This is a genomic window from Polynucleobacter sp. P1-05-14, from assembly GCF_018881675.1.
In the GTDB taxonomy this organism is placed as follows: domain Bacteria; phylum Pseudomonadota; class Gammaproteobacteria; order Burkholderiales; family Burkholderiaceae; genus Polynucleobacter.
This window is the reverse complement of sequence record NZ_JACVPV010000029.1, coordinates 514354-569439: the sequence shown is the minus strand read 5'-3', so window position 1 is coordinate 569439 and position 55086 is coordinate 514354. Positions and strand designations below refer to the sequence as shown.

Sequence of the window (55086 nt, the reverse complement as noted above, 5' to 3'; positions counted from 1 at the left end):
AGGTAAATTAGCATCTGACTAGTATATTGATTATTTCTCAATATTGTTTCCCATAGTTTACAAATATTCATAAATGTATATAATGGGAAACATTATGACTATAACTCCCAATAATCAAACCATACAGAATCTGCCTGCCCTTGTGCACTTGGGAGGGCAGATTACCGCTAGAAGAAAGGCCTTGAAAATTCGCGCTCAATCATGTGCTGGAGCAGCCGGTATTTCAAGGGTCACATTGCACCGTATTGAGAGGGGTGAGTCAACCGTCAATATGGGTGCCTATCTGCAGGTATGCGAGGTACTGGATTTGCATTTGGGCTTAGTTCCCCTGGGTAATCAAGGGATTGAGGAGTGCGCAAAACAAATTGCAGGCCCTGATACTCCGCACCTTCGAATTAAGGACTATCCGCAATTAAAAGCATTGGCTTGGCAGTTAGATGAGGAGGAGTATTTAACGGATGCTGAGGCAATATCAATTTATGAGCGGAATAAACGTTTTTTAGATTTAGAGCATCTTGAAAATCATGAGAGAGAGTTAATGCAAAGACTGATTATTAATAGAGGTATGGAGCAGTTGTTTGTTTAAGCGTAAACACCATCAAAACATTGAACATGTTTTGACTCAGTTAAATCATCATTTATTAAAAGAGCATTGCTGTTACTTTGGTGGAGGTACTGCAATTGCACTATTACAAGATGAGTATCGTGAGTCCGTAGATATTGATTTTTTAGTTTCTGATGTGAATGGCTATCGAAATCTACGCCAACTTCTAACTGGGCCTGATGGTATTCATGCAATTAGCAGCGATAGTAGCGATTTGATACTGGTCCGCGAGCTTAGGGCTGACCAATATGGAATCCGCACAATCATTCAGTCAGGCGAAAGTAAAATTAAATTTGAGATTGTTTTGGAGGGACGTATTTTATTTGATGACCCCGGCCCCAAAGATCGAATTGGTAATATTTTTACATTATCGAGAGTTGATTTATTGGCAAGCAAGTTGCTAGCTAACTCTGATCGCTGGAATGATGATGCTGTGTTCAGTAGAGACGTAATTGATCTTGTCATGCTTAACCCACGTAAGTCGGAGTTAAATGATGCACTTGAAAAATCTTATGCTGCTTATGGAGATAGTATTCATAGGGATCTCCAGAGGGCTATAGATGCTTTGTTATCTCGTGAGGGTAAGCTGGAGAATTCAATGAAAAAACTACAAATGAACTTGCCAAGAGCATCGCTATGGCAAAAGCTCGCCGACTTAAAAACAAATCACAATCAATACTTGAATGATCGGCAAAGCTAATTTGTTAAAATTTAAACTCTCGATAGTGTCTATAGAGGTTAGCAATCGATGCAAAGCCAAGCACCACAATCAGAACGGCAAATAAGTATTCAGTTGTGAGATAAGTAAAGATCTCCAGGTGAATCAAGATCGCTGCACCTATAAAGGCGGCAATCGATCCAAAAGCCACAAGTCTGAAATTGGGAATAAAGGCACCCAAAGTAATGGCGGCAAACACTAGGTAGAGCTCAGATACCAACTGGTCAGCAGTTACAAAAATACTATTGGTGAACTCTGGGTTGATAAATTTCCCCAAGACTGCAATGATCAGAATAGAAGCCAAGATCGCAAAGTTCAATTGCGCTTTAACTAAGACTTCTTTCAATTGGACGCCCATTTTTATGAGGCACTGCCGTTAAATACAAGACTTATCCCAATCCATAGGATGACAAAGGCAACCAAGACAGTGGAGCCGATTTTCTTTAGGAAGTACTCGAGGGTATCCATATAGGCCTCATCGTTTCGGCCAAAGTAATGGTCAAAGCGTTTCCAGAAAAGACGCCCTACGACTAGAGGCAGAAGTATGGCAACGATGCCTAAAATAACGGTAAGGGTGTTATTCATGAGGGATAACTTTCTTTGCTAACAATCCCCATAGCTGGGGGTGTAAAAGGATAAAGAATACCCTTATTTATTTTTTGCCCTGCCGGACTCAGGTTTAGCGAGCAAATTAGTAATATTCGAGCTCAAACTGGGTTTATTGATACAGTAGAGGCTACTTTTGTAATTACTCCAACAGAAAGCATTCATATGGCCGAACTCAACACCGCACAGATTAATGAAATTCGTACCAAAGTATTGGGCGCAGCTGCCAAGGTTCCTGGCGCCTTAATTGGACTCGGAATTTTATTTATCGTGCTCGGAATGATTGGTATCGCAGGTCAGACATTATTTTCTTTTATCTCAGTAAATATTTTAGGGATCTTCTTATTTGCTGGCGGCATCTTGCAAGGCGCTCATGCTTTGAAATCACAAGGCTGGAAGAGCGTTGGAGTGCAGCTCGTTTTAGCTACCCTTTACATTGTGGCTGCAATCTTTACTTGGGCTTTTCCAATTCCAGCGCTTGAGGCAATTACATTGTGGCTCGCTGCCATCTTTTTTGTGACTGGCGCATTGCGTTTGATCTCGGCATTTCAGCATCGCCACTTCCGCGAATGGTTCTGGCTGGTACTATCTTCAGCAATCTCGATCTTGATGGGCGTACTGATCATGAATGGTTATCCAGAGTCTAGCCTTTGGCTGCCTGGTATGTTGATCGCTATTGAGCTTTTGCTGCAAGGTTGGTCATTGCTCTTCATGGGCTTGGCAGCTCGTTCATTGACTAAGTAATTGAAATTCGTTCACTAGTGTAGAGAGCTGCATCATGACCATGAAAAAAACGGATCTCTATAAGAATCTGGCTTTGAAAACTGCGCAGGGAATGAAAAACGCTGCCAAGTCTCCTAAGCTCGGCGTTGCTGAGAAGGCTAAATCCAAAAAAGAACTAGCAAGCGCTAATCCCTTGCTAGCTTCTTTGATGGGTAAGACCAAATCTAAGTAGTGCAGTCCAAAAACCACTTTCTTCTCGTTGATTTTTTAAAGACCTTTGCAGCCTTAACCATCATCCTGCATCATTTCTCGAGTTATGGGCAAATTGCAGAAGATGCAAGGCTGCTGCTTCCAGGAGTGATGACTTGGTTGTTTGAATATGGTCGTTACGCAGTACAGATCTTTTTAGTCATGGGTGGCTATTTGGCTGCTCAATCATTGACCCGCTCCAGTGATCTGAAGAATGCTCGTAATGTGTTGAAAGTAATCTTTAATCGTTACTTGCGATTATTTGCTCCCTATGTAGTGGCGCTCATTCTCACGATTGTTTGTGCTTGGATTGCGCGCTTCTGGGTTCGAGATGAGTTTGTTGGCGAATCAGAAACCCTAGGACAATTTTTAGCCCATTTATTTTTTCTGCAAGGCATCTTAGGTTTAGATTCGATTTCTGCTGGCGTTTGGTATGTGGCGATTGATTGGCAGCTCTATGCCATTCTGGCAATCATGTTGGGGATGTTTCCCGGCTTACGCTCCCTGATATGGATGCTGTTGGTGCTCTGCGTAGCATCCTTACTATTTTTTAATCGCTCTGGCGCTTATGAAAACTACTTCATTTACTTTATAGGAGCCTATGGACTGGGCGTGCTGGCACAACTTTGCAAGAACTATCCCGACCCTAAAGTAAATCGATTTGCCAGAATTATGTTTGTAGGGGTGGGTGTAGTCATTGTTGTTTCAAGCTTTCACCAAATTTGGCTCAGAAATATATTGGCCTATATGGTCGCGATTGCCCTCATCCTTTGGGGGGACTCGGCTTACAAAGATCAGAAACAAGATCAGAAGCGCCCTCAACATCAGTCCAGAAAACACAAGCTGGTCAATATCATTCTCAGGGGAAGCAGAAGATCGTACTGTGCTTTCTTAATTCATTTCTCGTTTGTCTTGCTGGCAAATACGCTATATATAGCTTGGGGAATGAGCGCCTTTCATAACGGCGTCATGGCGCTTGCCTTGATATTGGTTGCTGTGGTAGCTACCTGGGTGACTGCAACTTATCTTTATCGCTGGGTAGAAGTACCAGCTCGTAAGATCAAGCTTTAAAGGCCCATATCTTTAAGAACGCGAAAAATTTCGCGGTAGGCCTTAGGTGGTTTGTTTTGTTCTTTTTCGCGACGCGCATTCCGAATTAAGGTGCGCATATTCTGAATATCCATATCGGGATATTGTTCAATCATCTTAGTGAAGACTTCATCATTCGCAATCAGTCGATCGCGATAGCTTTCTAAAAAATGTAGCTTGGCAGTCTCAGCTTTACTTACACCCTGAATCGCATCCAAGCGCTTCTGGATCGCGTCTAATTCCTCTTCGTCTAAGAAGCGCATGAGTTTTCCAAGATATTGCTTATGACGGCGAATCGCTTCAAAGCTTTTAATTTTATTGGTCTCTGCAACCGCAGCCTTAATGGCCTCATCCATGGGAATCGTTTTTAAGGCATCACTGCTCAAAGCTGCCAAAACTTCAGCCAACTTCTGGCGTTCGGTCATTTGGCGCTTTAGTTCTGACTTGCTGGGCCCATCATCAGGGTCAACTAGCTTGGGAGTGCGATTCTTCTCATTAATATGCATATTGCTATTTTAGACGGGTATTGAACTTTGACTATTCTTTGTTGATTTTCTGCTTTAGTAGTTTCAGATCGGCACTAGAAAATAACTGGCTTCTTCCAATGAATGATGTAGGCTTTAATCTGCCAGCCTGAACGTACCTTCGCAAGGTGGGAAGTGAGATTTCTAAAAATTCTGCTGCCTCTTCTGCTGAGAAAGTCGCGTTTCGGAGGTGTCCAAATACTTGCTCATGCGTATAGTCATTCTCCTGAAACGCATTGACGGCAATTAATGAGAAAAATTTAATACGTTCTTTTGAGGACATTTTTTGCACGTGAGCATATAGATCCTCTGCTGTCATGGATTGAGTCATATGTGGTACTCACTTTCTCTATTGAGGTAGATTGAAGTCGTCATTTGAGTCGAATAGATTTTTTTAACTGGGTATAAAAATTTTCATGAGATCCAATTTGGCAAAACTCAATCCAGATTATTTTTATTTCATCGGCAAAATGATCAAACTGGTAAGCCATTAAATATTCCTGAGCATTAAAGCGAAACTTGTAAACAAATACCCCCTGCAGATCACCAAGCTTTTGTTGGCCTATCCTCGGGTTATCGCAAACTTCAGCGATCCTCATTTCAATTGTTAACTGCAGAGGCCTGGAGGCCTTTTTTACAAATTAGGCAAAGGATTTTTTATAGGTGGTTCTTATGATCTAATATTAGATCAAATGTGATTCTATAACAAATCAACAAAAATACCAACAAGTACCTGAATTTTTGTATTGGTAAATAATAGGATCAACTTTGTTTTAAGCAGCGAATATATGACTCAAGCAAATACTTACGATTACATCATCATCGGAGCGGGTAGTGCTGGCTGCATGTTGGCTAAGCGTTTAACTGAAAATCCCAACAAGAAGGTCTTGTTGATTGAGGCTGGCAAAAACGATAACTACATCTGGATTCACATTCCAGTTGGGTACTTGTATTGCATCGATAACCCAAGGGCGGATTGGCGTTTTAAAACAGCTGCTGAAAAAGGCTTGAATGGCCGCTCATTGTTGTATCCCCGCGGGCGTGTTTTGGGCGGATGCTCATCTATTAACGGCATGATTTATATGCGCGGCCAAGCGGGCGATTACGAATCTTGGGTGCAAGCAACGGGTGACGATTCTTGGTCTTGGGAAAACGCACTGAGGCGCTACAAATCATTTGAGGATTACCACAGCGCTGCAAATGAGTGGCATGGTAAGGGTGGTGAGTGGACTGTTTCAAGGCAGCGCTTACGTTGGCCCATCATGGATCGCTTCAAAGAGGCCGCAGTTGAAGCAGGTATACCAGCCTCAGAGGACTTCAATTGTGGTGATAACTTTGGCGTGGGTTACTTCGATGTGAGTCAACGTGCTGGTTGGCGCTTAAATACTTCCAAAGCTTTTTTAAGGGACGCAGCAAAGCGATCCAATCTCACGGTGTTAACTCAAGCCATTGTTACTAAGCTCAAAATTGATCTCGCTACTAAAAATTGTCTTGGGGTTGAATACATCAAGGATGGCCAATCCCGCGAAGCCTTATGTGCCATCGAGCAGGGTGGCGAAGTGTTATTGAGTGCAGGCGCGATTGGTAGTGTACAAATACTGGAGCGCTCCGGTGTTGGCGCTGCTGCACATTTAAAGCAATTGGGCATCCCTGTGATCGCTGATCTCCCGGGTGTTGGCGAGAACTTACAAGATCACTTACAGTTGCGCATGGTGTACAAGGTGAATGGTATTAAGACCTTGAACACCAAAGCCAATACGCTGTTAGGAAAGATGATGATTGGCTTGGAGTATCTCTTCAAGCGATCTGGCCCAATGTCAATGGCGCCATCACAGCTCGGTGCATTTGCCTATAGTTCACCAGAGCAAAAGCGTGCCAATGTGGAATATCACGTACAACCTTTGTCATTAGAAAAGTTTGGTGAAGACTTGCATTCATTTAATGCCTTTACGGCAAGCGTTTGCAATGTACGCCCTACCTCGAGGGGTTGCGTTCACATCAATTCGATCGACCCCGAAGCGCCACCAGTCATTAGCCCAAATTATTTGTCGACTGATGAAGATCGCAAGGTAGCAGCAGAATCTCTGCGCTTAACTCGTAAGATTGCCCAGCAGGCCGCCCTGGGTCCTTACGCTCCCGAGGAATACAAACCGGGCGTGCAATATCAAACGGATGATGAGCTGGTTAAAGCGGCGGGGGACATTGGTACAACCATCTTCCATCCGGTGGGCACTTGCAAGATGGGTCGCGATAACGATCCGATGGCGGTGCTCGACTCTGAATTACGCGTGAGGGGCATTCATCATCTGCGTGTAGTCGATGCTTCGGCGATGCCTACGATTACCTCAGGCAATACTGCTGCCCCCACCATGATGATCGCTGAGCGCGTGGCGGAATTGCTGACGCGTGCCTAAGACTTCACAGAAAAGCTATTCATTACCCGCTAGTCATCTATTGCTGGCGTTAGCCATTGTGGCAGTGTGGGGCACAAACTTTGTCGTGATTAAATTGTCACTCGCAGCTTTTCCACCATTTTTATTTGCCGCACTGAGATATACCTTTGCATTTCTTCCTCTGGTCTTTTTTGTGCCAAGACCTAAAACATCTTGGGTCAATCTTTGTATTTATGGTTTGGCAGTGGGCGTGGGGCAGTTCGGAGTTCTGTACTTTGCGATCAATGGTCGTATCTCCCCGGGCCTCGCTTCTCTGGTGATTCAGACTCAGGTATTTTTTACTATTGGCTTTGCGATGTTTTTTGCCAAAGAGCGTTTACGTACTTATCAAATGCTGGCGGTGCTAGTTGCCATGACTGGCTTGGGAATTATTGCGCTGCACACCGATGCCACAACCACCTTCTTGGGGCTTGCTTTGGTGGTATTTACCGGCTTTTCTTGGGGGGTTGCCAATACGGTTAGCCGCAGGGCAGGCTCTATTAATATGCTGGCCTATGTGGTTTGGGCGAGCGCTTTTGCGATTCCTCCTCTATTTGCGATTTCTTTCCTTTTTGAGGGCGGGTGGGAGCACATGAATACTTCCTTAACCTCAGCTCCAGTAGGGGCATGGGCCGGCGTACTTTGGCAGTCCTGGGGAAATACCATCTTTGGCTATTCGGCTTGGGCCTGGCTCCTTTCTAAGCATCCGGCGGCAGTGGTGGCGCCTGCGCCTTTGCTGGTACCTATTTTTGGCATGGGGGCTGCAGCCTATTTCTTAGGAGAGTCTTTGCCGGCATGGAAAATTTTGGCAGCAGGTCTGGTAATCCTTGGACTGATCATCAACCTTTTTTGGCCAAATATTGAACGTAGCCTTAAGCAGCGATTTTCATAAGCCTCTAGAGCTAATGTAAAACCCTAATACAAAGTCCTTTTTTTGCCTTTGTATTAACAGTAAGATTACTGTTCGTTTTGGTTTTACCTATAAAAAAGTATTTATTAATTAGCAATTTTTAGTCATGGAGACTTTATGAACATTCGTCATCACATTTTTGCAGTAGCCGCTGCTGCAATGCTTACAACCGGCGCATATGCTGCCGATATCAAACTTGGTGTTGCAGGTCCATTTACTGGTGGTTCATCCTCAATGGGTGTCAGTATGCGTGACGGCGTTCGCCTTGCTGCAAAAGAAATTAATGCTGCTGGTGGTATCAACGGCAACAAAATCGTTTTGGTTGAGCGCGATGATGAAGCGAAAAACGAGCGTGGCGTACAAATTGCACAAGAATTGATTAACAACGAAAAAGTAGTAGCTACTTTGGGTTACATCAACACTGGTGTTGCATTGGCATCACAGCGCTTTTATCAAGAAGCAAAGATCCCAGTAATGAACAACGTAGCTACAGGCACATTGATTACTCATCAGTTCCCTAATGCTGCTGAAAACTATGTTTTCCGCAATGCCGCTCCTGATGTCATTCAGGCTCCTATGATTGCAAAAGAAGCCGTTGAGAAGCGTGGCTTGAAGAAGGTGGCTATTTTGGCTGACTCAACAAACTATGGCCAGTTAGGCCGTGAGGACTTAGAGAAGGCATTGAAAGGTTACGGCGTTACCCCAGTTGCAACTGAAAAGTTCAACATCGGTGACGTTGACATGACTTCACAGTTACTCAAAGCAAAGAATGCTGGAGCCGACGTTGTGTTGACATACGCAATTGGACCTGAGTTGGCACAAATTGCTAACGGTATGGCAAAGTTGGGTTGGAAAAAGCCAATCATTGGTAGCTGGACATTGTCTATGGCTAGCTTCATTGATACAGCCGGTAAGAACGGTAACGGTGCAACCATGCCTGAGACTTTCATTCAACAGCCTGCAACTACTCCAAAGCGTAAGGTATTCGTAGATACATACCTAAAAGAGTTCAAGCCAAAGAACGGCATCATTGCTTCTCCAGTATCAGCAGCTCAAGGTTACGATTCTGTATACCTATTGGCTGCAGCTATCAAGCAGGCAAACAGCACAGAGGGACCAAAGATTTTGGCGGCATTGCAAGATCTGAAGACTCCAGTTGACGGCGTTGTAATGACTTATAACAAGCCATTTACTGCGACTGACCATGAGGCTATCAAGGCAAAAGACGTGGTGATGGGTGTAGTTGAAAATGGCCGCGTTGAGTTCTTAAATGCTGAGGATGCTACAGCGAAAAAGAAGTAATTTAAGCTCTAAGGCAGGCAATCTAAATAATTATTTTGCACTGCAGCATTAGATAAAGCAAAACGCCGCCCATAAGCGGCGTTTTGCTTACAATGTCGGATTCGTTAATAAAACAGTTTTAAGAATATTTAGGCCAATAACATGGACATGTTTGCACAAATCCTCTCGAGCGGCATAGCGGTGGGGATGATCTACGCGGTCATCGCTTTCGGCTTTCAGCTCACATTTGCCACATCTGGCACCTTGAACTTCGGTCAGGGTGAAGCGCTGATGTTAGGTGCTCTTGTAGGTTTAACTTGCGTAGATACCTTTGGCATGAATTACTGGGTGATGATTCCAGTGGTTTGCTTGTTTGGTATGTTGCAAGGTAGCTTTGTAGAGCTCATCGGCGTCCGTCCTGCAATCAAGATTAAATCGGAGTTTGGTTGGATTATGTCTACCATCGCTCTCGGTATTATTTTCAAGAACGTGGCTGAAAATATTTGGGGTCGTGATGCATTGCCATTTACATCGCCGTTACCAATGGAGCCAATGAGTTTCTTGGGTGCAAATATTCTCCCAATGGAAATTTTAGTAGTCGTTGGCGCATTAGTGATGATGTTGTTGGTAGAGTTCTTTAACCGCAAAACTATTTACGGTAAAGCGGTTGTTGCGACAGCAAACGACCGTGATGCAGCTGGCTTGATGGGTATTAATACCAGCGTAGTCATTACCTTCTCTTATGCACTTTCCTCTTTAACTGCAGCGTTCGCGGGCGTATTGATTGCACCGTTAACCCTGACTGGCGCAACCATGGGCGGCGCTTTAGGCCTGAAGGCTTTCGCAGTTGCGATTATTGGCGGCTTATCTAGCGGCCTCGGCATTATTGTTGGTGGCTTGATTCTTGGTATTGTAGAAACGGCAACTGGTTTTTATATCTCTACTGGTTACAAAGATGTGCCTGGTTTGATTTTGTTATTGCTTGTATTGGCGTACAAACCATCCGGTCTCTTCGGTAAATCTGCGATTAAGAAAGTTTAATGATGAAGAAGTCTCTGTTACCACTATTAATTGCTATTGCCGGATTATTTATTTTTCCGTTGGTAATTCATAACCCTTATTACATTCACTTAGCTGAAACAATTCTGATTTACACCATTTTATTATTTGGTTTGGATATTGTTGTTGGTTATGTTGGTCAGGTTTCATTGGGCCACGCTGGATTATTTGGTATTGGCTCATACACAGCTGGCATTTTGTTCTTCCATCTCGGGCTTCCAATTTGGGCCACTATTCCTGCATCTATTATTGTCACAGCCATTTTTGGCGGCATTTTGGCATTGCCTGCTCTCAAGGTAGTTGGTCCTTATTTGGCCATGGTGACCTTAGCCTTTGGAACCATTGCGCAGATCCTTATTAATGAAATGGATTGGTTAACCGAAGGTCCGTTGGGGATAAAGCTAACGCTCCCAGAGTTAATGGGAACGCCGATGAGTAACGCTGAGTATTTTTGGCTAGTTTCTGCAATCGCAATTTTGGCTTTAATTGTGGTGGATCGTTTTGTGAAGTCACAGATGGGTCGTGCATTTGAGGCTTTACGGGATAGTCCAGTTGCTTGCGACTGTATGGGTGTTTCCGTATACCGCTTTAAGGTGATTGCATTTGTGATTAGCGCTGGCTTTGCTGGTTTAGCTGGTTGTTTATATGCCTATTCTGAGCAATATATTTCACCAAACACCTATAACAATGAGCTGGCTGTTTTGTTTTTGCTCGGGATTATCATGGGCGGACGTAAGTCACGTTTAGGCGCGATTATTGGCGCAGCTATTATTGTGCTGTTGCCAAAATTGTTAGATGACATCAATCTATTCCGTATCGTCGCTTCAATCATTGCAGTCGTGGTGGTAGTGGGTGCTGGCATGGCTCTATCTAAGAAGATAACCACTCCAAAGCGTGTAGCTCTTCCTATTATTGGTGTGGTGGGCTTAGCAGCATTTTCATTCTGGTTAAATAGCATTTCTGATTGGCGTTTGAGTATTTTCGGCTTCATGATTTTGCTAGTGGTGTATTACTTGCAAAGCGGTATCGTTGGTTTCGCGAAAAGCTTCTACCAGGCGATGGTTGGCAAGGCTAAAACTACTCGCGGCGGCGATCACGAAGAGGTGGATGATTCCATTAACTTCATTAGTACTGTTGCCAATCAAAATACGGGTGCTGAGCTCCTGAAAGTGGACTCTGTATTGATGCAGTTCGGCGGCTTAAAGGCATTGAACAATGTTGATCTCAGTATTAAGCGCGGCACTATTCATGGTTTGATCGGCCCTAACGGTTCCGGTAAGAGCACCATGATGAACGTGTTGACTGGTATTTATGTGCCTACAGCCGGTAATGTGTTGTACGCAGGCGAAAGTGTTGTTGGTAAGACTTCTTCCGATATCGCTTTGTCTGGTATCGCACGCACCTTCCAAAACGTTCAGCTCTTCGGCGAGATGACTGCTATCCAAAATATTTTGGTTGGCTTGCATCACACCTTCAAATCCAACATGGTGGAGATTGCTTTGCATCTGCCACGTTACAAGAAAGAAGAAGCTGAAGCACATGCACGTGCAATGGCATTGCTTAAATTCGTTGGTCTAGATGATTTAGCCAATGAAGAAGCACGTAACTTGCCATACGGTAAGCAACGTTTGCTGGAGATTGCTCGTGCCTTGGCATTGGATCCTGAGTTGCTCTTGTTAGATGAGCCAGCTGCTGGTTTAACAGCGCCAGACATCAAAGAACTCTTGCGCATTATTCGTAAGATCCGCGATAGCGGTATTACTTTCATCCTGATTGAACATCACATGGATGTGGTGATGTCAGTTTGCGATACCGTTTCTGTATTGGACTTTGGTCAGAAGATTGCAGAAGGTAAGCCAGCTGAAGTTCAGGCAGACGAGAAGGTGATTCATGCCTACTTGGGTACTTAATCACTAGAACATATTGAATCGGTAAATACCATGTTATCTATTAAGAATCTTGAAGCAGGCTACGGCAAAGTAAAAGTCCTCCATGGCATCAATATTGATGTTCCTAAAGGACAGGTGATTACTTTGATAGGCTCAAACGGAGCTGGCAAAACTACCACCATGCGCGCTATTACTGGCATGATTAAGCCAACGGCCGGTGAAGTTACATTGGGTGGCGAAAAAATTGACGGTTACGACTCTCATAAAATCGCCCGCCTAGGTTTGGCTCACAGTCCTGAAGGCCGCCGCGTGTTTACAACAATGTCCGTCACTGACAACTTGTTGCTCGGTGCGTTTCCACGCTTCACAGGTAGCCGCCCAAAAGGTGACATCAAGCATGACTTAGAAAAGTCTCTTGAAATGTTCCCGCGCCTTAAAGAGCGTCGCAATCAATTGGCTGGTACCTTGTCTGGGGGTGAGCAGCAGATGTTAGCAATGGCTCGTGCTGTGATGCTGAACCCGGAGATCATTCTTTTGGATGAGCCATCCATGGGCCTTGCTCCAATCTTGGTTGAGGAAGTATTTAGAATCATCTCTAACTTGAAATCACAGGGTGTAACCATGTTGTTGGTTGAACAGTTTGCTGCTGCAGCTTTAAACGTTGCTGATTATGGTTATGTGCTGGAGAACGGCAAGATTGCTACTCACGGACCTGCTGCAAAGCTCAAGGATGATCCTGCTGTGAAAGCGGCTTACCTGGGCGGTGCTGGTAGTCACTAAGTAGCTGTCTAAGCTGAAAGTAATAAAAAAGCCCTTAGTAATAAGGGCTTTTTCTTTAGCTAGATAAGAGCTTTATAGCCTCTCGAATCAGCAAAGCGCGAAAGCCCATGTAAAGGGCAACCAAAGTAAAGCCAATCAAGAAGAGCTTTGGAATCAATGCGCCTTCGGCTACTAGTTCACTATTCAGTAAGCCTATAGCTACCGCAAGAAAGAAGGCTGCGCCCAAGCACAATACAACCCAATTTTCATTGCTGGCTACTTGCTGGGTTTGATTGTTATAGGCAAGAACCTGAAAGCTACCACCCTTTGGGTATCCCGATACGGTGATCTGATCACCATCGGTAATTTTCATGGGGGATGAAAACTTTGCTTCGACTGCTGTATCGCCCAAATTAAATTTGGAGATAAAAAAGCGTTTGTAATACTGCGAAGAGTGGTCGTGAGTAGGCTTTTCTGGGTTTACGTACTCCAGTAGCTCATTATTGAGATTGCTTACCGTGCCAGAGACGGCGCTAATGGAAGTGGATAGAAAGGTGCTTGGCTTTGGAATGGACATCAGCAGAACTCCTAAAAGGCTAAAGCTGAGTATAAAGAGGAGGGAGGACAGTGGTTTTTTAGGGGTCACTAAAAGATGGCGTCAATGATTTATTGCTTTGATCATTAAGCTCACGGCAATGATCAACGTAAAGACTGCAAATATTTGCTGGATTCTAGGGCCGCTTATTTTTCGCTCCAATACTTTTCCTAGCAGAAGTCCCAATAGCGAACCACAGGCAAAAGGAATTGCAATGGCTGTATTCAGAGTTCCGGATGCAAGGGAGATAAAGGCACCCCCAGCAGAAACAATTGCGAGAACACCAAGTGAGGTGGTAACAATTGATTTCATTGGCAGGTCAGTGAATTTATTTAAGGCGGGAACTAGAATGAATCCGCCACCAACACCTAATAGGCCCGATAAAAATCCAGCAATGGCGCCAGAGAACATTAGTGCACGAGCACACGGCACTGTCCAAATCAGCTTTCCAATTGATGAGTCTAGTTGACAGGGTGGACTTTTAATTTGTGGAAGGGGTTTTCCGGAAAGATTTCTGGCAACCTGTAAAAGCATCCGAATAGAAACGTACATCAACACCAAGCTAAATAATATTAGTAGCGGAGTATTCGGTACCTTCTGAGCTAGCCATAAACCAGCCGGGGATAGGACCAGGCCAAAAATCGCCATTAACATGGCTGCTTTATAGCGAAGTGCTTTGGCCTTGAATCCAATTACAGCGCCTGCAAAAGCCGAAACAGTAATTGCTGTTAATGCTATCGGGCCTGCCTCTGACATTGGCAGATGCAGAAGAAACACCAGTAATGGTACTGATAAGATGCCGCCCCCAGCCCCCGTCAGGCCCATTAAGACGCCAACAAATACTCCAATTGCTAAGGTTAGGTAGGGCAAAAAGTCCATCAATTAATTTTCAAATGGACGCGCTAACCACTCTCTTCCCTTGAGCATCGCATTCCAGTAAAGCCAAGGAAGAACATCTTTCTTCAGAATCCAAGCGAGTCTTGTAGCCTTAAGTGGATTAATGAGCCAAGGAAAAGTGGGCAAGAGTTTTCCACCAAAGCCAAACTCTGCCAAAACAATTTTCCCGTTCTCTACCGTCAGTGGGCATGAGCCATAACCATCATATTTAGTTGGCAGGGGTTTGTTGTGTTTTGCTGCTAGTAAGTTCTCTGCGACGACCACAATCTGTTTTCTGGCTGCTGCAGCAGTTTTAGAGTTTGGCGACGAGCAGCAATCACCAAGTCCGAAGATATTCGGGTGGCGAGTATGTTGAAGGGTGAATTGGTCTACATCTACAAAGCCATCAGCATTGGAAACAGGGCTTTCCTTGAGGCAGTCTTGAGGGCCTTGCGGGGGTACTACATGTAGCATGTCAAAGGATTTTTCAACCTGCGTAACATTTCCATCTGCATCCTTGACTGCAAAAATCGCTTTTTTAGCTGGGCCATCCACGGAAATGAGATTGCTATTGAAATTGAGTTTGGCGTTATATTTTTTGACATATTCCATAAGTGGCGGGACAAAGTCGGCTACACCAAAGAGTGCGCCACCCGCATTGTCTAACTCAACCTCAATATTGTTTAGGCGACCTTGCTTCTGCCATTCATAGCAAGATAGATACATTGCCTTCTGAGGTGCGCCAGGGCATTTGATTGGCATAGGAGGTTGAGTAAAAATGGCTTTCCCAGACTTCAGGCCTTGAACAAGTTCCCAGGTATAAGGAGAGTACGTATAACTATAGTTAGAGGTCACCCCATTTTTACCAAGTGTTTCCTTTAGCCCGGGTATAGCATCCCAGTTTGTCTTAATGCCTGTTGCAATTGCTAGTTGCTTATATTTAACTGCAGCACCATTACTAACCAGAACTTCATTGGCCTCTGGATTGAAGCCCACAATCTTCTCTTTAATCCAGCGCACTCCTGATGGAATGAGATCTTTAGTTTGACGACGACTATTTTTGACGTTAAATGCACCGCCGCCCACTAGCGTCCAAGAGGGTTGGTAATAGTGCTCTTCAGAGGGCTCAATGATTGCGATATTTAGAGAGTGGTCTCTGGATTTCAGGCTAGCAGCTAAGCCTATGCCAGCAGCGCCACCGCCTGCAATTACTACGTCAAATACATTGGAACTCGAGTTTGCTGAAGTCATACTATCTCCACCTCTATGTTTTATTAGATCTAGGTCAATAAAATAGCTTGAATTATAGTGATTGGCTATCAGGGTTTATGATTAGTCTACATTTTTATATAGTATTTATCATAAAATAAATCATTTACAGCAAATTGGATAAATAGATGAAACCGATTGTTAAGGGCTTTTTTGACCCGGATACCTGGACCGTAACTTATGTGGTTTATGAGAAACCGGGTTCACCATGTTTAATCATTGATTCAGTGCTTAATTATGACCATAAGTCAGGGCGTACTAAAACGAAATCAGCCGATGAAGTGATTGAGTTCGTCAAGGCCAATCACCTGGCTACAGAATGGATTTTAGAAACCCACGCACATGCAGATCATGTTTCAGCGGCACCGTATCTAAAATCAAAATTAGGCGGCAAGATTGCTATAGGTGATCATATCTCGGTGGTACAGAGGGTATTTAAAAAAGTGTTTAATTTGGAAGAGGCATTTCAAGCGGACGGCTCTCAGTTTGATGCTTTGCTTAAAGATGGGGAAGAAATTCACTTTGGAAATCTAAGCTTTAAGTCCCTCTTTGTTCCCGGTCATACGCCAGCCTGTATGGCTTATCAAGTAGGTGATGCCATTTTTGTAGGCGACACCATGTTTATGCCTGACGTTGGAACTGCCCGATGTGATTTTCCAGGCGGTGATGCACACACGCTTTATCAGTCGATGCAAAGGATTTTAAGTTTTCCTGGTGAGACTAGATTATTTATGTGCCACGACTATCCGCCAAATGGGCGTCCAGTAAATTACGAAACAACAGTAGCTGAACAGAAGAAATCGAATATTCATATGCATGATGGTATTACTGAGGATGAGTTTGTTCAGATGCGTAGTAAGCGTGACGCCACATTAGATATGCCGGTACTTATTTTGCCTTCGATTCAAATTAACATTCGCGCAGGTGATATGCCTCCGAAGGAAAGCAACGGGATTTCATATTTAAAGATTCCTCTTAACGCACTGTAATTTTCATGTTGAACGAAAAAAAACGAATTGCAGAACTTAAGAAGATGCAGTCTTCTGCCACAAAGGCTTGTGAGTTCTTAAAAGTACTTTCAAACCCGAGTCGACTGATGTTGTTGTGTGAAATCGCTGTTGAGGAGCGGTGCGTTGGGGACCTGGAGGAATCAACCGGAATACATCAACCAACCTTATCGCAACAGCTGACAGTACTACGTACTAAAAAGTTGGTTAAGACACGTAGAGACGGTAAGCAAATTTATTATTCCCTTTCCAGTGACATAACGTTATCGGTCATGAACTTGCTCTACAGCCATTATTGTAAAAAATAAATCTGTTTTATCACTCTCACAATTTAGCTAACCATTGTTTTTAGCTTCCTAATGACGGTTAGGTGCAATAAGAAGATGACAGCGAACATTAGCCCCATAATCCAATGGGTGTCAATTGCGGTATCGCGGATTTCCTCTGGCCCGTAATAAAGCATTCCGCCGGTAATGAGAAGTGCAAATAGAAAGCCCAGTTGGCTAAAGCCACTCCACAACTGCTTTCTGGACTTATAGCCCACCTTGATATGAAATGGCATTACTGATCCAAGAGCTAAGGTAGCCAGCATTGCAGCAATGCCATGAGCTGCGAGAATGCTATGTGTGCCAAGAGTGGATCTTTGGATCTGAAATTGATGCCCTAGAAGATACATCAGGCCAGTGATTGAGCAGGCCATCATGCCGCAGATGACAAACGTTCTTTGCCAGCGAGGCATCTTCCCAAGGCGGCTCATGCGACTATCCTTAGTGCTTGCGCTGAGAAATGACTAAAGCAAGGATGATGCTCATTATTGGATAAGGCTAGAACCTTGGTGAGTGCATCAGCATAAACACACTCTTTTGCAAGAATAGAGAATGACCCAGCAATCTCCACATGAACCTCGGAAAAATTCTGGGCTAGAGGGTTGATGATATGACTCCTCTGACCATCTCTTTTTGCAAAGTAAAGGCTGCTTGTGGCAATAGCTCCATCTTTCAAAGATCCGATATGAATTAACTCCTCAGATCTCTCAGGATGACGAACTTGAATTGGGAGGGAGGTATTCCCAAAAACCCGTAGGTCACCACCAGCATTCACTGAGCCGGATGTGATGCCCTCTGATATTAAGACTCTCACCGCCATATCTACTGCAAATCCTTTGGCGATTCCACCCAGATCAAGGCAGACCGGGCGGCGGGACTGTATCAAGTCAGGCGCTAGGAAGTGAATGTCTTCAACGCCACCAAGATCATGATTGGAGAAGTTGATATGGCGGGGTAATAATCCCGCAGCAACCAGACGATGGCCTATTCCACAATTAAATAGGCCATCGGATTCAAGGTGAACCTCTTTTGCAATTCGGATGACTTGCGCAGTCCATGGATGAATCTCAACTGCTTCCATGTGGGCACTTCGATTGATTTGGCTTAGCTCACTTTCAGGATCATGAAATCCCATGAGGTCATGAATATTTTGAATGGCTGCAAAAGCATTATCAACAGCCGCTTGCCCATCATCTTGATGTATGGAGATCTCTACAAAGGTGCCAAGAAGTGGTTTGCAACGAAGCATTGTTAATTTCCGAGGCTGGGTTTTGAATGGGTGTTCTTCAGGGCTAGGTCATATAAAACCGTTACCCGCTTCACTCCATCAGTAAGGTGTTTGCAAGAAAGTGTTGCGCCACCAATATTCTGAATATCTTGATTAAGCTTGATGGGGTCATTTACGGTCTTACCTACAAACTGTTTACGCCATTGCGCTTCTGCTACTTCATAACCATAAGATTCAATGTATTCCAAAACTTCGATACCAGCGATGCCACCATTTGGGTTGATGGCAACGGCATAAGTAATCATTTCATGTTTTCCTATGACTTCGTCAACCACAAACCAGCTACCATCAGCTGCCCTCCAGATGCGCTCGCCCTGAAAGGGGTAACGAATGCTGGATGCGATACGCATCTTTTCTTGCAAATCATCCGTAATGATGACGGGATTCTTCGTCAGTATTTTGTTGGGGAAAAGAATTTTTAGAGCTTGCTCTGCAGAAACATAAATTTTTGCATGGGCAATGATTGGTGCGCTCATCATTGCTATGCCAATAAGAGCTAAGGGGTTAGGTTTCCAGATCATGGGGTGATATCTATGTAATGAATTTAGGCAGTAAGTAATTCATTCGCTTCATTACAAAGTGCTTGAATTTCTGGGTTGATGCCTTGGACATTTGAGAGTTTGTCAAACATCATCAACGCTCTTTTCTTGGCTGTTTGACATTGGGTGGCTTGAAACTTCAGCAAATGAGCTAAAGCTGCAATTAATAGATTCTGAATTTCCATAGTTTCTTTCGCTTAATTAAGTGGGAAGCCAACTTTGACAATGAATTCATTTACTGAGTGACTATCCCAGACGCGAGCATCTGAGCATTCGGCCTCTCCACCACCCATGCAGGAGCCGCCTGCAAGTTGATAGCGCCAAGCGCCAGTAACCCACCAGTCTTTGGCTGCGTAATGCATATTTGGACCTACAAAAGTGGCTCTTTGGACTTGATTGCGTAAATTTAGCTCTGAATAATCATTATGAAAACGTGCCTCCACACCAGCCGACCACTTGGGGGCAAAGCGATAGCTCGCGCCCACCAGGAAATCGAGCATCGATTCAGGAACGTTGCCGTTTTCAATAAACTTTAAGCGCTCATTCGCAGCTACAACGTTACCCGCCAAAATTAATCGATCATCAATAAAGTTAGATTGCAGCAAGAGTCTCGCCTCGAGCTCATCTTTATTTCTTCCCCATGTCGGCTCTAAATAAAGCCCTACACCTACAGGCGAAGTCACTGGATTGGTGATGCGATAAATTGCTTCTAGAGAGCCACCTTCAATGCCACTTTTCTTATACGCTGTAGAGGGGTCATGCGAAGAAGGTACTCCGTAACCGCCGGTACAGGTTGGAGTATCTCCGCAAGCTTCTGGATTAGTGTAATTTTGATTTGCATTGGTGTAGTAAGAGTTGATATAGCCAGCAACCTGTAAGTCGTTAGTTAAACCATATTCCAGTTCGGTCCTAGCGGTTAATGCATCGTAAGTTCCTGCTGCTTGCTGTTGATTGAGTTGTAGACGCTGCTCAAACTCCAGCTTGCCCTTAGGCTGTAAATCTAAGGTGTAGATCCAGCCAAACACTCCCTCGCCTGCATGAGCTAAGGAGAAGTGAAGTGTGGCAACTAAGAAGAGGCTGAATGCAAGAAGTCTATTGATGGTCAATTTCATGGTCCCTTGAGGTTAGTGGTTAGCAATCTAAATGAGAATGGTTCTCAATATAGCATTAGATGAGAATGATTCTCAACTAATTAAAATAACCATGACCTAAGAAATGGCGAAATCTATGGGCCTATTCTTTTTTGCTTGTAAGATTTCTACAAATGAACGCTGAGTCCTTGGAAAAACTGGTTTTAATGAAGATGCCTTTTGGTAAGCACGCAGGGCGTACATTGGCTGATCTGCCGGGGAATTATTTGGCATGGTTTGCCCGCGAAGGTTTTCCTAAGGGCGAGCTTGGTGAATTATTGGAATTAATGCATACCCTAGACCACAATGGTCTGCGTGGACTCTTGGCGCCAATCCAGCGGGCGCATGGCCTGCACGCTAAATCTAAATTACTTTGAGCGAATAACCAGTGTGACGCGATTACGTTCGTAAGTCACAGTTGCTGATTCTGGTGGACTGCTTTGAATTAAGCTGGCCTTGAACTTGGCCTGCGATTCAATTTGCGAAGAAATCTGTTTTGCAAGAGTTTCATTGCGGTCATATTGAATCTGAATATTGGCTATCTTGCCCGACTTGATATTGTTGATGACATCATTGAGCTTGCTTGAGGAGTAATCGTCAAAAAATATGGGATACCATCCACCAACGAGAGCCCTTTGCCCCTTGTTGTCATGGGTCTGCGCCGACGTATTGTTCGTACTGTCGCCTTCACCTACGGGTAAGTGAAAGTCAATTCCTGTCTTTTGTATCAACTGTGGATAAGAGATGGGCGCAGTCATAGATGCTTCATTGGTGTTTTCGATCCAATATGCCCAAGCAATATTTTTATTGGAGTCATACACCAACTTATATAAATGGCTAGGAATCGTCACTCGGCTTCTGCCAATACTGCCGCTATTGCCAATGGAGCCTGTGTAAACGTAGATGTCGCCTGAAGATCTTTTGACATAAGCTCTAGTCGGCTCCTCGACATTCTTAGCCCAGATTCCCTGATTGTTTTGCCTGGCTTGGGGCATCATATTGGCCAATGAGAAAGATTGAGCCATAGAGCGTTCATTACTCATGTCACCTGCTGGGGCATTATGCCCCCTATCAAAGCCGCTTCCGCGGTAATCCGAGAGCAGGGCCCGTTCGGAGAAGGGTAGTCTGGCTTCTTCGTAAAACTGGTTGCTTCTTCGCGGGTGCGGGGCAGATAGCTGCTCCCGATTAAGCTTTTCAACGGCATAGATTGGCTTTTTATCCTGAGGAGAGTAGTAGATGGCAAAGCTATCAAAGCAAAGGTCGCGCCCCACTTGTGGACTCATGGGTATTTGCTGAGCTGGGAATAGATCTTTACAGTCTTCAAAAGCCGCAAGGGCGTTTAATGAGGCGGCAATTGCTACAAGGGCAAGAAGGTGACGAAGGAATTTCATGGGCTCTTAGTGTATGACCTCCACTTCAGGCGCACGCATCTTTTAATCTTGGGCTAGCTCCAGAGCTAATAAGCAACAGAACTCTGTTGATATTTTTCTGTATATCAAAGTGCATGTTTTCTTGAAGAAGGCTTGAAAATACTTCCTTGCAATAACATCTGCCTTGCTACTACCCCTAGAAAATTACAGGCATGAAAGCACTAGATATATGATTTTTTGGGTTGAATTTTTGGCCAAAAACACAAAAAAGTCCCATTTAAGCGATTTTTTTATAGAGTGAAATTAGTACTCCCTAACCTATATAAGCTATTGATTTTATTGATTTATATATGTTTGTAGCTACCTATATGCGGGATCTCCCGGATTCCTAGATCAATAAGTTATTGATTTCTACTTCTTTATTCTTGACTTGATATAAGAAACTTCTTAGGATGACCTATGTTTTTTAGATATTGCAATGCAGCATAAAACGGTAGTCTAGTTTTTTGAGGTCTTGCAAACAATGAATGAGTAAATGTTTAGCTAACAATTTGAGCGATATGCAGAATCCTCAGTCAAACACTTTGACTGCTAATGAGCTGCTAGCGCATGCCATGGCTCCGATCTATCGGGTCATTAATGGCCTACTCGTTTTAACTGTGTTCATGGTGGTTGGGTTTTGGCTTTCAGGCAATGGTACTAATGCCGGCGCTTTTGACCTTGCACGTATCCTTGTTCCTGAAGAAGCGCGCCACATGGTTTGGAATAACGGCTTTGGCATGCTCAATCAATATAAAGAGTCCAATGAAGTATCAGCCGCCCAGACCACTGATACTGAGATCGCCGCTGTGATCTATGGCAAGTCTAAGATTCCTGCTTCAACTGGTTTGACTGGTGCCAAGCAGCAGACCGTAGCTTTGCTAATGCCCTCTGTGGCGCAAATGCAGGTGAAATCGATTTCCCATCTGTCTGATCGCATCCCAACTTCAAAGATGGACCCCCAGGCTTTGGATAGCAACTTAATGGGTTCGATTCAGAATCAACGTGCTGTAGCTGACTTCTTTGAGAAGAAATACAGTCTCGATCGTTTGAAGATTGAAGAGTATGTTTCAAACACGATTTTGATTGCAAAAGAAGTCAACATTGACCCAGTGCTTTTATTGGCAGTAATCTCGGTGGAATCCAACTTCAACCCAAATACTAAGAGTCACGCCGGTGCTGAAGGCCTCATGCAAGTGATGACTTCAGTGCATAAAGACAAGTATGCAATCTTTGGCGGGACTTCTGAAGCTGCTAAGCCTGAAGTCAATATTCGTGTTGGTGCCTATATTTTGAAATACCTGATCGCTACAGCTGGTTCATTGCGCAATGGTCTGAAGTACTACGTTGGTGCTGCGAATGCCGAGGATGATGGCGGCTATGCAGATAAAGTGATGGCCGAAAGAAATCGCCTGATTGGTTTATGTCAAAACCGTTCGTCTAATCGCTTGACGCTGAACGGCAAGGATCTGCGCTCTTAAGTTTTTAGATCTTAAGTAGATCAAAGTATTTAAAAAGCCACCCGAGGGTGGCTTTTGTTTAGCTGCCGAATACGCGAGCCTTAGTTAACGCCGTGGAGCTCCACATCAAATACCAGGGTGGCATTTGGAGGAATAACGCCACCCGCGCCGCGAGGGCCATAGCCCATCTCGGAAGGAATGATGAGGGTACGTTTGCCACCAATTTTCATGCCAGCTACGCCTTGATCCCAGCCTTTGATCACATGACCAGCACCCAAAGGGAAGCTAAAGAGTTGGCCACGATCTAAGGAGCTATCAAACTTTTGACCTTTATGGTCAGTAGCCTTCTCGTCATAAAGCCAGCCGGTGTAATGTACATCCACATGATTACCTGCTGCAGCCTCTTTGCCTTCGCCCACAACAGTATCGATTTTTTTCAGTTCACTCATGATGTTTTCCTATTTCACACAAATTGATTGGCTAGTATATTCTGAGCTCTGTAAATTCCTTCGGTAATCATGCAATAGCGAAAACGTATGACAAATTATTGGCCAAATTCTGCATATAGCACCCTGACCATCAGTTCTGATGATCAGTTGTTGGTGACAGATGACTTTTTGCGTACTTATATGGAGAGGCCGGAGCTCAAGCTAGTTCCCGAATCTTGCGCTATCGAACGTTCGCTTCATCAACGTTTAACTGACAACCCTCGTACAGATGTTACTGATGATGAAATCTCGGCGATGGCTGATGAGGATATTCAGGAGAACTATCGTGTTTGGCTGCGTTATCGGAAGCGTTTATTAGGGGCAAGCTCCCTAGAGAACTTTTATATGAGTTTGTTTAAGGGTGAGGGAGTAGACGTACCGCCTTTATTTATTGCTCAACTCGCCCAAATTTTTATTAGACATATCCTGGGTAACGATGCACATCCACTGGAAGCCCGTATGGGCGAGCTCTTTTTCAGAACTCAGAAGATTACTGTTATCGAGGATGGCATTGTGATGGGCGCAGACGATGAGGTAGTTGCGCGCAATGCTCAGGCTAGTGATACGGGCAACATCATGGATTTGCTTAAAGGCAAGTCAATGACGATGCGTTCAGCCGATCTGGATGTGCTACATGAAGACAATGCTGATACCTATTGGACTAGAAACGAAGATTTTGATTTAGCGGTTCAGCTCAATTTTGGGCATGAGCCTATTAACTATTTTTGTCGCGTCTTAGAAAAATGGATAAAGCATTTTCTGGGGGTTAGCGTACGCATTACTCCCATGCAGCAAATCACGGATCCTAAGTGGTCATGGCATGTTGGTCTAGATGCAGCCGCTACTGAAATACTTAATAAGCTTTACAACAAAGAGTTGGTAGAAGCAGATGAGTTACAAAAGGTGATTTGTTTATTTCGTCTAGACTTTATCGATGAAGCTGCCGTAGCTAAGGCACAGGCTGGTAAGCCGGTATATATGGCTATTGCCATGAACAACCAGCAGCAGCTGAAGTTAAAGCCTCAAAATCTATTGTTTAACTTGCCGCTAGCTAAAGCCTCTTAGGCCGTGACTCGCGATTTTCTCCGTTGCTCAGCAAGCCAGAAAATCGCCAGACCGCTCACTACAACAGGGATGAGTGATCCCCAATTGAGGATGCTCCAACCATGTGAAGTGACAAGGGCGCCTGATCCAAAAGAAGTGAAGGCCATAGTTCCAAAGACGAAGAAATTAATGGCAGCCTGTGCTTTGTCGCGCTCATTGGGTCGATAGGCAGTCATTGCTAAAGAGGTGGCGCCAGTAAATAAAAAGTTCCAGCCAACACCGAGTAAAAATAAAGCGATAAAGAATTGATGGAGATCGGTTCCGGTAAGGGCGATTGCAATGCAGATGAAGTTCAGAAGCACCCCAGTCCCCATGATCTTTAGCACCCCAAATCGTTGGATAAGTGATCCTGTAAAAAATCCAGGGGCAAACATGCCAATCACATGCCACTCCAGAACTAAAGCGGTGTCCGAGAATGGTAATCCACAGATTTGCATTGCTAAAGGTGTGGCGGCCATGAGTAGATTCATGACCCCATACCCCAATGCTGCACCAATGATGGCAACCATAAAGACGGGCTGCTGGAGAATGACTTTCAGTGGGCGTCCATCAGTGAGGGCATGCTGGGTCTTTAGCTCTTGTGGAAAACGAATGAACTGCATCACGAAGATGCCAATGAACCCGGCAATGGATAGAGTGAGATAGGCTCCCAGAAAGGCGGTATCAAAAAGATCTCGCGTCCAGGAGGCTAGATTGGGTCCAATAACTGCGCCAAGGATGCCACCAGCTAATACCCAAGAAATCGCCTTATCGCGTTGACTGTGGTCTGTCAGTTCTGCTGCAGCAAAGCGATAGAGCTGCCCATTAGCGCTGTAATAGCCTGCAATAAAGGTCCCCAAGACCAACAGCCAAAAGTTTCTCGTGATGGCGGCGTAGGCGCATAGCAGTGCTGAGAGCATTGCTACTAGCAAGCCTAATTGGAACGAAACTCTGCGCCCAAAGTAGTTTTGAGATTTAGCCACAATGGAGGTAGAAAAGGCGCCCCCGACAACATAGCCCATAACGGGTAGGGTGGCCATCCAGCTGGCTGGCGCAAGACTTAACCCCACAAGCCCATTGATAGCTATAAAAGTGACATTATTGGTGAGGAATAGCCCCTGACAAATGATCAGCAGCACCAGATTTTTGTTTAGTAAAGGATGTTTGCTGGTCATGGCATGCAGTGTACGGTGAATTTGAAGCTTCGGTTGTCTTGGTGGATTCCCTTAAATTGCCCCTTATCAGACGCTTTAAGGTGCAAAACCGGCATTTTTGACAGACCCGATGATTTAAAATGAAAAACTCGCCTCATTGGCAAAAGATGCGCTACAAGCGACTTGCAAAATGTGGATTTGAGAGCGACAGGGTAAAAACCTGACTCTGTAATTTTTTCAATATTGAGGAAACATTCATGGCTTCAGAGCAATCAAAGATTATTTATACGCTGACAGATGAGGCGCCACTTTTGGCTACTCGCGCATTTCTGCCAATTATTCGTACTTTTGCAGCTCCCGCTGGTGTGGAGATTGTGACGAGCGATATTTCAGTTGCCGCCCGTATCTTGGCTGAGTTTCCTGAATGCTTGACCCCTGAACAGCAAGTTCCTAATAACTTGGCTGAGCTAGGTAAAATGACTTTATTGCCTGATACCAACATTATTAAGCTGCCAAATATTAGTGCTTCCGTACCTCAGTTACTTGCAGCCATTAAAGAGTTGCAATCTAAAGGCTACAAGATTCCTGATTTCCCTGAAGATCCAAAAACGGATGAAGAAAAATCCATTCGCACTCGCTATTCCAAATGTTTGGGTAGCTCAGTAAACCCTGTATTGCGCGAAGGTAACTCTGACCGCCGTGCACCTCCTGCTGTGAAACGTTACGCTCGTAAAAATCCACACTCGATGGGGGAGTGGAGTCAGGCGTCACGTACTCACGTTTCTCATATGCATGGCGGCGATTTTTATGCTGGTGAGAAGTCCATGACCTTGACTAAGGCTTGTGATGTGAAGATGGACTTGGTGACAAAGAGCGGCAAGACTATTGTCCTTAAACCAAAGGTCTCTTTATTAGCTGGCGAAATTATCGACAGCATGTACATGAGCAAAAAAGCGTTATGTGAGTTCTACGAGAAAGAAATCGAAGACGCTTATAAGACCGGCATGATGCTGTCCTTGCACGTCAAGGCAACCATGATGAAGGTTTCTCACCCAATCGTGTTTGGTCACGCGGTAAAGATTTTCTACAAAGATGCTTTTGAAAAGCATGCCAAGCTGTTTGAAGAATTGGGCGTAAATGCTAATAACGGCATGAGCAGCCTGTATGAAAAGATCAAGACTTTGCCAGAATCTAAGCGCGAAGAAATCATTCAAGATTTGCATGCCTGCCACGAGCATCGTCCAGCATTGGCGATGGTGGACTCTGCTAAAGGTATTACTAATCTTCATTCCCCAAGTGATGTGATCGTAGATGCTTCTATGCCTGCAATGATTCGTGCTGGTGGAAAAATGTGGGGTGCTGATGGTCGTTTGCATGATACGAAGGCAGTCATTCCAGAAAGTACCTTTGCCCGTATCTATCAAGAAATGATTAATTTCTGTAAGACGCACGGTAACTTTGATCCAACGACTATGGGTACAGTGCCTAACGTCGGCTTGATGGCTCAACAGGCTGAAGAGTACGGTTCACACGACAAGACTTTTGAAATTCCTGAAGCTGGTGTGGCACGCATCGTAGCCGATGATGGCACCGTATTGCTTGAACAACATGTGGAAGAGGGCGATATCTGGCGTATGTGTCAGGTTAAAGATGCGCCAATTCGTGATTGGGTCAAGTTGGCCGTAAATCGCGCGCGTCTTTCTAATACTCCAGCAGTATTCTGGCTCGATGAATACCGCCCACATGAAGCTGAATTGATCAAGAAGGTCAATACCTACCTCAAGGATTACGATCTGACTGGTGTAGATATTCAAATCATGTCCCAGACTCGTGCAATGCGTTATACCTTAGAGCGAGTGATTCGTGGCAAGGACACGATTTCTGTGACTGGTAATATTTTGCGTGACTATCTCACCGACTTATTCCCAATTATGGAATTAGGTACTAGTGCAAAGATGTTGTCCATCGTGCCTTTAATGGCTGGCGGCGGCTTGTTTGAAACTGGCGCTGGTGGATCAGCTCCTAAGCACGTTCAACAGTTGGTAGAAGAAAATCATTTGCGTTGGGATTCACTTGGCGAGTTCATGGCTTTAGCTGTATCTCTTGAGGATATTGGTGATAAGACAGGTAACAACAAGGTAAAAATCTTAGCCCGCACTTTGGATGAAGCGACTGGTAAGTTATTGGATAACAATAAGTCACCTTCACCACGAACTGGTGAGTTAGATAACCGCGGTAGCCAGTTCTACCTTGCTATGTACTGGGCTGAAGCATTGGCTGCTCAAACAGAAGATAAAGAATTGCAAGCGCACTTCGCTCCTTTGGCAAAATCTTTGATTGAGAATGAGCAAAAGATTGCGGATGAACTCAAAGCGGTTCAAGGTAAGCCAGCAGATATTGGCGGTTACTTTATGCCCGATTCTGAGAAGTTTGAAGCGGTAATGCGTCCTAGTGCTACTTTGAATGCAGCCTTAAAGGCAGCAAACGCATAATAGGTATAAGCGATAAGTATTTAAATTTTAAAATAGCTTTAGTATTTAAAGGCAAACCTTCGGGTTTGCCTTTTTTATTTATAAATCTTATTTTGAGACATGCCAAAACCAAAAGACCTGGTTGAATTGAGTTATCTGAGTGAAGCGGTCTCGGATATGTCTTTTCTTGGCTTAATGCGCTTGCTAGAATCGGCACGCGCGTTTAATCAAAAAAATGGTGTTACCGGCATTCTTTTGTATGACAACCAGCAGTTTGGTCAAATCATAGAAGGTGAGCACGCTAATGTCATGAAGGTCTGGAAACGCATTCAGGAAGATAAGCGCCATCATCGTGTTGAGCTGTTAGAAATTCGTGAAATTACTGAACGTAACTTTCCAGATTGGTTGCTGCGCTTTTACGGCGGAGAGACCCTCACTCGAGACTATCCGGATCTCACTGATATGGTTGGGGGTATGGATAAGCATAGCCTGGCTTTGATGAACAAAATGCGCGCGAGCCTATCTTAAGCAAGAAATTCCCATCGGTAGCAAAATAGGTTTATTACATTCATGGGAGTGCAACATGCGTTTTACTGATAAGACCATTCTTGCGGGTGATATCACTCCAAAAACCGTATTTGAAAACCGCCGTAATATTATTAAGACTGCTGCTGCAGGGGGTTTCGGAATGGCGCTGGCGCCCTGGTTCTCTAGGGAAGCGCTTGCTGTCAGTCCGGAAAAGTTGGCAGCTACCCTTAATCCCGCCTATGCGAATAAGGATGATTTGACTGCCCTGAAGTACGTCACCAGCTACAACAACTTTTATGAGTTTGGTACTGATAAGGCTGATCCAGCGGCATATGCAGATTCTTTGCAGACAAGACCATGGACTATCTCGATCGAGGGATTGGTCAAAAAGCCAATGACACTTGATATTGATGCCTTTCTCAAGCTGGCTCCAATGGAAGAGCGAATTTATCGGATGCGCTGTGTTGAGGGTTGGTCTATGGTCATCCCTTGGGATGGTTACTCACTTTCTAAGCTCATTAATAAAGTCGAGCCACTGGGATCTGCAAAGTATGTGGAATTTATTTCCTTAGCTGATCGCAAGCAAATGCCGGGCGTGAAGAGCAATATTATTGATTGGCCCTATCGTGAAGGCTTGCGCATGGACGAGGCCATGAATCCATTAACGCTACTGACTTTTGGTCTATATGGCGAAGTCTTGCCAAAACAAAATGGTGCGCCAGTCCGCATAGTGGTGCCCTGGAAATACGGCTTTAAGAGCGCTAAGTCGATTGTCAAGATCCGTTTTACAGAAGAGATGCCTAAGACTAGCTGGAATCAGTTCGATGCACGTGAGTATGGCTTCTATTCCAATGTCAATCCTCAGGTAGATCACCCGCGTTGGAGTCAAGCGGTTGAGCGTCGCATTGGCGACCCTAAGGGCATGTTTGCGCCAAAAGTTAAAACCCAGATGTTTAATGGCTATGGCGACCAAGTAGCTAGCATGTATACGGGCATGGATCTGAAGAAGTACTATTAGTAATGAGCAAAATTTACTCATTACTTTTTAGTGCCTGCATTTTGTTGTTTCACTTTTCTGCTTACGGGCAGGGAAGTGATACACCGGTAAAGACGATTCCCTCTCTAGATGTGCAGCGTTATTTAGGTACTTGGTATGAGATTGCCAAATACCCCAATTGGTTTCAGAGGAAGTGCGTCAGTAATACTAGGGCGGTCTATTCAGCTAGGGCTGATAGCACGCTAAAAGTGCTTAATAGCTGCAAAACGGCTGAAGGCGATTTATCAGAGGCCGAGGGTACGGCAAGGCAGATTGGGGTAAAAGACTCTCCCAGGCTGGAGGTGCGATTTGCACCTGAGTGGCTGGCCTTTATCCCTTTGGTATGGGGCGATTATTGGGTGATTGACCTAGATCCTCAGTATCAAGTGGCTGTCGTGAGTGATCCTCGCCGTGAATATCTTTGGATTCTGTCCAGAACGCCACAGTTAGACAAAAAAGTCTATGAAGACACCTTGGTGCGCATACAAGCGCAGCAGTTTGATGTGCGGAAGCTAGAGTTAACTCCACAATCAACTACCAAGTAAACACAAAGCTCCTAAGTTATGACTGCGCATTTTCTGCCCCCAGGAATTGAAGTCTTTGAAAGAGGCTGGCTCTCCGCCAATAATATTTTTCACTTTGGTGAAAATGATGCTTCCTTAGTGGATTCTGGATATTGTGCTCACCAAGATCTGACTATCGGTTTAGTTCGGAATGCTATGCAAAAGCATCGCCTACTGAAATTAAATAAGATGGTGAATACCCATCTACATTCAGATCACTGTGGCGGCAATGCTGCCTTAGTAGAGTCTTTTCATTGCGAGGTATACATTCCAGCTGCTGAAGCGATAGCAGTTAAAAACTGGGATAGCACTCTATTAAGCTACGACAACTTGGGGCAGGAGTGCCCACAGTTTCCGTATCAGGGTGTATTAGTTCCAGGCGAGGAAATATTGCTAGGAAGATATTTTTGGAAGATATTGGCGGCACCAGGGCATGATCCACACTCTGTCATGCTGTATCAGGCGGATCATCGCATCTTGATTTCAGCAGACGCCCTATGGGAAGAGGGCTTTGGGGTTATTTTCCCAGAGCTCTGGGGTGAGGCGGGTTTTGAGGAGGTAGCACAAACCTTGGATCTAATAGAGGCCTTGCCAGTCAATCTGGTGATTCCTGGGCATGGCGCACCTTTTGTAGATGTTTCTAAATCTCTTGCCGCAGCAAGATCAAGATTGGATTACTTGGCCTCCGATCCAGATCGAAATGCACGCCACGGGGCTAAAGTGTTGCTGAAATATCGCCTCTTAGAATGGCGTAGTCGTGATATCGCTCAAGTGAATGCATGGATTGTGCATACGCCAGCATTAATTAGCGCAGCAAGACAACTCAATATGAGTATGGATGAATTTACGCAGTGGCTACCTAAAGCTTTGGTGAAATCAGGCGCAGCAAAACTAGAGAATGAGATCTTGGTTGATCTTGGTTGATCTTTTTTATCGCTTGCCTTAAAAGCTAAGTGAAATTTTTCCGTATACGGTCCAGTTGTAAAGTTGATAAGTCTGCACAACTTGCTTGGCTCCACCGATGGCGATTAAAAGATTTTTATTAATGCGCTGAGTCACCATAGCATCGATTGGTACAAACCAGCCGCCACCTGCCGAGTTATAAACGGCGCCATTTTCATCCCAGAAGCGGAGCTGAGTGCTGGAGGTCAGATTGAGGCCGACCGTTGGATAAAGCTCGAGGTGATTATCTACGGGGGGTAAACCGGAGGCTGTGGGTGCCTTGCGATTAAAGCCCATCATGTATCTGGCGAGAGGTGAAATATCTGCAAGGATATTTTGGCTGCTACCTACAGGCCTAAAGGAGGTGCTCACCTGAGGTCCTGCTAGCCACTGGCCTGTGCTACCGAGTGGGGCTAATATTCTGGCCCCAATATTTGCAAACCAATCGGCTTGACCACCCCAAATTGTGAGCATTGCATTGTTGGGTGAGTAGGTGCCGGTGGATTGTGCGGCAAGTGTTGGTCCATAGGCGGCCGTATAAGCAGCGTCCAATCTCATGGTTCCATGCCAGCTACCAAGATTTAAGGGGTTGTAATAGCGTAATTTAAGCGTGTCAGCATAGTTATCGGCACCCTGGGCGGCATGATAGCCCCAAAACTCTAGAATGTGATCTTGAGATCTTTCTTGAGATGCATTAACGAGCCCTAAAATAGGTGTGGGAGAGGGTTGCTCCGTGGCGCACGCTAGAGCGGCAGGAATGCATAGCAATGAAAAAGTGAGCGCACGCAGGAATACCATATAGGCATTAATATTAAATTACAAAATACTATTTACTAAAGATTTAAAGAGGAAGCATGGAACACACTGTATTGGTTACTGGCGCTACCGCAGGATTTGGAGAGGCAACTGCCCGACGCTTTTTAGCTCATGGTCACAAAGTGGTTGCGGTTGGCAGGAGGTTGGATCGTTTAGAGGCTCTAAAGAGCTCCTTACCTGCTGAGCAGCAGAAAAAACTTCACACCTTGGTACTGGATGTTTGTGACAGCACTCATGTAGACACTCTGGCCAGTACTTTGCCGGCAGAGTTTTCTAAAGTGACTGTTTTAGTTAACAACGCCGGTCTTGCTTTAGGTCTTGAGCCAGCTTACCAAGCAAAGATTTCCGATTGGGATCAAATGATTGATACCAATATTAAAGGTTTAGTTCACATGACTAGGGCCTTTTTACCTGGAATGGTTGAGCGTAAATGCGGTCACGTTATTAATATAGGATCGGTAGCAGGTCTGTATCCCTACCCCGGCAGTAATGTATATGGTTCTACGAAAGCATTTGTTAAGCAATTTAGTTTAAATTTGCGCGCTGACTTATTGGGAACGCCCTTGCGCGTCACCTGTGTTGAACCAGGCTTAAGTTCGGGTACCGAGTATTCGAATGTTCGCTTTAAGGGTGATGATGAAAAAGCAGATAAAGTCTATGAAGGTGTTCACGCCTTAAGTGCGGATGATATTGCGGAAGCAATTTATTGGACTGCTACTTTACCTGCGCATATGAATATCAATGCCCTTGAAGTGATGCCGGTTCAGCAATCATTTGCTGGCACAACCTTGCATCGAGACGCCCTATAAGGTCTACGGCTTCCAGTGATAAAACTTGGGGTACACGCGCATGACTACGGGGCCATCAAAGTCCCATGACTTGCAGGTGCCCAAGTAAAGCGGTGGCTTATCGCCATTCGGATCAAAGAATGCCCCTGGAATGGATTGATAAGCTGCGGTAGCAAGGTTGAAGAGAAGTTCGCGCAAATGCGTGCAGCCTTTAATTCCACCAAGGTGGTTATCAATCGTTTTTCGCCAGCCCTTACCTAGCCGCTCTCCAATGAGGGAATCCATCGGCGGAATAGCTGCTGTGCATTCTGCATGGGGTTGCCCATCCATGACTGCTTCAATCCCTTTGATGACAAACTCTTTATCAAGCGTGACTCGTACCCACATATCATGAAAGGCTTCGCCCGGCTGCCAGGTTTTTGCACTTGTTTGAAAAGGGTTTGTCTTGAAATCTTTGAGATGACCCTCGATATCCCATAAACCATCTTCCCTTGCATAACCCTGAAAAGTAATTTCTCGGGTATGTAATAGGGAGCGTGGTTTTGGGGTGGATAGCATGGTGATGGGATTATTTAATTGAGGGTTATCTAATGATAATGAATTGCAGCATATGAATACTCAACTCAATGGGGGCCTGCTCTGTAGTATGCTCTGCAGCATATGGCAAAACCTATTTCCCTAGAAAAAATTCTTTTTAGCCAAGGCTTTGGCACCCGTCGCTATTGCAGTGATTTGGTATATGCCGACCTAGTTAAAGTGAACGGCGCGTTGGCTGATGACCCGGAAGAAAGAATTGCCACCGACAATCTGATGCTGAACGTAGAGGGTAAAGACTGGGAGTATCACGAGAAAGCTTATCTTGCTTTTAATAAGCCAGCGAATTACGAGTGCTCGCATAAAACGACACACCATCCCAGTGTTTATAGCTTGCTACCAAGTCCTTTTGTTGAGCGAGGACTCCAATGCGTTGGGCGCCTGGATTATGACACCACCGGATTGCTCTTGATCTCGGATGATGGTCAGTTTATTCATAAGATGACGACCCCAAAGAAAAATATTGGTAAGGTCTATGAAATCACAACACCAGAGCCGATTACGCAAAAACAAATTGATCATTTGATGAGTGGCGTTGTGCTTGATGATGACCCAAAACCTTGCTATGCCACAGCATGCAAGCAAGTATCTGAACATGTCCTAGCAATGACGATAGTTGAAGGGCGCTATCACCAGGTAAAGCGTATGATGGCAGCTGTTGGAAATCATGTCGCCAAACTGCACCGTACTGAAATTGGGGCATACCGAATGCCTACAGATTTGGCAGAAGGTGAATGGCGCTGGCTCTATCCAGAAGACTTAAAGCAGCTCTCGCAAAGTGTTGCTGTTTAAAGGAGATTCTGTGTTGATTGATGGCATCGATTTGAAAAAAAAAATTCCGTTGTGGTCTTTGCAGGCCTGTGGCAAAAAGATATCGAGGGAGTTTACTTTTGTAGACTTCAAAAAAGCTTTTGAATTTATGACGCTCTGTGCGCAGTATACGGAAGAAATTGACCATCATCCAGATTGGTCAAATACTTGGAATAAAGTGACTGTGGAATTGAGTACGCACTCAGTCGGCGCTTTAACTAAACTAGATATTCAGTTGGCAAAGGCAATGGATGCCTTTGCTTCCCAAGTAAATCAACACTAATTAGTGTTCGTCGCCTTCGTGCTCTTCCTCATTCATGCTCATGAGGATGGTAGCTAGCAAGCCATAGACTACTTCGGTGGAGATCATGCCATCTTCATCTAGTTCATCAATTAAGTCGTTCAGACGGTCTTCGGTTGGCTCGTTGAGCAAGGTCATTGCACACTCGCACCCATAGTCAAAATCTTCGTCATTCTGGGTTTGGTTCTCTTCAGTCATATTTATCCTTAATTGAGCTTTCAGGATAGCAAATTACAGCCTAATTCGATAGGGTTTTGCCCTAGACCGAGACATTTATGTGCGAGCGCAAAAAGTTCAGAATGATTTATAGTCTTTTGAAAACAAAACCATAGGAGACAACATGCAATTAGACATTAATGGTCAGGTGCAGAGTATTGATGTAGAGCCAAATATGCCCTTATTGTGGGCTATTCGGGAAGTGGTAGGACTCACTGGTACGAAGTATGGCTGTGGAGTTGCGCAATGCGGAGCCTGTACCGTCTACCTCAATGGTGAGCCAGTACGTTCTTGTTCAATTCCAGTATCTGCCGTTGGTAAAGCCAAAATTACTACCATTGAAGCACTCTCTAAAAACAATACGCATCCAGTACAGCAAGCATGGGTTGCACTCGATGTGCCTCAGTGCGGTTATTGCCAATCAGGCCAAATCATGGCAGCAGCCGCTCTTTTAAAGAGGAATTCAAAGCCTACGGATACAGACATCGATAATGCAATGGGTAATTTATGTCGTTGTGGAACGTACCAAAAAATTCGGGATGGAATTTATGTTGCCTCCGGTCAAAAGAAGTTGGCGGATGTTTTAGCGCAGTAAAACGCCACTCTTGCGACACGTGGTTAAGGAGAAGAACATGACAACACAAAAACAAACTCCTGATTTAGAAAATTCTTCTCGTCGTGATTTCATCATCAAGGGCACTATGCTGGGTGGTGGGCTTATGCTGGGGATAGGCGCTTTACCCGATGCCGCATTCGCTCAGGCTAGCGCGAAATATGACCCGAATACGCCAACTCAAGCAGGTGATGCTGAAGTCAATGCTTGGGTCAGCATTAAGCCAGACGATACTGTCTACATCAGAATTGCTCGATCAGAGATGGGGCAGGGCACTCGTACGGGGCTGGCTCAATTGGTTACTGAGGAGCTCGAGTGCAATTGGAAAAAGGTTAAAACTCAGTCAGCTACGCCAGGACAAAGTTTGGCGCGCAAGCGCGTGTGGGGTGAGCACGGTACTGGTGGTAGCCGTGGCATTCGAATCTCTGAAGATTATGTGCGCCGTGGCGCAGCAGCAGCTCGCATCATGTTGATGCAGGCAGCTGCCAATCAATGGAATGTGCCCGTTGCAGAGTTGACTGTAGATAAGGGTGTGATCACACATAAAGCAACAGGTCGAAAAACGACCTACGGCAAAGTAGCCGAGCTGGCATCTACCTTAACTCCGCCTGATCCCAAGTCGATCACCTTGAGGGACCCTAGGGATTGGAAGGTTGCTGGGCAACCTTATGCGCGTTTAGATACTGCCAATAAGGTTAATGGATCAAAAGTATATGGTGTTGATTTACAGCTTCCAGGCATGCTCTGCGCTTCTGTAAAAGCTTGCCCTGTCTTTGGCGGCAAATTAGTGAGTTATGACGAAGCCAAAATTAAAGAAATGCGCGGTGTGAAGGGTGTAGTCAAGATTGATGACAGTACTGTAGCGGTGGTAGCTGATACCTGGTGGCATGCGAATACAGCACTCAATGCAATGCCCATTGTTTGGGACGAGGGTAAGGCTGCCAACGTCTCACAAGATGGCATTAATAAGATGTTGCGCGATGGTTTGGATGAAGAGGGTGACTTTTGGCAGCGTAAGGAAGGTGACGCACCTGCCGCCATCAATAGCGCTGCTAAGAAAGTAGAAGCCATCTATTACACGCCTTATCGTGCACACGTCACGATGGAGCCTATGAATGCCACCGTCAAAATCACGGGTGACCGTGCAGAAGCATGGGTACCAACTCAAAATGGCGAAGGTTCGCATGCAGCTTTATCTGAAGCTACTGGATTACCACTCGCGAATTGCGAAGTATATAAATTGGATTCTGGTTGTGGCTTGGGTCGTCGTGGATCTACACAAGACTTCACAACCTTTGCCGCCAAAGTGGCGCAAAAGTTTCCAGGGGTGCCGGTCAAAGTAATTTGGAGTCGAGAAGAGGATATGACTCATGATTACTACCATCCGATAGCGATGGCAAAAATGACTGCTGGGCTAGATAGTTTTGGCAATTTGACAGGCATGCATATTAAAGTTGCCGGTCAATCGATTAATGCCACATTGGCGCCACAGGCCATCAAAAATGGAAAAGATGAGCGTCAGCTCCAGGGCTTCTATGAGAAGGGTCCTGATGCGCAGCTTGGCTATACTTTCCCGACACTCTTAACAGAGTATGTAATGAAGAATACCCATGTGCCAGTTGGCCCATGGCGTGGCGTAAACACCAACCAAAACGGCATCTTCATGGAATGTTTTATGGATGAGTGCGCTAAGGCGGCAGGTAAGGATCCTGTGAAATTTAGGCAGGCGCTTATGCAAAGTCATCCAAAGCATTTGGGAGTGCTCAATGCTGCTGCGAAGAAGGCGGATTGGGATAAGCCTTTACCAGCAGGAACCTATCGTGGCGTTGCTCAGTTTATGGGCTATGCCAGCTACTCTGCTTGTGTTGCTGAAGTGACTGTACAGAATAATGTAGTGAAGGTTACGCGCTTGGTATTTGCTTTAAATTCTGGGCATGTCGTTAACCCCTACTTAACTCGAGAGCAAATTGAAGGTTCTGTGGCGATGGCATTGGACGCAATCTTCTTACCAGAGATCTCGGTAGAAAAAGGCCGCATCAAACAGCAGAATCTGGATACCTACCCAATATTGAAGTTATCGGCCACACCAAGAGTTGAAACAGTTTTAGTGCCGAGTTTTGATTTTTGGGGTGGAGTGGGTGAGCCAACGATCTGCGTAGTTGGCCCCGCCGTTGCGAATGCCATTTCTGCTGCGATTGGTAGACCAGTTCGAAACTTCCCGCTGAGCAAGGAAGGTCTGAGTTTGGCTTAGCTTAAGTTTTAATCGTATTGCAATTAATTAAACGACCCCATTGATTCTGAATCAATGGGGTCGTTTAATATGGCTTATGAATTTGATTAAGACATCGGTCTTCTTGCTTTCTTTGCTGCCCTTAGCTCGCTTAGTTTGGCTTGGCGATCACGAAGGTTTGGGTGCTAATCCAATCGAATTCATCACCCGCTCTACTGGTACTTGGGCGTTAGTCTTTTTATGTATTACGTTGGCGATGACCCCCTTACGCTTAATTACGGGCTTGTCTGCTTGGATTAAGTTGCGTCGCATGTTGGGACTCTTTTGTTTCTTCTATGCCTGCATGCACTTTTCGATTTGGTTCTGGTTGGATCAGAATTTAAATATTCAGTCCATGTGGAGTGATGTTGTAAAGCGCCCCTTCATTACGATGGGCTTTCTGACTTTGGTATTGCTTGTCCCATTGGCAGTGACATCAAATCATTGGGCAGTTCGTCAGCTTGGTAGACGTTGGACTTTATTGCACAAGCTTGTGTACTTGATCGCATGCACTGCAATAGTTCACTATTGGTGGCACAAGGCAGGTAAAAATGATTTGGGAACAGTCTCGATTTATGCGGCAGTTATTTTTCTATTGCTGATGTGTCGCATCCCAGCGGTCAGAAAGATCCTCCAGAGTTACCGAAGTAATTCGCTTAGATGAAGTAATGGCTGCTGCCATACAATGAGTCTCATGAATACATTCTTTTCGAAGCTGAGCCCACTCCTGTTGTTGATGAGTGTTTTCGCTTGTTCCCAAACTCCTCCCTTGCCTCCTGGGTCGACCACTTATTCCCCATATACTCCCGGGCAGGTTCAGGAATTTAACCAGCAGCCCATGTCGCCAGTAGAAGGACCATTTGGTCCAGTTGATCCAAGAGCAGAAGATCTTCATATAGCTAAAGAACGCGCAATGGATTCAAAATTTTATAATCAACCAAATGGTGAGGAAGAGGCTGAGTCTATAGAAACCCAATCAGCCGATCCTTATCAAGCCACAAGGCCTGTGATCACTTTCTAGGCTAGCGTTAGCTCAGGAATAGAGTCTATTTGCAATAGCGCTTGTGCTTCCTCTGGAGTGGCATTGAGCCATGCTTTAAAAAGTTCAGGTCGCAAGGGAACCACAGTACGTTTCTCATCCTCAGATTTATGCATACGCTTCATCATTGGGTGATTGCTAGCATCGATAGTGAGCATAGAAAATGAAACGATCAGTTCACCGGTTTCTGGTTCAGTCCAAGTATCCCAGATAGAGGCAATGGCCATTGGTTCGTGATTGGCTTGCTTGATAGCAGTACGGACTGCCTTACCAGATTCATAACAAGGCTCATAAAAAGCATCCGCTAGGGCTAAGGCGTAATGTCGCTTAGCCCAGGCGAATTTATAAGAAGGCTTTTCAGCTACCGTTTCAACTCTCGCGTTATAAGTTTTTCTGCCGAAGGTTTCTTCTTTAGCCCACGATGGCAACAGGCCAAAGCGTGCTAAGCCGATTGCGGTACGGTCGACATTATGACTTTTGAGGATGATGGGCCCTGGATGGGTTGGGAATACATCATGAGCCGTTGATATCGGTAAATCGAGGTCAAAGTGGGTTTTTACCCAATCAATATTTACGGTAGTGAGATATTGAACGCACATAGCGCTATTTTACTGCGCCTTATTGCTCTTGATCCCATACCTACTGGTAGTATTGAGGCTAAATTTTAGAAAGATATCCTCCTTATGAAACCTTTTGTCTCTGCATTGAATCCAATAGTCGTTCGTTTTATCGCCGTAGGCTTTTTGACCAGCGCGCTTGTTGGCAGTGCTTATGCCCAGCAGAGTGGTTTACCCATTAATGCTGCAGCCTCTGTTAATGGAACCATCATTACCAATGATATGGTAGAGCAGGGAATTAAAGTTGCGCTTTCACAAGGGCAAAAGGATTCTCCAGAATTACGTAAAGTAGTTATTGAGAAGTACATTGAGGTGTTGCTACTTTCGCAGCAAGCAGAAAAAGAGGGTTTAGCAAACTCAGAAAAAGCCAATACACAACTGATGATGATTCGTCAAAATTATTTGGCAGATCTAGAGCTATCAACTTATATGGCTAAAAACCCAATCACCGAAGCAGATGTTCAGGCTGAATACAACAAGGAGATTGCCTCCTTGGGCCCTCAGGGCATGATTACCGAATATAAAGTGAGTGATCTTGCAGTAGCTAGCGAAGCCGATGCTCATGCTGCCTTGGCACGTATTAAGAAAGGCGAGCCATTTGATAAGGTTGCCAAGAGTGTTTCATTGGCCCCAAACAAAGTACAGGGTGGTGCAGTGGGCTGGGTTCAGCCTGGTCAAGTGGCTCCACAGTTAGCTTCTGTATTGGCAACCCTTTCTAAGGGCCAGGTTTCACCAGCGCCAATTCAGATGCAGCAAGGTTGGTATTTAATCAAGCTGGAAGATAAGAAATCAAGCAAGCCACCAGCATTCGAGCAAGCTAAGGCAGCTATTCGTGCCGGCATGACACAAAGAAAGCAGTACGAATTCTTGGGCCAGATTGCAAAAGATGCAAAGATTGTGGTTCAGTAAAAGCGGAAATGCTTTAATGTGAAAAAGGACTCCAAGTGAACTGACCCACAAAAGTTGGACAGTTTAATTAGGTTACCAGAAGGGATTGAGTTCGGTAATGAACCGGGCTCAATCCCTTTAGTTTTTGTTTGATCCGATCATGGTTGTAGTAGTGGATGTATTCCTTAAGCTCCGTTTTAAATGATTCGATACTTTCAAACCTCTTCCGATAGAAGAACTCTATTTTCATAATCCCAAACCAGTTTTCCATCACTGCGTTGTCTAAGCAGTTACCTTTTCTAGACATGCTTTGAGTAATGCCTTGTTTCTTTATAGCCTGTTGATAAAACCCCATTTGATATTGCCAGCCCTGATCTGAGTGCAGCATAGGTTTGTCTTTTGGTCCCAGTTGTTTAAATGCGCTTTGGAGCATCTGCATGACGCTGCTAATCTGTGGCCGATCGCTAATCTCATAGGAGACGATCTCTTGGTTATAAAGATCTAAGATCGGCGAGAGGTATACCTTCTCACCCCTGATGTTGAACTCCGTCACATCAGTAACCCACTTCTGATTGGGTTTACTGGCCGCAAAGTTACGCTCTAATAAGTTGGGTGCTACCTTACCAATATCGCCTTTATAGGACTGATAGCGTTTAGGTCTAACAAGGGATTTAAGCCCTAGTTGCCCCATCAGCTTTTGTACGGTCTTGGGATCAAGGTAACGATGTTGGTTGCTCAGCTCTAAATGGACTCGCCGATAGCCATAGCAGCCCTTGTGGCGATGGTAGATTGCGCCAATTTGAGTCTTAGCATCCAGATAGGGGTCGACTTTAGCACTAGCACTTAGCTGGTAGTAGTAGACACTCCTGGCCATATTGGCAATGCCTAGGATAGTTTGCAAAGGGTACTGCTGCCTTAACTCGGTGACGACTTGGACCTGTTCTTGTTTGCCAAGTACTTTTGCTGAGCTAAGGCTTCGAGCTTTTTTAAGTAAGCGTTCTCCACCTCTAAATAGTGCGACTTCAGCAAGAGTTCTTCATGCGTAAGCTGCTCTGAAGGTTTAGCTAGGAGTGCTTGGATCTCACTTCGTTTTGACATGCGTGGCCGTCCCTTGGGTTTAGGTTCTAGGGCTGTAATACCGCCTTCATTGTAGAGGCGTTGCCATACGGAGATAGTGCTGGGAGAGGCGATATTAAAGTGGGCTGCCGCTTGATTAATGGAGAGCTGATCTTGCGCCATTACCTTGAGTACGGCAAGCTTAAAGGCACTGGGGTGATGAGTGTAAGTCTTGGTTAGACTTTTTTGACCATGAGCTTTAAAGGCATGAACCCATGTGCGGACATAGGTAAATTTAACGCCATACCGTTTTGCCGTTGCGGTAAATCCTTCTTTACCTGACAGATAGTGATGAATGACTTCTAGCTTAAAGTCTTTGCTGTATTTGGACATGAGGCTGACCCTTTTGAGTTGGATTTGATGTCCAACTTTTGTGGGTCAGTTCAAAGGAGTCCTTTTCTATTTCCGTTCTAGCGTAATGAAGTTAAAGGTAACATCACCTTCGGATCCAGGGGTGCGCTCTACTTCTTTCCAGTCCGACTTATCGGGAACTTCAAAAAAGGTATCGCCACCCTCAACATCCATATCGATCTCAGTAATGTAGAGTCGATCTGCTTTAGGAAAGGCCTGCGTGAAGAGTTGCTCGCCACCAATGACAAAAACACGTGGGAACTCACTTAAGCTATTCAGGGCCTCATCGAGTGATCCGACTAATTCGCCACCAGTAGCTTCATAATCTGAATTACGGCTTACGATGATATTGCGACGACCGGGAAGTGGACGTCCAATGGACTCCCAAGTTTTACGACCCATGATCACAGGATGTCCCATGGTCACGCGCTTAAAGAACTGTAAATCAGCCGAGATCTTCCATGGCATTTGATTGTCACGGCCAATGACGTGATTACGTGAACGCGCAACGATCATAGAAATAGCAGGTTGAGTCATAAGTACGATTCTTAAATGGCTACAGGAGCTTTAATGTGAGGATGAGATTCATAGCCGATGATTTCGAAGTCTTCAAACTCATAATCAAAGATTGAATCAGGCTTGCGCAAAATATTAAGCTTAGGCAAGGGGAAGAAGTTCCTCGATAACTGAAGTTCCACTTGTTCTAGATGGTTGCTATACAAATGACAGTCGCCACCGGTCCAAACAAAGTCACCCACTTCCAGGTTACATTGTTGCGCCATCATGTGCGTTAGCAATGCATAGCTGGCAATATTAAAGGGCACGCCCAAGAAGATATCCGCACTGCGTTGGTAGAGCTGGCATGACAACTTGCCATCGGCTACATAAAATTGAAAGAAGGCATGACAAGGAGCCAAAGCCATGCGAGGAATATCAGCTACGTTCCAAGCAGAAACAATAATGCGACGCGAGTCTGGATTTTTTTTAATGGTCTCTACTACTTCGGAGATTTGATCGATATGCTGACCATTCGGCGCAGGCCATGAGCGCCACTGATAACCGTAGATAGGACCCAAATCACCATCGGGTGCTGCCCATTCATTCCAGATGGATACGCCGCGCTCTTTCAGCCAGTTATTGTTTGTACTGCCTTTGAGGAACCAGAGTAATTCATAGATGATTGACTTCAAATGAAGCTTCTTGGTGGTCACCATAGGAAAGCCATCTGCCAAGTTAAAGCGCATCTGGTGTCCAAATACGGAGACCGTGCCAGTTCCGGTCCTGTCGGACTTTTGAACCCCCTTGGCGAGGACTTCTTTCATGAGATCGTGATATTGATGCATATAGATTGGCTAAAAGTGGTTATGTATTAACGAATTAAGGATAGCTTACTCGAATGTGGGCGACTTGACTCCCAAGGCCTTGTGAAGCTTGGGGGAGGTTGTTGTGTACTGGAGTTGAATCTGTTTTTCGGGGTTTAGGTATGCTGCAGCAGCAAAGGCGGCAAGAGCTGCTTCATGGAACCCAGACAGAATCAATTTTTTCTTACCAGGGTAGACATTGATGTCACCAACGGCATAAATTCCGGGGATGCTGGTTTGGAAATTTTCTGTATCAACACAGATTTGTTTGCGATCGATATTCAGGCCCCACTCTGCAATCGGACCCAACTTAGGGGAGAGTCCGTAAAACACTAAAAGATCATCGAGTGGAAGCTGTTTTGTCTCACCATCAATATTGGTGAAAGTGATCTCAGAAAGCAGACCATCTTTTGCTTCATAAGCAGTAACTTGTCCAATTAACAATTGCATCTGATTACTGGCGCATAGCTCGCGCATTCTCGCAATCGATTTTGGCGCAGCCTTGAAATCATCACGACGATGGATTAGGGTAACGCTGGCAGCAATTTCGGAAAAATGAATTGCCCAATCTAGGGCTGCATCACCACCACCGCAAATCACAATTCGCTTTCCCGCGAATTGCTCAGGATTTTTAACATGATAGAAAAGTTGTTTCCCTACAAAGGCATTAATACCTTCAAGGTTAATGGTGCGAGGCTGAAAAGCCCCAACACCACCAGCAATAAATACAGATCTACTCAGAAAGTGATTGTCTTGCGAGGTGCTAATTAGAAAGCGGCCATCGGCTTGGGGTTCAAGCGTACTAACCTCTTGACCCAGATGAAATTGAGCCTTAAAGGGTTCAATCTGTTTGAGTAAGTTATTGGTAAGTTCGCGACCAGTACACACTGGAATCGCAGGAATATCGTAGATAGGTTTATCTGGATAAAGCTCGATGCATTGACCGCCTACCTCTGGTAGCGAATCAATCACATGCGCTTTAATTTCTAAGAGGCCTAATTCAAAAACCTGAAAGAGACCCACAGGACCGGCGCCAATGATGACGGCATCGGTTTCTATAGGTTTATTCGACACCAATTTCTTTGGCTAGAAAATTACTTTACTAGCTGATCAAGTTTGTTTTTAACGTCTTTCCATTCTTCAGCATCTGGGAGAGCTGCTTTGGACTTAGTAATCGAAGTCCAAGAAGGGGAAAGTTCAGCGTTGAGTTTGATGAATGACTGTTGATCACCAGGAACATCATCTTCAGCGTAAATAGCGTTAACAGGACACTCTGGAACACAAACTGCGCAATCGATACACTCATCTGGGTCAATCACTAAAAAATTAGGACCTTCACGAAAGCAGTCAACTGGGCAAACATCAACGCAGTCAGTGTATTTGCAACGGATACAGGCTTCGGTAACAACGTAAGTCATGGTGTTTTGTTTCAAGAGCCCCAAAAAGCCGGGTGGTTAGTTATAAAACCTCAATTTTAGCTGAAATAGCCTATTTTTCAGGCGAAAGGGTCTATTTAGTTGAGGTAAAGTTCCCAATATGAATACACAGCACAATAGCCCAGTTAATCAGCAAAAACCCAAGATTTTGGTGGCAAGAGCCATTTTTCCAGAGGCATTAGCCAAATTAGAGGAATCTTTTGAGGTGAGATCCAATCAGGAGGATCGGATTTTTAGCCCTGAAGAGTTGCAAAAAGAACTCTCTGGGGTTGTAGGGGCTTTAGTTGCAGGTAGTGAAAGAATTGATGCAAATGCCTTAATGCATGCCAAGGATCTGAAAGTTGTGGCCAATATTTCTGTGGGATATAACAATTTTGATGTGCCGACCATGACTGCTGCTGGTGTAATTGCAACCAATACGCCAGATGTTTTAACTGATACAACAGCTGACTTTGGTTTTGCTTTATTGATGGCAACCGCAAGGCGTATAACTGAATCTGAGCACTGGGTACGGGCAGGACAGTGGGACAAGTGGTCCATTGTGAATAATCCCCTTGGTATGGATTTGCATCACAGTACAGTAGGCATTATTGGTATGGGCCGAATTGGTCAAGGCATCGCCAAGCGCGCATTGGGTTTTAGGGTGAATGTGATTTATCACAATCGCAGTCATTTATCAGAGGCTGATGAAAGAGCCTGTGGCGCAAAGTATGTTTCTAAAGAAGAATTACTTCGCACCGCTGATCACGTAGTTCTAGTGTTGCCTTATAGCGCCGAGAGTCATCATACGATTGGCGCCAAAGAAATTGCTCTCATGAAACCAACGGCAACCCTGATAAACATTGCTCGTGGTGGCATTGTGGATGATGCAGCTCTGGCTCAAGCCCTAAAGGAAAAAAGAATCTTTGCAGCTGGCTTAGATGTATTCGAAGGCGAGCCCAAAGTGCACCCCGAGCTATTGAAATTGGCTAACGTAGTACTTGCTCCGCACATTGCGAGTGCTACAGAAAAAACACGTAGAGCGATGGTGGATTTGGCGGTAGATAACTTACGTGCAGTGCTTGCAGGAAAAAAACCACCCAGCCTTATTAACGCCGAAGTTTATAAAACTTAGTAAAAATAAAGCCGAGCATTACTCGGCTTTATTTATTGGAGATAACTCCGAATATCCAATGTTTACTCAGCATCAATTTCTTCTGGCAATTCGCGTAACGCTAATTCAATACCGCCGAATTTTCCAGCAACCCAGTTATAGACTTTGCAGGCGATCCACAACAATCCAAACCCGAGCAGGGCATTGAGAATGAGTGCGGATAACACAGTAAATCCTGGGATAGCACCGTCACGAATGAAGGCTACAAACAAAGCCAACAATACGATTGGTACAGAGAAGCAGAGGTAAACCAAAACTAAGGTTTTGGCGGTATGCATTGGGTCTAGAAAGACGAGTTCTTTTTTGCTAAGTTTCATGATGACGCAATCTTAAAGCAGTCCATCAAAAAGCGCTATATCTACCCAGTCTCCAGCGGCAACATTTCCTTGCTCATGACCTAGGATCACAAAGCAGTTGGCCTCACTCATCGAGCGCAAAATTCCAGCACCTTGGCTGTCAGTTAGCCTTACTGCTGGTTTGCCATCGACTCCACATCCTAGAATAGCGCGTTGAAATTCTGTACGACCTGGTTTTTTTCGAATGGGAACTTCGGCAATGGCCTGGGTAAGAGGTGGCTCAGTCTGATTGGCACCATTGAGCTGTAGAAGTGCTGCTCGGACAAATTGATAGAAGGTCACCATGACTGCTACGGGATTACCGGGTAGGCCAAAGAAGAGTGTTTTGCGAGCAGGAGATTTTTCAGCGACTGGTTTGAGAACTCCAAACGCCATAGGGCGTCCTGGGCGCATGGCGATTTTCCAGAAACCGACATCGCCTAACTCTTGCATGATCTGTTTTGTGAAATCTGCTTCACCAACCGAAACGCCCCCAGAAGAAATCAATACATCTGCTTTGCTAGCGGCATCGATAAAGGCTTGCTTCAAAAGGGTGGGATCATCGCGCACAATGCCGCAGTCAATGATCTCTAAATTCAGGCGATTAAGTAAACCAGTAAGGCTGTAGCGATTGCTGTCATATATGCTGCCTGCATCCAATGCTTGGCCTAGCGCACGCAATTCATCACCGGAAGACAGAATAGCTACTTTGAGTTTGCGCTTTACAGGTAAGGAGGCAATGCCAAGTGATGCGGCTAGACCTAGATCAGAAGGGCGCAGTAAGCGGCCGGCAGCAATTGCGGGTTTGTCCTTTTGAAGGTCCTCGCCACGTAGGCGTCTGTTCTCGCCAGGCTTTAATTGATCTTGCTTGAATTCAATTACATTCTCATCTTTGTCACTTGTGAATTCTTGTGGAATGACGGTATCGCAGCCAGTGGGCATTAGTGCGCCCGTCATGATCTTGAGGCATTCCCCAGGACCAATGCTGCCCTCAAAGGGTTTGCCGGCAAGCGCTGTACCAATCACTCTTAAGGTGATGGCCGTGCTGTTGGTGTCGAGACATTTGCCATCAAATGCAAAACCATCCATGGCCGAATTGTCTGCAGCCGGAACATCGATGGGTGAAAGTAAATCGGCTGCCAATATCCGATTAATCGCTTGATCCAATGCAATATTTTCAATATCTGCAGGATCATTAATCGTCTTAGCTTCTTCAATGAGATCTTCTACCAACGCGGCAATTGCCTTGCGTGCGTCATCCACATGTAGTGACGAGGTCAAGAGAATAGGTTGGTTTGGGGAATGACTCATGCTGATACTTCTTCTAGTGACTTTAGCTCATCAGGGGTATTTATATTGGCAAATACCTGTGGATCTTTAAAAACCACAGTGCTATTTCTCAACCCTTTAAACCAGCGATCAATTTTGAGATCCCCTTTTTGGAGAAATTGATTCAATGAATCTTGCAAGTTACTACGCATAAGACAAAAAACAGGCTGTGCCCATACTTTACCATCCGCTTCTTTGGTAGAGGCGTACACCAATTCAAAATCCCCTCGCTCCATCTCGGTAATTAATAACTCTGCGAGATTATTGGGTAGCAAGGGTGAGTCGCAAGGTGAAGTTAGGAGATAAGCCGTCTTGCAGGACTTCAAGCCTACAGAGAAGCCTGCTAACGGCCCTGAAAAATCTGGCGTTTCATCCATGATCACTGGATACCCATAGCTCGCATACTTTGTGATGTTGCGGTTGGCATTAATCACAATGGTTTGTACCTGGGGCTTGAGTTTTACGATAGCTGACTCGATGAGTGGTTTACCGTGAAAAGGGATTAAGCCTTTATCAATGCCACCCATGCGTTGTGCTCTCCCGCCAGCAAGTATGAGTCCAGTAATGTCTTCAGTAGAAATCATTAACCACCAATGTAAGACATTTCAACCTTGCGGTTACCAGATAACAGATTCGCGGTATGCGAACCTCGAATTTCTGAATAGTGATCGTTGCGAGTTGACCAGGTATTCATTACTGCATTAGCGATTTCTAAATCACTCTTGCTGGAGCGTAATAGGGTTTTAAAATCAAAACCTTCATTGGCAAAAAGGCAGAGATACATTTGCCCATCAGTCGAGATGCGCGCTCTAGAGCATTCATGACAGAACGTTTGAGTAACACTGGAGATCACGCCAATCTCGCCAGAGCCATCGACATAGCGCCAACGCTGTGCAACTTCGCCGGTGTAGTTGGCTTCAACAGGCTCCAGAGGAAAGGCTTCATGAATCCTGGCAATGACTTCTTTGGATGGAAGTACCTGCTCCATATTCCAGCCATTAGAGCTACCCACATCCATAAATTCAATAAAACGCAGAATGACACCACTGCCTTTAAAGTGCTTAGCCATTGCAACAATCTCATGATCGTTGGTACCTTTTTTCACCACCATATTGACTTTGATGTTCTGGAAGCCTGCTTCTTGTGCTGCGGCAATTCCATCAAGTACATCGGCGACTGGGAAATCGACATCATTCATTTTCTTGAAGATCGCATCATCCAACCCATCAAGACTTACTGTCAATCTTTGGAGGCCGGCTGCTTTTAGAGCGGTAGCTTTCTTGCGCAAGATGCTGCCGTTAGTCGTTAAGGTTAGATCAAGCGGCTTACCTTCAGTCGTCTGAATTTTTGCCAACATCTCAATCAGCACTTCTAAGTTCTTGCGTAGCAAAGGCTCGCCACCAGTCAGTCTAATTTTTTCAACGCCTAATGTGGCGAAGATAGAAGTGAGGCGAGTGATTTCTTCAAAACTCAGCAATTCTTTATGAGCTAAGTAAGGATAGTTTTGGTCAAACACTTCCTTAGGCATGCAATAGGTACAGCGGAAGTTGCAGCGATCAGTCACTGAGATACGGAGATCTCTTAGGGTGCGTCCCCGAGTGTCTTTCGTATGGCCGTGAGGAGTGACGAGTTCGGCACCAATGGGTGGCGTTAGGCCTTTGCCTTCGTCTATTCGAATGGGGATTACTTTTTCAACCATATACGCAATTATGGCTGTGAAACGGGGTTTCTGCCAAACCGCCAAATATCCTTTTGGGATAAATGGCAGTCTGGAGAAAAAGCTTCAATAAGCGTTAAACCGTTTTTTCTTGGCCGCCGGTTTCTACTAAAACCATTGGGCCATCATGAAGACTAACAGCCGGTTTAGGTGCTCTGCCCAAGTTATGAGCAACAGGCTCTGCCTGAATCTGACTTTGAGCATCAGCATGCTTTGAAGAGTCGGTAGCAACCCAAATCATGCCGGCTGATTGCACAACGCTGTGCAATGGAGTTTCTTCAAGCGCCTGGAAGGCAACCTTAGGAAGCTCTGGTGCAGGCTTGGCAATTACTTCTAGCTTGGCAGCCGCAACAGCAACTGGCGCTGGAGTAGACGCAGGAGCAGAGTTTTGTGCAGGACGATTTGATTGACGTGGAGCGCGTGGTGCGCGCTCTTGCCTTTCTTGTTTCTCTGCTACAGGTTTTACGTTACCAAAGCTGTTCGTAATGTTCTGAATGGGCATGCTTGCAGATGCGCCAGCCATGCCTACTGGAGGGCCTGTAAATGGGTTTGCTGACACAGCAGTTGCTGGTGTATTAGCAACATCATTGCCACCTTCAGTACGCTCGCCACGCTGACCACGACCACGACGGTTGCGACCACGACCGCGTCGCTCTTCACCCTCAGCGCCTGGAGTAGTCTCGCTACCAGGAGCGGCTTCAGTTGCAGGCGTTACTGCTGCTGGATTAGCTTGATTGCGGTTCGCATCTTGACGTTCTGGCTTCGGACTATTTTGATTGCCCTGGTTGCGATTGCCGTTACGGTTGTTGCGGTTGCGATTATTGTTAGCGCCTTCTGCTGGAGCACCTTCAGCTACAGCTGCTGCTGGGCGCTCAGTACGCTCGCCACGACGGTTACGACCACGATTGCGATCGTTGCCATTACGGCCTTGATTGCGGCCACGTGGGTTGCTTGGAGCGGGCTTCTCTTCAACTGTTGGGGATGAAGAGAAAAGCTTCTTAATAAATCCAAAGAGACCGCCAGAACTTTCTGTCGCTACTTTTTCAGTACGTGCAGGACGTGGCTGACTAACTGGTGCAGGTTGTGTTGGAGTGATGCCTTTAACTGCTGCTTCTGGACGTACTTTTACATCCGCATCTTTTTTGCTAACTGTTGTGTCCGTCTCGAGTTCGCGAGCAGCTTCTTCCGCCATCACATAGCTAGCCTTTTGGTCGTCAAGACGTGGGTCGTCATGACGCAAGCGCTCTAGTTTGTAATGCGGAGTTTCTAAATGCTTATTAGGAACCATTAAGACGTTCACTTTGAAGCGAGTCTCGATCTTGATGACTTCAGCACGTTTTTCATTTAGGAGGAAGGCAGCCACTTCGACTGGTACCTGTGTATGAATCGCTGCTGTGTTTTCCTTCATCGCTTCTTCTTGAATAATTCGCAGAACTTGCAATGCAGAAGATTCAGTATCGCGAATGTGGCCAGTGCCATTGCAACGTGGGCAGGTGACATGGCTACCTTCAGACAGTGCAGGACGCAAGCGCTGACGAGACATTTCCATCAAGCCAAACTTGGAGATTTTGCCCATCTGAACGCGAGCACGATCATGACGCAGAGCATCGCGTAAACGGTTCTCAACATCTTTTTGTGCTTTGCTCGATTCCATGTCAATGAAGTCGATCACGATCAAGCCACCCAAGTCACGCAAACGCGCTTGACGGGCGATTTCATCAGCAGCTTCTAAGTTGGTGCGAGTAGCAGTCTCTTCGATATCAGAGCCACGGGTTGCACGTGCTGAGTTGACATCTACTGAAACCAAGGCTTCAGTGTGGTCGATCACGATTGCGCCACCAGATGGCAATGGCACAGTGCGTGAGTAAGCAGTTTCGATTTGATGCTCAATCTGGAAACGAGAGAACAAAGGCACATCGTCTTGATAGCGCTTTACTCGTGGCAAATTGTCAGGCATCACTACAGACATAAATGCTGCAGCTTGTTCGTAGATGTCATCGGTATCGATGAGAATCTCACCAATATCAGGCTGGAAGTAATCACGAATCGCGCGAATCACTAAGCTAGATTCGAGGTAGATCAGCAATGGGGCGGAGTTGCCTTTGGCAGCTTCATCAATCGCTTTCCACAATTGCATGAGGTAACTTAAGTCCCACTGCAATTCAGTGGCGTCACGACCAATACCAGCGGTACGAGCAATGATGCTCATGCCATCTGCCACTTCTAATTGAGCCATCGCTTCGCGGAGTTCTTGACGGTCTTCACCTTCAATACGGCGGGAAACGCCACCCCCTCGTGGGTTATTCGGCATGAGAACCAAATAACGGCCTGCCAAGGAGACAAAGGATGTAAGGGCTGCACCTTTTTGGCCGCGCTCTTCTTTTTCTACTTGAACAATGATTTCTTGACCTTCGCGTAAGGCATCCTTAATGGAGGCATTACGAACGTCGATACCTTCTTTAAAGTAAGTACGGGCCACTTCCTTAAATGGCAAAAAGCCATGACGCTCTTCGCCGTAATTGACAAAGCAGGCCTCAAGGGAAGGTTCAATACGGGTAATGACACCTTTGTAGATGTTGCCTTTGCGTTGTTCACGGCCGGCAGCTTCGATATCGATATCAATGAGTTTTTGACCATCAACGATGGCAACTCGCAACTCTTCTTGTTGAGTTGCATTAAACAACATGCGTTTCATAACACTCTCCTATGGGGGAGGGCGTCGTTGCGCGCTGCGTTAGAGGACAAGTTAGATACCACTTGGGACTAAGCCCAAGGCGGTTTATGAGTGTGGATCATGCAAATCTAGACATTTTTTGCCTAGTTCACCAGCTTAACTGTTGGTTAATATGGTGCCACACCTGACGATCGCCGCAGAGACCTCCTTTAGGTCATCAATGCAGGCGCGCGCCTGAAAACTGTCTTCTAATCGCGGGTCGCGGCATACGGCACACCAACCCTGCGCCTCATTAAACGGGGGAGGGGCAACCCCGGGAGTCTTTTAAAGGGCGACTCCAAGCTCCACGATTCAAACCTGACTTCAGGTTGGTCTCGGGCCAATAAATTGGCTAGAGCGTTGATTATACGGCACAAGTTGCGTGACAATGGGGTATTGTTGAGTCCCTTGTCATCCCCTGGTGGGGTCACAAGAAAGATAAATCATGAAATCCGAACCCATTTCCAAGCCCTTAAAGGTTAAAACGCCCACTACTTCAGCGCCTGCTGCAGTGCATCTTCAGACCATTGGTCCCGAAGAGGCCGGCCAACGCCTGGACAACTATCTGTTACGTTGGGCCAAAGGGGTTCCCAAAAGCCACGTTTATCGAATTATTCGATCTGGTGAGGTCCGGGTGAATAAAAAGCGGGCTGAGCCAACTACCCGTCTGATTGAGGGGGACGTGGTCCGACTGCCCCCAGTTCGAATTGCTGAACCGGCCCAAATGGCTGCGGTCAATAGTGCTCAAACTAAATCTCGGGCGCACGGCTACTCAGACAAAATGCCCATCCTTTTTGAGGACGAAGCACTCTTAATAGTAAATAAGCCAACGGGTTTAGCTGTGCATGGTGGCTCAGGCATCGCACTTGGTGTCATTGAGACCCTGCGCATTACCCGCCCCGAACTCAAGTTTTTGGAATTAGTCCATCGCTTAGACCGTGACACATCAGGCGTTCTACTCTTAGCTAAAAAGCGAAGCGCTTTGGTGGAGCTGCATCGTCAAATACGTGAGGGCCAAACGGATAAGCGCTATTACTTGCTTGCACATGGTGAAATCGTAAAAGGTGCCCAAACCATGCAACTCAAATATCCGCTGCATAAATATCTTCTGCCTAATGGCGAGCGCCGCGTTCGGGTAGATCCAGATGGATTACCAAGCCATACCTCTTTAAGAGTGACTAAAGCGCTTAAGCGCGAGGGTGCATCAATCACTCTCGCTGAGGCGCAACTGAAGACGGGACGCACTCATCAGATTCGGGTGCACTTGCAAAAATTGGGCCACGCAATTTTGGGTGATGATAAATATGGCTTTGAAGATTTGGATAAGGTAGTTAAATCCAAACGCTTATATCTACACGCTCATCTAGCTGGTTTTACTCATCCGCGTACTGGCGAAAAGATGCGGATTGAGTCGCCATTGCCCGCAGAATTTACCGCCATGATGAAAACCTTTGAGCAGTAAATATCAGAATGTCTCAAGCAAATAAATCGAATCGACCCTATGATCTGATTGTGTGGGATTGGGATGGGACCATCATGGATTCCACGCCAACCATCGTGCATTGTATTCAGCAAGCCTGTCGCGATTTGGGTTTTAAAGCGCCTGACGACACATTAGCGAGTTCAGTCATTGGTTTGGGAATTCAGGATTCATTGCGCAGAGCGGTTCCTTGGATAGAGCCGGCCCATTTTCCAAAGCTGACAGAGCGTTTTCGTTATCACTACTTGGCCAAAGATCATGAGCTCGATTTGTTTGTTGGCATACGAGAGCTTTTAGAAGAACTGCATGCTAAACAGTATTTACTAGCTGTTGCCACTGGAAAGTCGCGCGTCGGACTAGATCGCTCGCTTGGGCATCATCAGATCGGCCATCTCTTTCATGAGACTCGTACGGCTGACGAATCTTTTTCTAAGCCACATCCAGGAATGTTGCTTGAGCTGTCGGATGTGACTCAAGTACCGACTCGTCGCATGCTCATGATTGGGGACACAACCCACGACCTTGATATGGCAGAGAATGCTGGGGTCGATGCGGTAGCTGTGACTTATGGCGCTCACCCACCCGATACTTTAAAAGCTTCACCATCATTAACGCATGTGGATGATGTCGCGCAACTCTCGCAATGGCTTAAAAATAACCTGCAACACTAAGGACGCAAAAAGATGGAAAACAACCCAAACCCGAATTGGGAACGTCAAGCTCTCGAACATCTCTTGTTGGAGAATTTAAAAGAAACTCGTAAAGCACGTCGTTGGAAAGCGGTACTGCGAGTACTCACCTTGCTAGTCATTGTTGGCGCTCTGCTTTCGATATTTGACTTTCACCTTCCAGGCAAGGGCATGGGGGTAGAAAAGCACACTGCATTGGTAACGCTTGAAGGAGAAATTTCTTCCAGCTCGATGGCTAATGCGATGGATATCAACTCCTCTTTATTGTCTGCATTTGAAAATGAGCACAGCGCTGGTGTTGTGTTGCGCATTAATAGTCCTGGAGGCTCTCCAGTTCAAGCTGGCATGATCAATGATGAGATCCACCGCTTGCGCAAGCTCTATCCCAAAAAACCGTTTTATGTCGTTGTCGAAGACATCTGCGCATCTGGTGGTTACTACGTGGCAGTCGCTGCGGATCAAATCTTGGTTGATAAAGCCAGCTTAGTGGGATCCATTGGCGTGATCATGGAAGGTTTTGGTTTTACAGGCCTCATGGATAAGTTAGGGGTTACTCGTCGCATGATTACCTCGGGCTCCAATAAGGGCATGATGGATCCGTTCAGTAAAGAGAATCCAAAGCAAGTCGAAATGGTTAAGACCATGATTGATGAGATTCACCAGCAATTTATTGCAGTGGTAAAAGAGGGTCGTGGCGATCGCTTAAAAGACGTGCCAGATTTATTTTCTGGCCGCATCTGGAATGGCGAGCAAGCAGTCAAGATTGGTTTGGCTGATGGGTATGGCACGGTAGATACCGTTGCCCGCGACATCTTTAAGGCACCGGATATTCTCGACTACACCATGAAAGAGAATTTCGCTGAGCGTGTTGCTAAACGCTTTGGTGCTGAAGCTGGAACTGCTGCTGGCAAGGCGTTGGTAAAGACATCTGACCTTAAATAGAAATAAGAAAAAAGCAAAACTAAAGCATTGAAGACTTAGGCAAGCAGTAGAAATACCGTTGGCCTATTTTGTAATGATGCACAAGCAGATTCATTCGGATAGCGTTTACGCCAATCTGCAATTGAAAGGGTGGTAATCATTTCTGATGGCAGGCTAAGGTCCACACCGAGGCATAGCAGACTTTGCGGCGCCAACGAATGGATACAGGCCATGAGCATGGCACTATTGCGATAGGGTGTCTCAATCCAAATTTGAGTTTGTTGTAATTTACGAGACTCAACTTCGAGTTGCTTAAGTTTGGCAGTGCGCTCATGGGTTTCATGAGGCAAGTACCCCTGAAAAGCAAAGCGTTGGCCATTGAGTCCGCTTGCCATCAGGCCTAACAAGATAGAGCTCGGTCCAACCAGTGGCTTCACTTGGGCGCCTAGCTTATGTGCCGCTAGCACTAACTCTGCACCGGGGTCTGCAACGCCAGGGACCCCTGCTTCAGACATCAAGCCCATATC

The 55086-nt window shown here is 45.4% G+C and carries 64 protein-coding genes (1 of these 64 only partly in view); 33 read left to right on the top strand and 31 right to left on the bottom strand.

Translation table 11 applies throughout. The annotated features are described in order from the left end of the window. Nucleotides 1-94: 94 nt before the first annotated feature. Nucleotides 95-586 carry a helix-turn-helix domain-containing protein gene (locus ICN37_RS11395; RefSeq protein ID WP_216157641.1) on the top strand — a complete coding sequence of 164 codons (492 nt, stop codon included), beginning with the start codon at nt 95-97 and terminating at the stop codon, nt 584-586. Continuing rightward, nucleotides 579-1304: a nucleotidyl transferase AbiEii/AbiGii toxin family protein gene (locus ICN37_RS11390; RefSeq protein WP_215321533.1), complete on the top strand. Its 726-nt coding sequence runs from the start codon at nt 579-581 to the stop codon at nt 1302-1304. Before ICN37_RS11395 ends, ICN37_RS11390 begins: the two co-directional genes overlap by 8 nt. Before the next feature lie 4 nt (nt 1305-1308). Here the strand turns inward: ICN37_RS11390 and ICN37_RS11385 are convergent, their stop codons facing one another. Beyond that, a complete protein-coding gene (locus tag ICN37_RS11385; protein ID WP_255538523.1) occupies nt 1309-1668 on the bottom strand; it encodes a hypothetical protein in 360 nt (119 codons plus the stop codon). Nucleotides 1669-1682: 14 nt separating this feature from the next. Next, a complete protein-coding gene (locus tag ICN37_RS11380) occupies nt 1683-1907 on the bottom strand; it encodes a hypothetical protein (protein WP_215321535.1) in 225 nt (74 codons plus the stop codon). A 186-nt stretch (nt 1908-2093) separates the two neighbouring features. On the opposite strand from ICN37_RS11380, the gene ICN37_RS11375 reads away from it, so the two are divergent. Genes ICN37_RS11375 through ICN37_RS11365 form a run of 3 tightly spaced genes read left to right on the top strand, consistent with a single transcriptional unit; the run spans nt 2094 to nt 3971 of the window. After that, nucleotides 2094-2672 carry an HdeD family acid-resistance protein gene (locus ICN37_RS11375; protein ID WP_215321536.1) on the top strand — a complete coding sequence of 193 codons (579 nt, stop codon included), beginning with the start codon at nt 2094-2096 and terminating at the stop codon, nt 2670-2672. 34 nt (nt 2673-2706) lie between these two features. Continuing rightward, complete coding sequence (locus ICN37_RS11370) at nt 2707-2883, top strand: hypothetical protein (RefSeq protein WP_215321537.1); 177 nt, start codon at nt 2707-2709, stop codon at nt 2881-2883. Then, nucleotides 2883-3971 (top strand): acyltransferase family protein, encoded by a 1089-nt coding sequence (locus ICN37_RS11365; RefSeq protein WP_216157635.1) that lies wholly within the window; start codon nt 2883-2885, stop codon nt 3969-3971. Before ICN37_RS11370 ends, ICN37_RS11365 begins: the two co-directional genes overlap by 1 nt. On the opposite strand, the gene yjgA is transcribed toward ICN37_RS11365, so the two are convergent. From yjgA to ICN37_RS11350, 3 genes are read right to left on the bottom strand one after another with little or no spacing between them, the layout of a single operon-like run. Further along, nucleotides 3968-4495: a ribosome biogenesis factor YjgA gene (yjgA, locus tag ICN37_RS11360; protein ID WP_215321539.1), complete on the bottom strand. Its 528-nt coding sequence runs from the start codon at nt 4493-4495 to the stop codon at nt 3968-3970. The two genes, ICN37_RS11365 and yjgA, sit on opposite strands and share 4 nt — an antisense overlap. 31 nt (nt 4496-4526) lie before the next feature. After that, complete coding sequence (locus ICN37_RS11355) at nt 4527-4844, bottom strand: helix-turn-helix domain-containing protein (RefSeq protein WP_216157632.1); 318 nt, start codon at nt 4842-4844, stop codon at nt 4527-4529. A 40-nt stretch (nt 4845-4884) separates the two neighbouring features. Further along, complete coding sequence (locus ICN37_RS11350; RefSeq protein WP_216157629.1) at nt 4885-5112, bottom strand: type II toxin-antitoxin system RelE/ParE family toxin; 228 nt, start codon at nt 5110-5112, stop codon at nt 4885-4887. A gap of 189 nt (nt 5113-5301) precedes the next feature. On the opposite strand from ICN37_RS11350, the gene ICN37_RS11345 reads away from it, so the two are divergent. The 6 genes from ICN37_RS11345 (at nt 5302) to ICN37_RS11320 (ending at nt 12864) form a co-directional block, all read left to right on the top strand. After that, nucleotides 5302-6927, top strand: a complete 1626-nt coding sequence (locus ICN37_RS11345; protein WP_216157626.1) for a GMC family oxidoreductase — start codon at nt 5302-5304, stop codon at nt 6925-6927. Beyond that, a complete protein-coding gene (locus ICN37_RS11340) occupies nt 6920-7837 on the top strand; it encodes an EamA family transporter (protein ID WP_216157623.1) in 918 nt (305 codons plus the stop codon). The genes ICN37_RS11345 and ICN37_RS11340 overlap by 8 nt, the downstream gene beginning before the upstream one ends. Before the next feature lie 135 nt (nt 7838-7972). Further along, nucleotides 7973-9157 carry an ABC transporter substrate-binding protein gene (locus ICN37_RS11335; RefSeq protein ID WP_216157620.1) on the top strand — a complete coding sequence of 395 codons (1185 nt, stop codon included), beginning with the start codon at nt 7973-7975 and terminating at the stop codon, nt 9155-9157. A 141-nt stretch (nt 9158-9298) separates the two neighbouring features. Further along, nucleotides 9299-10177 (top strand): branched-chain amino acid ABC transporter permease, encoded by an 879-nt coding sequence (locus ICN37_RS11330; RefSeq protein ID WP_216157617.1) that lies wholly within the window; start codon nt 9299-9301, stop codon nt 10175-10177. Beyond that, the gene (locus ICN37_RS11325) at nt 10177-12105 is read left to right on the top strand and encodes an ATP-binding cassette domain-containing protein (RefSeq protein ID WP_215321545.1); all 1929 of its coding nucleotides are present in this window, start codon (nt 10177-10179) and stop codon (nt 12103-12105) included. Before ICN37_RS11330 ends, ICN37_RS11325 begins: the two co-directional genes overlap by 1 nt. Nucleotides 12106-12135: 30 nt before the next feature. Next, nucleotides 12136-12864 (top strand): ABC transporter ATP-binding protein, encoded by a 729-nt coding sequence (locus ICN37_RS11320; RefSeq protein WP_215321546.1) that lies wholly within the window; start codon nt 12136-12138, stop codon nt 12862-12864. 55 nt (nt 12865-12919) lie between these two features. Here the strand turns inward: ICN37_RS11320 and ICN37_RS11315 are convergent, their stop codons facing one another. The 3 genes from ICN37_RS11315 to ICN37_RS11305 all read right to left on the bottom strand — a co-directional run bounded on the left by ICN37_RS11315 (nt 12920) and on the right by ICN37_RS11305 (nt 15565). Further along, nucleotides 12920-13420: a hypothetical protein gene (locus ICN37_RS11315; protein WP_216157614.1), complete on the bottom strand. Its 501-nt coding sequence runs from the start codon at nt 13418-13420 to the stop codon at nt 12920-12922. Between the two features lie 81 nt (nt 13421-13501). Next, entirely contained in the window at nt 13502-14317 is an 816-nt protein-coding gene (locus tag ICN37_RS11310) for a sulfite exporter TauE/SafE family protein (protein ID WP_216157612.1), read from the bottom strand. Between the two features lie 3 nt (nt 14318-14320). Then, nucleotides 14321-15565, bottom strand: coding sequence for an FAD/NAD(P)-binding oxidoreductase (locus tag ICN37_RS11305; protein WP_216157609.1), 1245 nt, complete (start codon nt 15563-15565; stop codon nt 14321-14323). A gap of 146 nt (nt 15566-15711) precedes the next feature. Here ICN37_RS11305 and ICN37_RS11300 point away from each other — a divergent pair, with 146 nt between their 5' ends. Then, nucleotides 15712-16572, top strand: a complete 861-nt coding sequence (locus ICN37_RS11300; RefSeq protein WP_216157607.1) for an MBL fold metallo-hydrolase — start codon at nt 15712-15714, stop codon at nt 16570-16572. A 5-nt stretch (nt 16573-16577) separates the two neighbouring features. Next, entirely contained in the window at nt 16578-16898 is a 321-nt protein-coding gene (locus ICN37_RS11295; protein ID WP_215321551.1) for a metalloregulator ArsR/SmtB family transcription factor, read from the top strand. A gap of 23 nt (nt 16899-16921) precedes the next feature. On the opposite strand, the gene ICN37_RS11290 is transcribed toward ICN37_RS11295, so the two are convergent. The 5 genes from ICN37_RS11290 to ICN37_RS11270 are packed head-to-tail and all read right to left on the bottom strand — an operon-like array spanning nt 16922 to nt 19855. Next, nucleotides 16922-17347 (bottom strand): hypothetical protein, encoded by a 426-nt coding sequence (locus tag ICN37_RS11290; RefSeq protein ID WP_216157604.1) that lies wholly within the window; start codon nt 17345-17347, stop codon nt 16922-16924. Then, nucleotides 17344-18165, bottom strand: a complete 822-nt coding sequence (locus tag ICN37_RS11285) for an FAD:protein FMN transferase (protein WP_216157601.1) — start codon at nt 18163-18165, stop codon at nt 17344-17346. The genes ICN37_RS11290 and ICN37_RS11285 overlap by 4 nt, the downstream gene beginning before the upstream one ends. 2 nt (nt 18166-18167) lie before the next feature. Further along, the gene (locus tag ICN37_RS11280) at nt 18168-18725 is read right to left on the bottom strand and encodes an FMN-binding protein (protein ID WP_216157598.1); all 558 of its coding nucleotides are present in this window, start codon (nt 18723-18725) and stop codon (nt 18168-18170) included. 23 nt (nt 18726-18748) lie between these two features. Continuing rightward, nucleotides 18749-18928, bottom strand: coding sequence for a hypothetical protein (locus ICN37_RS11275; RefSeq protein WP_216157595.1), 180 nt, complete (start codon nt 18926-18928; stop codon nt 18749-18751). A 12-nt stretch (nt 18929-18940) separates the two neighbouring features. After that, on the bottom strand, nt 18941-19855 hold the full coding sequence (locus ICN37_RS11270; protein ID WP_216157593.1) for a DUF6662 family protein: 915 nt from the start codon (nt 19853-19855) through the stop codon (nt 18941-18943). A gap of 152 nt (nt 19856-20007) precedes the next feature. Here ICN37_RS11270 and ICN37_RS11265 point away from each other — a divergent pair, with 152 nt between their 5' ends. Further along, nucleotides 20008-20250 carry a DUF3820 family protein gene (locus tag ICN37_RS11265; RefSeq protein WP_215321557.1) on the top strand — a complete coding sequence of 81 codons (243 nt, stop codon included), beginning with the start codon at nt 20008-20010 and terminating at the stop codon, nt 20248-20250. Here ICN37_RS11265 and ICN37_RS11260 read toward each other — a convergent pair. Next, complete coding sequence (locus ICN37_RS11260) at nt 20242-21264, bottom strand: DNA/RNA non-specific endonuclease (protein ID WP_216157590.1); 1023 nt, start codon at nt 21262-21264, stop codon at nt 20242-20244. The two genes, ICN37_RS11265 and ICN37_RS11260, sit on opposite strands and share 9 nt — an antisense overlap. 506 nt (nt 21265-21770) lie before the next feature. On the opposite strand from ICN37_RS11260, the gene ICN37_RS11255 reads away from it, so the two are divergent. After that, on the top strand, nt 21771-22763 hold the full coding sequence (locus ICN37_RS11255; RefSeq protein ID WP_216157586.1) for a transglycosylase SLT domain-containing protein: 993 nt from the start codon (nt 21771-21773) through the stop codon (nt 22761-22763). Nucleotides 22764-22843: 80 nt separating this feature from the next. Here the strand turns inward: ICN37_RS11255 and ICN37_RS11250 are convergent, their stop codons facing one another. Continuing rightward, nucleotides 22844-23191: an FKBP-type peptidyl-prolyl cis-trans isomerase gene (locus tag ICN37_RS11250; RefSeq protein ID WP_215321560.1), complete on the bottom strand. Its 348-nt coding sequence runs from the start codon at nt 23189-23191 to the stop codon at nt 22844-22846. Nucleotides 23192-23278: 87 nt separating this feature from the next. Here ICN37_RS11250 and ICN37_RS11245 point away from each other — a divergent pair, with 87 nt between their 5' ends. Continuing rightward, entirely contained in the window at nt 23279-24295 is a 1017-nt protein-coding gene (locus tag ICN37_RS11245; RefSeq protein ID WP_216157584.1) for a DUF6352 family protein, read from the top strand. Here the strand turns inward: ICN37_RS11245 and ICN37_RS11240 are convergent. Further along, a complete protein-coding gene (locus tag ICN37_RS11240; RefSeq protein WP_216157582.1) occupies nt 24292-25488 on the bottom strand; it encodes an MFS transporter in 1197 nt (398 codons plus the stop codon). The two genes, ICN37_RS11245 and ICN37_RS11240, sit on opposite strands and share 4 nt — an antisense overlap. Nucleotides 25489-25724: 236 nt before the next feature. On the opposite strand from ICN37_RS11240, the gene ICN37_RS11235 reads away from it, so the two are divergent. The 5 genes from ICN37_RS11235 to ICN37_RS11215 all read left to right on the top strand — a co-directional run bounded on the left by ICN37_RS11235 (nt 25725) and on the right by ICN37_RS11215 (nt 30989). Then, the gene (locus tag ICN37_RS11235) at nt 25725-27959 is read left to right on the top strand and encodes an NADP-dependent isocitrate dehydrogenase (RefSeq protein ID WP_216157579.1); all 2235 of its coding nucleotides are present in this window, start codon (nt 25725-25727) and stop codon (nt 27957-27959) included. Nucleotides 27960-28058: 99 nt separating this feature from the next. Further along, a complete protein-coding gene (locus tag ICN37_RS11230) occupies nt 28059-28466 on the top strand; it encodes a BLUF domain-containing protein (RefSeq protein ID WP_216157576.1) in 408 nt (135 codons plus the stop codon). Between the two features lie 55 nt (nt 28467-28521). Beyond that, nucleotides 28522-29484, top strand: coding sequence for a protein-methionine-sulfoxide reductase catalytic subunit MsrP (gene msrP / locus ICN37_RS11225; RefSeq protein WP_216157573.1), 963 nt, complete (start codon nt 28522-28524; stop codon nt 29482-29484). Nucleotides 29485-29486: 2 nt separating this feature from the next. Then, nucleotides 29487-30047: a lipocalin family protein gene (locus ICN37_RS11220; protein WP_216157570.1), complete on the top strand. Its 561-nt coding sequence runs from the start codon at nt 29487-29489 to the stop codon at nt 30045-30047. An 18-nt stretch (nt 30048-30065) separates the two neighbouring features. Further along, nucleotides 30066-30989, top strand: coding sequence for an MBL fold metallo-hydrolase (locus tag ICN37_RS11215; RefSeq protein ID WP_216157568.1), 924 nt, complete (start codon nt 30066-30068; stop codon nt 30987-30989). Nucleotides 30990-31007: 18 nt separating this feature from the next. On the opposite strand, the gene ICN37_RS11210 is transcribed toward ICN37_RS11215, so the two are convergent. Further along, nucleotides 31008-31805 carry a hypothetical protein gene (locus ICN37_RS11210; protein WP_255538522.1) on the bottom strand — a complete coding sequence of 266 codons (798 nt, stop codon included), beginning with the start codon at nt 31803-31805 and terminating at the stop codon, nt 31008-31010. Between the two features lie 56 nt (nt 31806-31861). Between ICN37_RS11210 and ICN37_RS11205 the strand changes: the two genes are divergently transcribed. Then, entirely contained in the window at nt 31862-32632 is a 771-nt protein-coding gene (locus ICN37_RS11205) for an SDR family oxidoreductase (RefSeq protein ID WP_216157565.1), read from the top strand. Between the two features lie 3 nt (nt 32633-32635). On the opposite strand, the gene ICN37_RS11200 is transcribed toward ICN37_RS11205, so the two are convergent. Continuing rightward, nucleotides 32636-33169, bottom strand: a complete 534-nt coding sequence (locus ICN37_RS11200; RefSeq protein ID WP_216157562.1) for a DUF2889 domain-containing protein — start codon at nt 33167-33169, stop codon at nt 32636-32638. A gap of 102 nt (nt 33170-33271) precedes the next feature. Between ICN37_RS11200 and ICN37_RS11195 the strand changes: the two genes are divergently transcribed. Both ICN37_RS11195 and ICN37_RS11190 read left to right on the top strand, forming a co-directional pair. Continuing rightward, entirely contained in the window at nt 33272-33997 is a 726-nt protein-coding gene (locus ICN37_RS11195; RefSeq protein WP_216157559.1) for a pseudouridine synthase, read from the top strand. Between the two features lie 10 nt (nt 33998-34007). Beyond that, nucleotides 34008-34298: a 4a-hydroxytetrahydrobiopterin dehydratase gene (locus ICN37_RS11190; protein WP_216157556.1), complete on the top strand. Its 291-nt coding sequence runs from the start codon at nt 34008-34010 to the stop codon at nt 34296-34298. On the opposite strand, the gene ICN37_RS11185 is transcribed toward ICN37_RS11190, so the two are convergent. Further along, nucleotides 34299-34514 (bottom strand): hypothetical protein, encoded by a 216-nt coding sequence (locus ICN37_RS11185; RefSeq protein ID WP_068322043.1) that lies wholly within the window; start codon nt 34512-34514, stop codon nt 34299-34301. Between the two features lie 142 nt (nt 34515-34656). On the opposite strand from ICN37_RS11185, the gene ICN37_RS11180 reads away from it, so the two are divergent. The 4 genes from ICN37_RS11180 to ICN37_RS11620 all read left to right on the top strand — a co-directional run bounded on the left by ICN37_RS11180 (nt 34657) and on the right by ICN37_RS11620 (nt 38435). Continuing rightward, on the top strand, nt 34657-35127 hold the full coding sequence (locus ICN37_RS11180; protein ID WP_216157553.1) for a (2Fe-2S)-binding protein: 471 nt from the start codon (nt 34657-34659) through the stop codon (nt 35125-35127). Between the two features lie 37 nt (nt 35128-35164). Further along, a complete protein-coding gene (locus ICN37_RS11175) occupies nt 35165-37396 on the top strand; it encodes a molybdopterin cofactor-binding domain-containing protein (protein WP_216157550.1) in 2232 nt (743 codons plus the stop codon). Between the two features lie 76 nt (nt 37397-37472). Further along, entirely contained in the window at nt 37473-38078 is a 606-nt protein-coding gene (gene msrQ, locus ICN37_RS11170; protein ID WP_216157548.1) for a protein-methionine-sulfoxide reductase heme-binding subunit MsrQ, read from the top strand. A gap of 174 nt (nt 38079-38252) precedes the next feature. After that, complete coding sequence (locus ICN37_RS11620) at nt 38253-38435, top strand: hypothetical protein (RefSeq protein ID WP_255538521.1); 183 nt, start codon at nt 38253-38255, stop codon at nt 38433-38435. On the opposite strand, the gene ICN37_RS11160 is transcribed toward ICN37_RS11620, so the two are convergent. Next, a complete protein-coding gene (locus ICN37_RS11160) occupies nt 38432-39052 on the bottom strand; it encodes an SOS response-associated peptidase (protein ID WP_216157546.1) in 621 nt (206 codons plus the stop codon). The two genes, ICN37_RS11620 and ICN37_RS11160, sit on opposite strands and share 4 nt — an antisense overlap. Before the next feature lie 84 nt (nt 39053-39136). On the opposite strand from ICN37_RS11160, the gene ICN37_RS11155 reads away from it, so the two are divergent. After that, a complete protein-coding gene (locus tag ICN37_RS11155; RefSeq protein WP_216157544.1) occupies nt 39137-39979 on the top strand; it encodes a peptidylprolyl isomerase in 843 nt (280 codons plus the stop codon). A 67-nt stretch (nt 39980-40046) separates the two neighbouring features. Here ICN37_RS11155 and ICN37_RS11150 read toward each other — a convergent pair. From ICN37_RS11150 to fdxA, 5 genes are all read right to left on the bottom strand, one after another. Continuing rightward, nucleotides 40047-41407, bottom strand: a protein-coding gene (locus ICN37_RS11150; protein WP_216157542.1) for an IS3 family transposase whose coding sequence is annotated in 2 segments (ribosomal slippage) — nt 40047-40948 and nt 40948-41407 — 1362 coding nt in all. Because the reading frame shifts where the segments join, the coding sequence is not laid out codon by codon here. A gap of 66 nt (nt 41408-41473) precedes the next feature. Beyond that, on the bottom strand, nt 41474-41962 hold the full coding sequence (locus ICN37_RS11145) for a dihydrofolate reductase (protein ID WP_216157540.1): 489 nt from the start codon (nt 41960-41962) through the stop codon (nt 41474-41476). An 11-nt stretch (nt 41963-41973) separates the two neighbouring features. Next, nucleotides 41974-42768, bottom strand: coding sequence for a thymidylate synthase (locus ICN37_RS11140; protein ID WP_216157538.1), 795 nt, complete (start codon nt 42766-42768; stop codon nt 41974-41976). A gap of 45 nt (nt 42769-42813) precedes the next feature. Further along, nucleotides 42814-43860: an FAD-dependent oxidoreductase gene (locus ICN37_RS11135; protein ID WP_216157535.1), complete on the bottom strand. Its 1047-nt coding sequence runs from the start codon at nt 43858-43860 to the stop codon at nt 42814-42816. Between the two features lie 20 nt (nt 43861-43880). Continuing rightward, on the bottom strand, nt 43881-44204 hold the full coding sequence (fdxA, locus tag ICN37_RS11130; protein ID WP_215322258.1) for a ferredoxin FdxA: 324 nt from the start codon (nt 44202-44204) through the stop codon (nt 43881-43883). A gap of 118 nt (nt 44205-44322) precedes the next feature. Here fdxA and ICN37_RS11125 point away from each other — a divergent pair, with 118 nt between their 5' ends. Then, complete coding sequence (locus ICN37_RS11125) at nt 44323-45336, top strand: D-glycerate dehydrogenase (RefSeq protein ID WP_216157532.1); 1014 nt, start codon at nt 44323-44325, stop codon at nt 45334-45336. A gap of 62 nt (nt 45337-45398) precedes the next feature. Here the strand turns inward: ICN37_RS11125 and ICN37_RS11120 are convergent, their stop codons facing one another. The 5 genes from ICN37_RS11120 to ICN37_RS11100 form a co-directional block, all read right to left on the bottom strand. Continuing rightward, nucleotides 45399-45692 carry a hypothetical protein gene (locus ICN37_RS11120; protein WP_072583151.1) on the bottom strand — a complete coding sequence of 98 codons (294 nt, stop codon included), beginning with the start codon at nt 45690-45692 and terminating at the stop codon, nt 45399-45401. A 12-nt stretch (nt 45693-45704) separates the two neighbouring features. Then, entirely contained in the window at nt 45705-47021 is a 1317-nt protein-coding gene (glp, locus tag ICN37_RS11115; protein WP_216157529.1) for a gephyrin-like molybdotransferase Glp, read from the bottom strand. Continuing rightward, nucleotides 47018-47623: a molybdenum cofactor guanylyltransferase MobA gene (gene mobA, locus ICN37_RS11110; RefSeq protein ID WP_215321579.1), complete on the bottom strand. Its 606-nt coding sequence runs from the start codon at nt 47621-47623 to the stop codon at nt 47018-47020. Before mobA ends, glp begins: the two co-directional genes overlap by 4 nt. Further along, nucleotides 47623-48738 carry a GTP 3',8-cyclase MoaA gene (moaA, locus tag ICN37_RS11105; RefSeq protein ID WP_215321580.1) on the bottom strand — a complete coding sequence of 372 codons (1116 nt, stop codon included), beginning with the start codon at nt 48736-48738 and terminating at the stop codon, nt 47623-47625. Before moaA ends, mobA begins: the two co-directional genes overlap by 1 nt. A 94-nt stretch (nt 48739-48832) precedes the next feature. Beyond that, nucleotides 48833-51451, bottom strand: a complete 2619-nt coding sequence (locus tag ICN37_RS11100; RefSeq protein WP_216157526.1) for an Rne/Rng family ribonuclease — start codon at nt 51449-51451, stop codon at nt 48833-48835. A gap of 463 nt (nt 51452-51914) precedes the next feature. On the opposite strand from ICN37_RS11100, the gene ICN37_RS11095 reads away from it, so the two are divergent. Genes ICN37_RS11095 through sppA form a run of 3 tightly spaced genes read left to right on the top strand, consistent with a single transcriptional unit; the run spans nt 51915 to nt 54580 of the window. Next, on the top strand, nt 51915-52931 hold the full coding sequence (locus ICN37_RS11095; RefSeq protein WP_216157523.1) for an RluA family pseudouridine synthase: 1017 nt from the start codon (nt 51915-51917) through the stop codon (nt 52929-52931). Between the two features lie 8 nt (nt 52932-52939). Beyond that, nucleotides 52940-53620, top strand: coding sequence for an HAD-IA family hydrolase (locus tag ICN37_RS11090; protein ID WP_216157520.1), 681 nt, complete (start codon nt 52940-52942; stop codon nt 53618-53620). A gap of 12 nt (nt 53621-53632) precedes the next feature. Next, the gene (gene sppA / locus ICN37_RS11085; RefSeq protein ID WP_072583144.1) at nt 53633-54580 is read left to right on the top strand and encodes a signal peptide peptidase SppA; all 948 of its coding nucleotides are present in this window, start codon (nt 53633-53635) and stop codon (nt 54578-54580) included. A 35-nt stretch (nt 54581-54615) separates the two neighbouring features. On the opposite strand, the gene ICN37_RS11080 is transcribed toward sppA, so the two are convergent. Continuing rightward, on the bottom strand, nt 54616-55086 hold the 3' portion of the coding sequence (locus ICN37_RS11080; protein WP_216157517.1) for an SAM-dependent methyltransferase. It continues 300 nt past the right edge of the window; 471 of the gene's 771 nt are visible here — the last part of the coding sequence; the start codon falls outside the window, past its right edge; its stop codon occupies nt 54616-54618.

What these genes read in the sequence shown, in the direction of transcription:
- ICN37_RS11330 (WP_216157617.1), top strand. Translation starts at nt 9,299, where the DNA reads ATGGACATGTTTGCACAAATCCTCTCGAGCGGCATAGCGGTGGGGATG.
- sppA (WP_072583144.1), top strand. Translation starts at nt 53,633, where the DNA reads ATGGAAAACAACCCAAACCCGAATTGGGAACGTCAAGCTCTCGAACAT.
- ICN37_RS11350 (WP_216157629.1), bottom strand. Translation starts at nt 5,112, where the DNA reads ATGAGGATCGCTGAAGTTTGCGATAACCCGAGGATAGGCCAACAAAAG.
- ICN37_RS11205 (WP_216157565.1), top strand. Translation starts at nt 31,862, where the DNA reads ATGGAACACACTGTATTGGTTACTGGCGCTACCGCAGGATTTGGAGAG.
- ICN37_RS11195 (WP_216157559.1), top strand. Translation starts at nt 33,272, where the DNA reads ATGGCAAAACCTATTTCCCTAGAAAAAATTCTTTTTAGCCAAGGCTTT.
- ICN37_RS11230 (WP_216157576.1), top strand. Translation starts at nt 28,059, where the DNA reads ATGCCAAAACCAAAAGACCTGGTTGAATTGAGTTATCTGAGTGAAGCG.
- ICN37_RS11300 (WP_216157607.1), top strand. Translation starts at nt 15,712, where the DNA reads ATGAAACCGATTGTTAAGGGCTTTTTTGACCCGGATACCTGGACCGTA.
- ICN37_RS11090 (WP_216157520.1), top strand. Translation starts at nt 52,940, where the DNA reads ATGTCTCAAGCAAATAAATCGAATCGACCCTATGATCTGATTGTGTGG.
- yjgA (WP_215321539.1), bottom strand. Translation starts at nt 4,495, where the DNA reads ATGCATATTAATGAGAAGAATCGCACTCCCAAGCTAGTTGACCCTGAT.
- fdxA (WP_215322258.1), bottom strand. Translation starts at nt 44,204, where the DNA reads ATGACTTACGTTGTTACCGAAGCCTGTATCCGTTGCAAATACACTGAC.
- ICN37_RS11295 (WP_215321551.1), top strand. Translation starts at nt 16,578, where the DNA reads ATGTTGAACGAAAAAAAACGAATTGCAGAACTTAAGAAGATGCAGTCT.
- ICN37_RS11145 (WP_216157540.1), bottom strand. Translation starts at nt 41,962, where the DNA reads ATGACTCAACCTGCTATTTCTATGATCGTTGCGCGTTCACGTAATCAC.
- msrP (WP_216157573.1), top strand. Translation starts at nt 28,522, where the DNA reads ATGCGTTTTACTGATAAGACCATTCTTGCGGGTGATATCACTCCAAAA.
- ICN37_RS11210 (WP_255538522.1), bottom strand. Translation starts at nt 31,805, where the DNA reads ATGGTATTCCTGCGTGCGCTCACTTTTTCATTGCTATGCATTCCTGCC.
- ICN37_RS11620 (WP_255538521.1), top strand. Translation starts at nt 38,253, where the DNA reads ATGTCGCCAGTAGAAGGACCATTTGGTCCAGTTGATCCAAGAGCAGAA.
- ICN37_RS11255 (WP_216157586.1), top strand. Translation starts at nt 21,771, where the DNA reads ATGAGTAAATGTTTAGCTAACAATTTGAGCGATATGCAGAATCCTCAG.
- ICN37_RS11325 (WP_215321545.1), top strand. Translation starts at nt 10,177, where the DNA reads ATGATGAAGAAGTCTCTGTTACCACTATTAATTGCTATTGCCGGATTA.
- ICN37_RS11160 (WP_216157546.1), bottom strand. Translation starts at nt 39,052, where the DNA reads ATGTGCGTTCAATATCTCACTACCGTAAATATTGATTGGGTAAAAACC.
- ICN37_RS11155 (WP_216157544.1), top strand. Translation starts at nt 39,137, where the DNA reads ATGAAACCTTTTGTCTCTGCATTGAATCCAATAGTCGTTCGTTTTATC.
- ICN37_RS11310 (WP_216157612.1), bottom strand. Translation starts at nt 14,317, where the DNA reads ATGGACTTTTTGCCCTACCTAACCTTAGCAATTGGAGTATTTGTTGGC.
- ICN37_RS11120 (WP_072583151.1), bottom strand. Translation starts at nt 45,692, where the DNA reads ATGAAACTTAGCAAAAAAGAACTCGTCTTTCTAGACCCAATGCATACC.
- ICN37_RS11200 (WP_216157562.1), bottom strand. Translation starts at nt 33,169, where the DNA reads ATGCTATCCACCCCAAAACCACGCTCCCTATTACATACCCGAGAAATT.
- ICN37_RS11285 (WP_216157601.1), bottom strand. Translation starts at nt 18,165, where the DNA reads ATGCTTCGTTGCAAACCACTTCTTGGCACCTTTGTAGAGATCTCCATA.
- ICN37_RS11220 (WP_216157570.1), top strand. Translation starts at nt 29,487, where the DNA reads ATGAGCAAAATTTACTCATTACTTTTTAGTGCCTGCATTTTGTTGTTT.
- ICN37_RS11335 (WP_216157620.1), top strand. Translation starts at nt 7,973, where the DNA reads ATGAACATTCGTCATCACATTTTTGCAGTAGCCGCTGCTGCAATGCTT.
- ICN37_RS11180 (WP_216157553.1), top strand. Translation starts at nt 34,657, where the DNA reads ATGCAATTAGACATTAATGGTCAGGTGCAGAGTATTGATGTAGAGCCA.
- ICN37_RS11275 (WP_216157595.1), bottom strand. Translation starts at nt 18,928, where the DNA reads ATGGAAATTCAGAATCTATTAATTGCAGCTTTAGCTCATTTGCTGAAG.
- ICN37_RS11240 (WP_216157582.1), bottom strand. Translation starts at nt 25,488, where the DNA reads ATGACCAGCAAACATCCTTTACTAAACAAAAATCTGGTGCTGCTGATC.
- mobA (WP_215321579.1), bottom strand. Translation starts at nt 47,623, where the DNA reads ATGATTTCTACTGAAGACATTACTGGACTCATACTTGCTGGCGGGAGA.
- ICN37_RS11355 (WP_216157632.1), bottom strand. Translation starts at nt 4,844, where the DNA reads ATGACTCAATCCATGACAGCAGAGGATCTATATGCTCACGTGCAAAAA.
- ICN37_RS11280 (WP_216157598.1), bottom strand. Translation starts at nt 18,725, where the DNA reads ATGATCTGGAAACCTAACCCCTTAGCTCTTATTGGCATAGCAATGATG.
- ICN37_RS11185 (WP_068322043.1), bottom strand. Translation starts at nt 34,514, where the DNA reads ATGACTGAAGAGAACCAAACCCAGAATGACGAAGATTTTGACTATGGG.
- ICN37_RS11370 (WP_215321537.1), top strand. Translation starts at nt 2,707, where the DNA reads ATGACCATGAAAAAAACGGATCTCTATAAGAATCTGGCTTTGAAAACT.
- ICN37_RS11245 (WP_216157584.1), top strand. Translation starts at nt 23,279, where the DNA reads ATGACAAATTATTGGCCAAATTCTGCATATAGCACCCTGACCATCAGT.
- ICN37_RS11315 (WP_216157614.1), bottom strand. Translation starts at nt 13,420, where the DNA reads ATGTCCATTCCAAAGCCAAGCACCTTTCTATCCACTTCCATTAGCGCC.
- ICN37_RS11305 (WP_216157609.1), bottom strand. Translation starts at nt 15,565, where the DNA reads ATGACTTCAGCAAACTCGAGTTCCAATGTATTTGACGTAGTAATTGCA.
- ICN37_RS11380 (WP_215321535.1), bottom strand. Translation starts at nt 1,907, where the DNA reads ATGAATAACACCCTTACCGTTATTTTAGGCATCGTTGCCATACTTCTG.
- ICN37_RS11345 (WP_216157626.1), top strand. Translation starts at nt 5,302, where the DNA reads ATGACTCAAGCAAATACTTACGATTACATCATCATCGGAGCGGGTAGT.
- ICN37_RS11265 (WP_215321557.1), top strand. Translation starts at nt 20,008, where the DNA reads ATGAACGCTGAGTCCTTGGAAAAACTGGTTTTAATGAAGATGCCTTTT.
- moaA (WP_215321580.1), bottom strand. Translation starts at nt 48,738, where the DNA reads ATGGTTGAAAAAGTAATCCCCATTCGAATAGACGAAGGCAAAGGCCTA.
- ICN37_RS11250 (WP_215321560.1), bottom strand. Translation starts at nt 23,191, where the DNA reads ATGAGTGAACTGAAAAAAATCGATACTGTTGTGGGCGAAGGCAAAGAG.
- ICN37_RS11290 (WP_216157604.1), bottom strand. Translation starts at nt 17,347, where the DNA reads ATGAGCCGCCTTGGGAAGATGCCTCGCTGGCAAAGAACGTTTGTCATC.
- ICN37_RS11215 (WP_216157568.1), top strand. Translation starts at nt 30,066, where the DNA reads ATGACTGCGCATTTTCTGCCCCCAGGAATTGAAGTCTTTGAAAGAGGC.
- glp (WP_216157529.1), bottom strand. Translation starts at nt 47,021, where the DNA reads ATGAGTCATTCCCCAAACCAACCTATTCTCTTGACCTCGTCACTACAT.
- ICN37_RS11100 (WP_216157526.1), bottom strand. Translation starts at nt 51,451, where the DNA reads ATGAAACGCATGTTGTTTAATGCAACTCAACAAGAAGAGTTGCGAGTT.
- ICN37_RS11125 (WP_216157532.1), top strand. Translation starts at nt 44,323, where the DNA reads ATGAATACACAGCACAATAGCCCAGTTAATCAGCAAAAACCCAAGATT.
- ICN37_RS11140 (WP_216157538.1), bottom strand. Translation starts at nt 42,768, where the DNA reads ATGCATCAATATCACGATCTCATGAAAGAAGTCCTCGCCAAGGGGGTT.
- msrQ (WP_216157548.1), top strand. Translation starts at nt 37,473, where the DNA reads ATGAATTTGATTAAGACATCGGTCTTCTTGCTTTCTTTGCTGCCCTTA.
- ICN37_RS11260 (WP_216157590.1), bottom strand. Translation starts at nt 21,264, where the DNA reads ATGAAATTCCTTCGTCACCTTCTTGCCCTTGTAGCAATTGCCGCCTCA.
- ICN37_RS11270 (WP_216157593.1), bottom strand. Translation starts at nt 19,855, where the DNA reads ATGAAATTGACCATCAATAGACTTCTTGCATTCAGCCTCTTCTTAGTT.
- ICN37_RS11095 (WP_216157523.1), top strand. Translation starts at nt 51,915, where the DNA reads ATGAAATCCGAACCCATTTCCAAGCCCTTAAAGGTTAAAACGCCCACT.
- ICN37_RS11235 (WP_216157579.1), top strand. Translation starts at nt 25,725, where the DNA reads ATGGCTTCAGAGCAATCAAAGATTATTTATACGCTGACAGATGAGGCG.
- ICN37_RS11320 (WP_215321546.1), top strand. Translation starts at nt 12,136, where the DNA reads ATGTTATCTATTAAGAATCTTGAAGCAGGCTACGGCAAAGTAAAAGTC.
- ICN37_RS11375 (WP_215321536.1), top strand. Translation starts at nt 2,094, where the DNA reads ATGGCCGAACTCAACACCGCACAGATTAATGAAATTCGTACCAAAGTA.
- ICN37_RS11395 (WP_216157641.1), top strand. Translation starts at nt 95, where the DNA reads ATGACTATAACTCCCAATAATCAAACCATACAGAATCTGCCTGCCCTT.
- ICN37_RS11175 (WP_216157550.1), top strand. Translation starts at nt 35,165, where the DNA reads ATGACAACACAAAAACAAACTCCTGATTTAGAAAATTCTTCTCGTCGT.